Below are 52,200 nucleotides of genomic sequence, written 5' to 3'. Positions count from 1 at the left end.
CCCGCTGTCGTCGCGACGGTGCGCCGGGAACTCGCGCGGTAGCGGCGGGTGGTGGAGCGGGAAGCCCGCGGGACGGCCCTGCCGACCGGACCGGCTTCCCGCTCAACGCGTCCGGGGCGAGGCTCCGCCACTGAGACTCCGCCGGCGAGGCTCCGCAGCGGATGCGGAGCGCAGGACGCGGTCCGGCCCGGTGAAGCGGCGTCGCGGCTGCCCCCGGGGCGTTCGGTCCCGGCCCCGGGGCCCCCTCAGGCCGACGCGGGCGGCTGCTGACGGTACGCCGCGAGCGCGGGGGCGGTGGTGGTGGCGACGAACTCCGTCACCCGGTAGCGCGCCAGCCCGGCCTCGGTGAACGGGTCGGTGGCCACCAGTGCCTCGATCGAGGCACGGTCCGTGCCCGCCGCGAGGATCACCCCGCCGTCGCGCGGCACCTTGCGCCCCGAGGCGAGGAAGGTGCCCGCCGCGTAGTGCTCCTCCAGCCACGCGATGTGCCGCGGCAGCACGGCGTCGACCGACTCCAGGTCGGCGGTGTACGTCAGCTCCGGAACGAACATGCCCACCAGGCTAGTGTCCCGGCCCCGGCGGCCCCCGCCGGGAGGGTGCCGAGCCCAATCCTGCCAGCTCAGGCAAGGTTTCGGTAGGACACAGCACACCCTTCTTCCGCCTTGCCGCGCACCGGCGCGGGCCCGCAGACTCGTGCGCATCCCACCGAGCGCCCCGCGCCGGCCGCCCTGCCCCGGGCGGCCGGCGTGCGCGGCGTGCTGCCCGCGCACCGCGAGGGGCGGCGGGCGGGAGGAACCACACGGACGACGAAGGGGGACGGACCATGGGCGTGCACGAGGACCTGGTGCTCAGGGCGCGGGTGCGGCTGCTGAGCCACAACGAGCGGATCCTGCACGGCGAGGAGGGCCTGTGGGTGTACCGGGCGCTGTTCACGGTCAGCCCGGACGCCTACGCGTACAAGCTGGCGTTCGTGCTGCGGGAGGCGGCCGAGGGGCCGCGGCCGGCCCGTCTGCCCGAGGCGCGGGAGGCGCTGCTGGCGGAGGCGAGGGCCGTCTCGGCGCGCGTCCCCGGCCACGCTCCGGCCCACCAGCGCCGGATGTGGGACTACCCGGTGGCCGAGCTGCGGCGCTTCGAGCAGCAACTCGGCGGTGCGCGGCAGTAGGTGATCACCCGATGGTTGCGGTACAACAATCCCTATTTGACGACCGATCGGAGAAATTCTGATATGAGCAGGTCAGGACTGTCCCGCCGCGCCCTCCTCGCCGGTGCCGGAGCCGGCGCCGCCACCGCCGTCGTCGGCTGGAACACCTCCACCGCCGCCTGGGCCACCGAGAGCGGCGCCGGCGTCGCCGAACTCCCCACCCTGGACGGCACGGTGACCCTCCAGGGCGACGGCCTGGAGCGCTTCTCCAGCGACTTCGGCCACCTCGTCACCGCCAGGCCCCGGGCGGTGCTGCGCCCGGGCTCGGTGCGCGACGTGCAGCAGCTGGTGGCCTTCGCCCGCCGCCACCGCATCCCGGTGGCCGTCAACGGGCAGAGCGGCGACCTCGCGCAGCTCGGCGCGGCCGGGCTGGAGTCGCACTCCAGCTACGGCCAGGCCAACCCGCGCGGCGGCGTCGCCATCGACGCCCGCGGCCTGTCCAGGGTCGTCTCGGTGCGGCCCGGACGCGCCGTGGTCGAGGCCGGCGCGACCTGGGCGCAGGTCACCGAGGCGGGCCTGGCGGCGGGCTGGGTGCCGCCGGTGCTCACCGACTACCTGCACCTGTCGGTGGGCGGGACGCTGAGCGTCGGCGGCATCGGCGGCGCCGTCCAGCGCTACGGCATGCAGGTCGACAACGTACTGGAACTGGACGTGGTCACCGGCACCGGCGAGCTGGTCACCGCCTCGCCCACCCGCAACCGCGAGCTGTTCGAGGCGGTGCTGGCCGGCGGCGGCCAGGTCGGCGTCATCGTGCGCGTCACCCTCGCCCTGGTGAAGGTCCGCGAGCGCGCCCACGTCTTCTCGCTGTACTACGACGACCTGGACGCCTACCTCGCCGACCAGGAGAAGGTCCTGGCCGGGCGCCGCTTCGACCTCCAGGTCGGCGACGTGGTGCGCAGCGCGGACGGGTCGCGGTGGCGCTACAAGGCGGAGCTGGTGGCGTTCGCGGACGCCGGGCGGGCGGTGGACCGGGCGGCGCTGCTGGCCGGGCTGGTCCCGGTGGAGACGGAGGTGGTGGAGCAGAGCTGGCGGGAGTACGCGTTCCGGGTGGACGGCTTCGCCGGGTACCTGCGGGCGGCCGGGTTCTGGTCGCTGCCCAAGCCGTGGCTGAGCGTGTTCCTGCCGGCGTCGTCGGCGCGGGCGTTCATGGCGCGGGCCGCGGAGGTGCTGACCGCCGCCGACCTGGGGGCGGGGCTGCTGCTGTTCTACCCGTACCTGCGCTCGAAGGTGAGGGCGCCGCTGGCGGTGCTGCCGGGGCAGCAGGAGGTGGGCTGGCACTTCGACCTGCTGGCCTTCCCCGGCCCGGGGTCGGACAGTGCGGCGATGCTGGAGCGCAACCGGCGCCTGTACGACCTGGCGGTGGAGCTGGGCGGCAAGCGGTACCTGATCGGGGCGGTGCCGGGGATGACGCGGGAGGACTGGCGGCGTCACTACGGGGGGCAGTGGGAGAAGGTGGCGCGGGCCAAGCGCCGGTTCGACCCGGCGGGCGTCCTGACGCCGGGCCAGGGCATCCACGCGTCCTGACCCCCTGGCTCCCTGACCGCCGGGCCGTCCGCGCGTTCACACCGGCGCGGGCGGCCCGGCGGCCCGGCGGGGCACCGGGACCCCGGGGCTCCCGGGCGGGGTCGGGTGATCTCCGGCCGGGCCGTCATGCCCATCGCGGAGCGGTCCGGCAGGTGGCGGTGGTACGGGTAGCGGCCGCGTTAGGAGTCGAAGACGGCCTGGAGGCGCACGCTCTCGCCGGGCATCAGGCGCACGGTGTCCTTCAGCCCCGCCTCCCCCGGCCCGGGGGCCGCTCCGTTGCGGGCCAGGACACGGAACTGCGCCAGGTGCGGTGGAAGTCGTGCGGGATGTCGGTGTCGGCGTTGACGACCGTCCGGATCTCCGAGGTGCCGAAGGCGACGGAGGCGTCGACCCGGGCGGGGTCGTACGCCTTGCCGTCGATCAGGCCGCGCGGGGCGAGGCCGCCGCCGGTCTCGACCTTCGGCACGACGGTGCGCTCGCGCACCGCCGCACCGGGCGGTGCCAGGGTGCGCGGCCGGTCGGGCACCGCGGAGGGGCCGGGGGCGGGGCGGCCGACGTCGAAGCGCAGGACCTGGCCGACGTGTTCGGCGGGGCCGGGCGGCATGGAGTCGGTGAGCACGACGCCGGCACCGGGGCCGTCCTGGCCCGCGCCGACCTGGAGACTTCCGGGCACGGCGCCGTGCAGCTGGCCCACCCGGCGAGCGGCCACATGCTCCTCAACGTCGGCGAGGGACAGGACGGCACGGCCCTGTACCGCGCCTGCCTGAGCGACGGCCGGATCGACCTGTGGCGCTACCCCTTCGACGACCGCTGCCTGATCGGCCTGTCACCCGACGGGCAGCACGTCCTGACCGTCGACCACGGGCAGAACGACCTCACCGTCCACGCCTTCCCCGGCGGCGCGAGCGTCTTCACCCTCACCGCCGGCGACTTCGGCCACGACCCGGACACCGTCTTCCTGGAGTGGAGCGGCGGCTACCTGACCCCCGACACCCTGCTCGCCACCCTCGTCGGCGAGAGCGACGACGGACAGGACTGGTCGCGCCACTACCGCGTCGACGCCCGCACCGGCCGCGTCCACGGCGAGTTCGCCACCCACGCCGCGGACCCGGACGACATCCACCCGCTCGGCGACGGCTCCTGGCTCACCACCGGCCCCGGCGGGCACCCCGTGCGCCGCACCGGCTCCTGACCGGGCACCGCGCCGGGACAACCACGCCTGCGCCTACGCCGCCGTACGTCTTCGGCGCCGAAGCGCCCCCGCCCCTCGACGGCCACCTGCCCAGGCTCGACCCGGTCGGCCACCCGGCCCGGTCGGCCGACCTGCCCGGGAGCACGCCGCGATGAGCCCGTCGGACCCCCCGCGCGCCCGGCCTCGCGTACGCGCTGCGCGTCCTCGCCCAGGCCTACGGCGACCACCCGACCACCCCGGGCAGCGGCGCCCCCGCCCACCGGCCCGACCGGAACCGCACCGTCCGGATGTGGCACGATCGGCCCGGAAGCACGGACCGGGGACCCCGGAGGGAACGCAGCGATGGACGGACGGCGGAAGCCGCTCGACGCGGACGAGCGCCGGCGCGGGCTCCGGGCCGCGGCGATCCGCTGGGCGGTGCTGGCGGTGGCGCTGCTGACACTGCTGGCCGGGGCCGGGTACGCGCTGCCGGGCTGGTCGGTCGCCCACGGGGCGGGCAGCCCCGGCGTGTTCACCGTGACCGGGGAGGCCGTGGACTGCGGCCGGTGCGTGGTCGAGGGCACCTTCACCCCGGACGACCCCGCGCAGCCCGAGCTGACCGGCGCGGGCGTGATGGGCCGCCTCCCGGCGCGGCTGCTGGGCGAGCAGGCCCGCGGCCTGGGCTACGACGGCAAGGTGTACCCGCCCGACGGGGGCGGCGCCTGGCAGCGGGGCACGGCGATCGCCGCCGGCGGCCTGGCGCTCCTGCTGCTGTGGCTGTGGCTGGTGCTGCGCAGCCGGCGCCGCCGTCACGCCGGTTGAGGGGGGCGTCAGAGCGCGGACAGGCGCAGCGTGAGGGGCGGGCCGTCCGAGCGGGGCGTCCAGCCCTGTGCCCGCGCGGCCCGGATGCCCGCGGCGACCTCCCGCGGCATGACCGCCTCCGTCGCCACCGCGGCCGGGTCGCGCAGGGCCGGCCGGCCGGTGTCCACGACGAGCGTCGTCCCGGGGCGCCGCTCGTCCTGCACGGCGTAGCCGAGGGTGGTGCCCTCGCAGTCGCAGCACCAGTGCTGCCTGCGCACCCGCCAGCGGTACTCCGTGCCGTCGACGACGATGCGCCGGGACCCCTTCCTCGCCAGTGCCACGGTGGCGGCCCCTTCCGGTCTGCGGCTCTTCGACGTGCCCGTGTTCCGGTGGGCAGTCTCTCCTGGCGGCGCCGGGGGTGTCACGGGGTTTCGCGGTGCGGGGGTGTGGCACCGGCGGGTTTCCGGGCGGCGGCTCCCGGGCGGCGGCTCCCGGCCGGCCCTGCCCGGATACTCGCCGGCTTCCGAGGCGGCGCCGCAGCGGGATGTCCAACCGGCTCCTTCGCCCTGCTCCCCGACCGGGACAGTGCGCAGCGGGCGCTGGACGCGATGCACGACAGCCTGGCTCCGGGGGCCGGCTGATCGTCGGCGTCGAACCGCCGTCCCTGAGCACGGAGTCCGACGGCGGACCGGTCCCCCACCGGTGGAGCGGCGGGGAACTGCTCACCCTCACCGGACGTACCACCGCCCGTTGGACCGTCCCTCGACCACGGCCGTCCGCTGACGGCTCGCCGCGGTGGCCCCGCCCGTCGCGGCCAGGTGACCGGCGGGCCCGCTCGCCGGCGGTGTCGGCGAGCGGGCCCGGTGCGCTTCCGGCGTGCGGGGTGCGGGGTGTGGCGTCAGGAGAGGGTGTCGGCGAGCTTGAGGTAGCCGCGCTGGACGATCCACTTCTGGTTGGGGTTGGTGGCGGAGCACTGGTAGATGATCGCGGCGTCGCCGTTGTTGCGGTAGCTGCCGGAGTCCAGGCACATCTCCCGGCCGGTGCCGACGGTGTCCTTGACGACGAACTGCCCGTCGCGCACGATCCACCGCTGGTTGGGATGGTCGAGGCAGCCCCAGAGGCGGACCTTGTCGCCGTTGTCGCGGCCGTTGCCCGTGTCCAGGCACACCGGGGCGCCCGAGCCGATCGTGTCGTCGACCTTCACGTGGTTGTCGTCGACCGTGAACCGCTGGTTGGTGTGGGCGAGGCACTGCCAGACGCGGACCTGGCCGCCGTTGGTACGGGTGTTCCCGGCGTCCAGGCAGACGCCCCGGGTGTCCTGGGCCGTGGGCGCGAAGACCGGCGAGTTCCACCGGAGGTTGTCGGAGGGGTTCGCGGCGTCCTTGTAGAGGTAGGCGGGGACGCGGGCGGCGCTCCTGTCGCCGCCGCTGTCCAGGACGTAGCCGGTCGCGACGTTCCTGATCTGCTTGGTGGCGGGGTTGTAGTCCCACTTCAGGTTGGCCGACGGGTCGTTGTTGTTGTCCTTGAAGAGGTACGCGGGCACGCGGGCCGCGCTCTGGTCGCCGCCGCTGTCCAGGACGTAGCCGGTCGCGACGTTGCGGATCTTCTTGCTGTCCGGGTCGTACGTGAACTTGAGGTTGTCGGACGGGTTCGCGGCGTCCTTGTAGAGGTAGGCGGGGACGCGGGTGGCACTCTTGTCGCCGCCGCTGTCCAGGACGTAGCCGGTGGCCACGTTGACGATCTGGCCCGGGGCGGAGGGCACGCGCGGCTGCGGCGAGGCGGCGGTGGCGGGCGTGGCGGCGGCGAGGGCGAGCATCGCGGTCGCACCGGCGAAGGCGCCCAGGCGGCGCGGGAGGCGGAGCACAGACATGGAGGTGTCCTCAGAACAGGTCAGGGAGGTGTGGCGGCACGGCGGTACGCCCGTTCGGCGGACCCGCCGGTCGCGCCACATCCTGGCCGCCGGTGATCGAGGCCGGATACATACTGTCGCTGGTTCTCACCCGTCCGGAGTAGCCGGATAGCGCATCCGAGTGAGTCGTATGACGATCAGTCAGGACGTTGCGATCCGCCGCCCGCCGGTCCGAAGTGCGGTGTTCAGGCGGCGCGTTGGCCGTGGAGGAGGACGGGGAGGGTGCGGCCGGCGAGGGCTTCGGCGGCGCGGGCGGCCTGGGAGGGGGCCATGACGTCCGGCAGGTCCGGGGCGGGGACGAAGCGGGCGCCGAGCAGTCCGCTGCGGTGCCGGGGCGGGACGGTGATCCGGGCGGTGCCGGGGACGGTGCCGCCGTCGAAGACGAGGTTCAGGCGTTCCAGGTAGCGGTCGGCGGGGCGGGCGGTGAGGTGGAGAGTCCTGGAAACGGGCGGGACTTTGATGCTGATGTACTTCCAGGCCAAGCACACGGCCTTGGTTCCGGGCTTTCCCGAGTACGCCAACTACGAGGCGAGCGCGGAGAGGATCAAGCTCTTCGAGATCAACGTCATCCCCGGACTGTTGCAAACCCGGCCGTACGCAGTCGCTTGGGAGCAGGGCAACCTCCGTCGAGGCACCGTCACGCCGGAGCAGGCGCACGAGCGGATCGAGTTCCTGCTTGCCCGGCAGCACATCTATGACCGCACGCCACCCCCGCTCTTGCACGCGGTGATCGACGAGAGCTGCCTCAGGCGGCCCATCGGCGGCCGAGACGTCATGGTCGAGCAGTTGCTCCACCTCGAAGAAATGGCTACTCGACCCAACATCATCATCCAGGTGGCGCCGTACTCGCTGGGCGAGAACCGGCCGTTTACCCGGCTGGTGCACCTCCTTACCATTCCTGACCGCAAAACGCTTTCTTACGGCGAGACTGAGCAGCGCGGCTACCTCGATCGGGATCCTGACGCGATCACAAAGCTGACCAACGACTACGATCGCCTGGTGGTCGAGGCCTTGGGCCGGACCGAATCGGTAGCCATGATCCGTGCGGTACGGAGGGACTTTGAATGGATGTCGACCTGACTAGCGCCCACTGGCGGAAGAGCTCGCATAGCGGCAGTGGTGGTACGTGTGTGGAGGTCGCCGACGGCTTCGCCGACCTCATGCCCGTGCGCGACTCCAAGGACCCCAGCGGCCCGGCCCTCCTCTTCCCCTCCTCGGCCTGGCAGGCCTTCGTCACCGCCATCCGCACCGGTGAATTCGACACCCGGTAGCCCTACTTCACCTCGGAGTGGGAAGTCGACCCCATCGACTTCCCACTCCAAAAGGCCCGTTCAGGAGGCAACCCCATGGACCCCGCCCGCATCACCATCTGGCGCAAGAGCTCATACAGCGGCAGCGGCGGCCAGTGCATCGAGGTGGCCGACGGCATCCCCGGCCTCATGCCCGTGCGCGACTCCAAGGACCCCGACGGCCCGGCCCTCGCCTTCCTCTCCCCCTCCTGGCAGGCCTTCGTCACCGCCGTCCGGGCCGGCGAATTCGACGGCCGGTAAACCCACTCCACACGGCCCGCTCAGGAGGCAGCCCCATGGGCCCCCGCCCCCATCACCACCTGGCGCAAGAGCTCGTACGGCACCGACGGCGGCCAGTGCGTCGAGGTGGCTCCCGGATTTCCGAACGTGATGCCCGTCCGTGACTCCAAGGACCCCGACGGCCCGGCCCTCGTCTTCCCCACCCCCTCCTGGCAGGCCTTCGTCACGGCCGTCCGCACCGGCGAATTCGACGCCCGGTAGCCCGGCTTCACACGCCGCCGCCCCTCCCCCGGGGCGGCGGCGCACAGCAGCCCCGCCGACGCCGGCGCCTGCCTCCGGACGCTGCTGCCGGCCATGACCGCCCACCGCGTGGCCAGTTGCCCGCAGGGCCTGCTAGGCTGCTACGCCGACACCGTCCGCGACCGCCTCGGAGTGGACGAGGGGAGGCTGCTCGTGGGTGCCTCCTTCGGCTACGCCGACGAGAACGCGCCGGTGCACCGGGTCGCGACAGGACCGGCGGCCCTGGAGACAACCACCACGTTCCACGCCCAGGGACAATGCCACTGACTTCGCAACCTTCCGCAGCCCCCTGGCCACGGCATCGCAGCAGGTCAGCGGCTCGCGATCGCTGTCGAGTCAGTGACATTGCACCCGGGGAGCGCTTGGAACCCGACCCGAGGCCAAGAATCCGGCATATCGTCTTGGGATGGTGCAAAGTTCCGCGAAAGATGTAGACGGCTACCTGGCTGAGGTGCCCGACGAGCGTAGAGACGTGCTGGTCGAGCTGCGACAGCTGTGCCGACAGGAACTGGCGGGTTTCACGGAGCTCATGGCCTACGGCATGCCCGCTTATGAGCGGGACGGTGTCGTCGAGATCGCCTTCGCCGGCCAGAAGCAGTACATCTCCTTCTATCTGATGCGCAGTGATGTACGTGAGGCGTTCGCCGAACGGTTGGCGGGGCAGGACATGGGCAAGGGGTGTCTGCGGTTCCGCAAGCCGCAGGCGATCGACTTCGGTCTGCTGCGGGACCTGTTGCGAGCCACTGCGGCACGGCCGGGCACGGTCTGCTGACGCCGGCGGCCACCGAGGGAGCGGCGGCAGGTCTTCGACGGGATCCGGTGGCGGGCCAGGACCCGATCCCCGTGGCGGGACGTCCCCGACACTTCCCAGTGCTGTGAGCACGTGGGTTCACCGGATTGCCTGGTCAGGTGACGAGGGCGCAGACAGGCGTGCGGGGCCCTGGCCCGGACGGTGTGGTTGTGGTTGCGGTGGTTCGAGTCGGCGGCGGTGAACACGGCAGTCCCGCCGCCGTTCCGGCGCGAGGGGCCGGCGACTTCCGGCGGGAGGGCGGCTTCCGGCCGCGGCGGTCAGGCCCGCGCGGCCTCACATCCGGGATCTCAGCACGTCGACCTCGCAGCCCGGTGCGAACGGGTCGAAGCCGTGCCCGGCCAGCCAGCGGACCACCAGCAGGCTCCGCAACGACCACCACGCGCGGATCACGTCCAGGTCGACGTCGGCGCCGTAGCCGGCGATGACGTCGCCGAGGTGCTCCTCGTGTCCGAGCGTGAACGTGGCGAGGTCGTACAGGGCATCACCCCGGCCCGCCTCGGACCAGTCGATGATGCCCGTGACCTCGTCGCCGTCGACGAAGACGTGCGCGATCTGCAGGTCGCCGTGCGTGAACGCCGGAGTCCACGGCCGGAGTGCGGCCTCGGCGACCCGGCGGTTGCGGGCGACCAGGCCGGCGGGCAGGACGCCGTCCGTCACGAGCGACCCGCACTCCTCGTCGAGTTCCGCCGCCAGCGCGGCGATGCTCCGGCCTGCCCGTCCGGGCCGGGGCGGCAGCGGCGCGTCGTGCAGCCGGCGGATGGCGGCACCCGCCGCGGCCCACGCCGCCGGCGACCCGGTCGACGGCCCGCCGAGGCTCCCGAGCGTCGTCCCCGCGAGTGCGGCGATCGCGAGCACGGGCGGCCTGCGCCACAGGACCTCCGGGGTCGGGACCGGCGCCAGGGACATCGCCTCGACCTCGGCGTCGACGCGCGCCTGATCGGCGTCCACCTTCAGGAACACGTCGCCGACGCGCAGAGTCACGCGCTCGCAATGGGCGACGACGACCTCGACCTCATCCATGGGCACCCACTATCCCGGGGACGACCGGCCTCCGTCACCGGGTTTCTCACCTGCGATGACGTAACCGACCCCGTCCCGCCGCCCGGGCCGAGCCCACCACGGGTACCGGAACTCCCGGCCCCGGACCGGCCGTTCGCCCCGACGGCCCGGCACCCGGTGGATCGGGGCGCCGTCGGGTCGGGGCGCCGTCGGGTCGGGCATCGCCCTCTCCCCCCACACCGGCGCGGACATCCGCCGCCGGGCGCAGCGGTCGGGGGTGCGGGTTCGAGGAAGAGGTCGATGAGTCGGCCGGGGACGGGTTGTCGGCCGGGGCCCGCGCCGGGTCGGGCGGGCGCCGGCGGCGGACGCACCGCCGTCGGTGGCGGGCCTGTGGCGGGCCTGTGGCGGCGCCGGCGCAGGGCGGCCTGACGGTACGTCTGCCCGCGGTAGCGGCCGGGGCGGGCGGAGCCGGGCCCGCTGGTGTGTGGGCGGGGGCCGGTGCACAGGGCGGCGGCGGTGGGCGGCCGAACGGCAGGTCGCCCGGCGGTACCGGGCCGGCCGCCCCGTGAGGTTCGGAGCGCGCGCCCGGCCCGCCTCCGGGCGGCTTCGGCGGCTCCCGGTACTGCGGTGACCGTCCGTTCGCGACCGGCCGGTTCCGGTGACCGGCCGGTCGCGAACGGAGCCTCCTGGGGGTGCGGGCGCCGGGCACGGAGCCGGCCGGCGGCCGGCCGTCAGGCGCGCTGGAGCTCGTAGACGTCCGGGTAGTTGCTCTGGACGATCTGGCTGCCGGCGCTCGCCAGCCACTTGCCGGAGTGCTGCCCCTTGAGGGTGAACAGGTTCGTGCCGGCGAAGGTCGTCTTCACGAACTGCTGCTCGGTGGGGATGTGGTCGCTGAAGCAGCCGGTGGTGATGATCCAGGCCCCGGCGCTCGTGGAGTTCTGGTCGACGGCGAGGCACCAGTGGCGCCAGGCGTCCTGGAAGACCACTGTTTCGGTGCCGTCGGACTCGGGCCGGTGGCAGTAGATCCACTTCTGGTTGGGCTCGCCGTTCCAGAAGTAGTGGATGACCGAGCCGTGGTTCCCGGGCGAGAGGGCGACGGTGAGGAAGGTTTCGGGGTTGGCGGTGGGGGCCTTGATGCGGTAGGTGCTGTCGCAGGTGAATTCGCCCCAGGTGGTGGTGAGGGCGGCCGGGGCCGGGGCGGGCGCCGCCACGGCCGTCGGGGCGGCGGTGAACAGGAGGGCGACGGCGGCGGCGGCGGTGCCGAGCTCGGTCACCCGGTGCCGGGCGCCGTGGCGGGAGCGGTGCTGAAAGGACATCGTGAACTCGCTTTCACAACTGAGGGGTTGGCGGCGAATCGGTGGACGGTCAGCAGCTGAGCTTCAGACGGGCGGCGGCCCGCAGGGTGCCGGCCGGCTCGGGCGAGGCGCAGGAGACGGTGCCCTTCTCGGAATTGCCGAAGGTGGTGAAAGTGCCGCCGTCGGAGGTGGATTTGATCCAGATGCCGGTGCCCGGGCCGGTGCGGGCGCAGATGTACCGGGCCCATTCGCCGGTCACCTTCTGGAAGCCGCGGTAGCGGCCGTAGTAGCCGGGGAGACTGAAGTTCACGGGCTCGGTGAGGGGTGGGATCCGGGTGCTCGACTTGGTGTCGGCCACCGCGAAGCCGACCTTGGCGCCGACATTGGCGAAGAGCGCCTGGTACTCGGCGCCCATCTCCGTGCTGCCGTTGACCGCGGTGTTCACGACAGCGGTCTCGGCCAGCGTGGTGTTGTACTGGCCGGTGGTCCCGGGGGTGACGTTGACCGCCGCGAACTCGGTGACGACCGGCTCGGTCCGGGCCGAGACGACGTCCTCCCAGGTGCGGTTCCCGTCCGGGTTGCAGATGGTGCTCGGCGGGTCGGCGTGGGCGGGTGCGGCGGCGAGTCCGAGGCCGGCGACCGCGCACAGTGCGGCGAGGCCCGAGGTGAGGGCGGCGCGTCGCTTGCGCAAAGCCATGAGGGTGCTCCTCCGGTCGAATGGGATGCGAACGGATCAGTGACTCGTGCATGTCATTTCTGTGGACGGGGGAATCCTCGCTCCCGGGACGGGACGGCCGCTATCCGTGCTTTCCAGGGGGTGGTGGTGCACGTCGTATGCGCCTGGGGCGAGAGCCGTCCGTGACGTAGCGCACGCCGGTGCCGGGCGGGGCAGGCCGGAGCACCGGATGGCGTGACCGGTCCGAGGTGAGCGCCCGGGCCGTGGCTCCCGGCGGTACGTTCGCCCTGTCCCCGTACGGCGGTTCCGAGGGAGGGTGCGGCATGACGGACGGGCCCGCGGACGCCGGCCGCGAGGTGTTCGTCCGCCTCGGCGGGCGCGGGTTCGCCTACCGGGACTTCGGCGGCGGCGGGCCGGTGGTGCCGGCGCTGCACGGGCACTTCGGGCGGGGCCGGCTCTTCGCCCCGCCGGCCGCCGCGCTCGCCGGGCGCCGGCGGATCGTCGCCCTGGACCAGCGCGGGCACGGACTGTCCGACAACGGGGGCGGGTTCACCCCGGGCACTACACGGCGGACGCGGCGGCGTTCCTCGACGCGCTGGGCCTGGCACCCGCCGCCGTCCTCGGCCACTCGATGGGCGGCGCCGTCGCCTTCCACCTCGCCCGGCGGCGTCCCGACCTCGTCCCGGCGCTCGTGGTCGCCGACATGACGACGCTCAACCGGGAGCCCGAGACCCGCCCCGTGCTGGACGTGACGGGCCGGCCCCGCCGCGTGCCGTCGCGCGGCGCGCTGCGGGAGGCACTGGAGGAACGCGGTGTCCCGGCCGGCTACTTCCTGGACAGCGCGGCGGAGTTCGAGGACGGCTGGGGGTTCCTCTTCGACGCCGGCGACATGGCGGCCTCCCAGGAGAACCTGACCGGGGACTTCACCGAGGTGCGGAACGCCTCCGCCCAGCCGGCGCTGCTCCTGCGGGCCGCCCGCAGCTTCCTCCTCACCCCCGCCACCGCACGGCGGATGGCCTCCGAGCGGGCGAACACCCGCCTGGTGGAGATCCCGGACTGCGGGCACTGGATCCCCACGGACGCGCCCGGCGCCCTCGCCCGCCACGTCGGCGCCTTCCTCGACGGCCTCTCCCCGGCGCCCTGAACACCCGGCGCCCTGAACACCCCCGGCCGGGCGTGGGGCACGGCGGTCACCAGATCCGCACGCCGCCGCCGACGCGCGCGGCCCGGCGGGCGGCGTCGAGGATGTTGTCCAGCCGGGCGGCGATCTGCCCGGCCCGCCCGGGCGGGTCCATGCGGGCGGCGAGGGACTCGGCGCTGCCCAGCAGCAGCAGGACCTCCTCGGTGAACTCGGCCACCTCGGCCGGGGCGACGTCCAGGTCGCCCTCGGCCAGCCGGGGCAGGAAGCGCGCGCCCAGCGAGCGGACCGCCGGCGACCCCCAGAGCGTGGAACGCCGGCGCTCGAATCCCGCGAGGTCCGACGAGCCCTCGGGGACGTCCAGGAGGCGGCACCCGCCGCTCTCGTCGGTGACGAACACATCGGCCGGCAGACTCATCCGGGAAGCGGATCACTCCCCCGCCCCGGCGGTCCACACCCCCCCGGGCCCGGAGGAAAGACCCCGGAACCCCTGTCCGACTGCCGGGCGGGCGGCGATACTGGGCCGCATGGGGTTCCTCATCTTCCTGACGCTGCCGGGCCTGGTACTGCTGCTCACCGCGCTGGCGGTGGTCGACCAGGTGCTGCTGCGGGCCGGCCGCGCCGGACTGCTGCCCTGGCGCACCGGCGCCCGGCAGGGGCAGGTCTCCGCGACCGGCTTCGAACAGCTGCACGCCGGCTTCTCCGCGGGCAAGCAGCACGAGCTCAAGGAGCGGCAGTCGGCGCTGATGCTGCGCGACGACGAGGAGGACGGCGCCCCGCCGAACCGCACCGGGGTGGACCTGGTGCGCGGCTCCGCGGTGATCCGGCTGCCCAAGGCCTCCTGACCGTCCGGCGTTTCGGCGCCGCACCGCGCCGGGCCGGGGACCGCGCCGGGCCGCCGGCGGGACCGGTTCCGGCGCCCGGTCAGCCGCGGTGGAGGGTGAGCGTGTAGAACTGCGCCCCGGCGGGGTCCGCGGTGGCGCCGTAGTCGTAGCCGGCCGACGAGGCGGTGAGGCCGGCGGCTTCGGCCTGGGCGAGGAGGTCGGACTCGCGGCGGGGGCGGATCCGGTCGCGCGTGGTGAACTCCTCGCGCAGGCGCCCGCGGTCGTCGTGCAGGCGGTAGCGGCGCTCGATCCGGTGGCACCCGTCGTCGAGCACCGTGATCCTCTTGTCCCGGGCGAGGAGCCCGTGGGCGTACGGGCGCCGGTAGTCCGGACGGAACTCCTCGTGGTGCCGGACGGGCCGGGGGACGAAGCCGTCGAGGACGAGGACGCCGTCGGGCGCGAGCAGGCCGCGGGCGCTGTCCAGGAAGCCGCGCAGTTCACCCGGCGTCGTGAGGTAGGTGACGAGCGAGTACGGCGCCAGGACGGTGCTGAAGGGCCCGCGCAGGGCGAGGCGTTGGAGGCTCATCCGGGCGACCCGGGCCGTCAGGTCCAGCGCGGCCGCGTCGCGGCGCAGGCGGCGCAGCATCGGCATGGACAGGTCGATGCCGACGGCGTCCGCGCCGTCCTGGAGGAGCGGGAGCAGGATGCGCCCGGTGCCGCAGCCGAGTTCGAGGGTGGGGCCGCCGCGGCGTCGGCACAGGTCCCGGTACCAGCCGATGTCGTCGTGGGGCATGCTGCGGCCCATGTCCTCGGCGTAGATGTCGGCGATCAGGTCGTAGGACCAGGGGTGCGGCTGGGCGTTCACGGCGGTGTCGCTTCCTGCTGGGAGGGGTCAGACGAGGTCGCCCGGCGTGGCGTGCGGCGGCGGTTCGGTGCTGCGGGCCCGGTGCCGGGAGTGCGCCTGGTGCCAGGAGAGTGCCTGTTCGGCGAACATGGCGCTCCAGACGTTGAGTTGCCGTGGCCGGGCGGCCGGGTCGAAGGGGATGGCGCCGTCGGCGCGGACCCTGGCGGCGAGTGCGGCGGCCGTCCGGTCGAGGCCGGGTTCGTGGGGGTGCAGGAGCAGGCCGAGGCGCAGGGCCTGGGCCATGACGTCGCTGCGGCGGACGGTGGCCGTGTCGAGTGATTCGGGCAGGGTGCCGGCCTGGTCGCTTCGGGCGAGGAGCCGTGTCAGGACGGCGGTGGCCGCGGCCCGGTCGGCGCCGGGTGAGGCGAGGTGGCCCTCCAGGAAGTACAGGGTGGGGTGCAGCGGGTGGTCGAAGGCCCGGGCGGGGTCGGGGCGGTGGCGGGTCAGGTGGCGGGCGCAGGCCAGGGCGAGGGGTGGTGGCAGCGGGACGAGGGCCGCGGCGTCGAGGACGCGGGCGGCGGCCTTGGTGAGGAAGGGTCCGCCGCGGGTGGACCAGCGGGGTGGGGGCGGGGCCGCTCCGGGCTCGGTGCGCAGCGGGCGCAGTGTTCCGTCGTGGTCGACGAAGCCGGCGAGGGCGGTCAGCAGGGCGTGCAGGGTTCGTTCGGGTGGGTCCAGCAGTGCGGCGCGGGTGGCCGCGGTGAGGCCGCCGACGAGCATGGCGAGGTCGAAGAAGAACTGGGCGTCGTTGCGCCAGTCCCGGGTGGCGTCGTCGTGGAGGTGGATGCGGGTCGGTGGCAGCGGGCCGGTGGTGTAGCGGCGTTCGACCCATGCGGCGGCGGCGTGGGCCGCGGGTCGGCGGCGCGGGTCGGGCGGCAGGTGGGGGGAGGCGAGCCAGTGCAGGTAGTAGCCGGTGATCTCGCCGTAGACGTAGGCGGCGCGGCCGTCGGGTGCGAGTGCGCCGGCGACCGCTCCGTGTTCGCGGCCGTGGCGTTGCTGGGCGGGTCCGTCGAGGAGCCATTCGCGCAGGGCGCCGGCGGCGTCGGTCATGGGGTGGCCTCCCGGGCGGGTTGGCGGGGGCCGGGGGTCCTGGGCCGGCCGCGGATGACGTGGGCGAGCCGCCGGGCGATCCGTTCTCCGGCGCGGCCGTCCCCGAAGGGGGCGGTGCGGTCGAATGCCTGGGGGCGGGGTCTCGGGGCGGCGAGCAGTTCGTGTGCGGCGTCGAGGACCGCCTGCGGGTGGGCCGGGACCAGCCGGGTGGTGCCGGTGCCGAGGGCTTCGGGGCGTTCGGTGTTCTCGCGGGCCACGAGGACGGGGACGCCCAGGTACGGTGCCTCCTCCTGGATGCCGCCCGAGTCGGTGACCACCAGGGCGGCGCGGGCCAGCGCGTGGACGAACACCGGGTAGGGCAGTGAGTCGGTGAGGGTGATGCGCGGGTGGCCGGCGAACCGGCGTTGCAGGCGCGCCCGGACGGCGGGGTTGGGGTGCTGGGGGCACAGGACGTGCAGGTCCGTGCGGGAGCGCAGGAGTTCGAGGACGGCGTGGCAGAGCGGGTCGAGGCGTCGCCCGACGTTCTCGCGGCGGTGGATGGTCACCACGACCAGGGGGGCGCGGGGTGGCAGGAGTTCGCGCAGGGCGTGGGGGGCGGGGCGGGCGAGTGTCTCGCGCAGGACGTCGATGATGGTGTTGCCGACGGTCTCGACGCTCGTGCCGGTGATGCCTTCCCGGCGGAGGTTGGCGGTGGCCTCGGCGGTGGGGGCGAAGTGCAGGTCGGCCAGGGCGGCGACGCGGCGGCGGAACAGTTCCTCCGGGAAGGGGCGTAGCGGGTGGGCGGTGCGCAGCCCCGCCTCGACGTGGGTGAGCGGCACGGCGGCGGCGTGTGCGGCGAGGGCCCCGGCGTAGGTGGTGGAGGTGTCGCCGTGGACGACCAGCAGTCGGGGTGCCAGGCGGCGGATCGCCTCGTGGGCGGCTTCGCGCAGGCCTCGTACGGTGGCGGCCAGTGAGCCGGAGCCGCGGGAGGGGGCGAGGACTTCGGTGGGGGCGAGGCCGAAGGGTGCGAGCGCGGCGGCCACCATGCCGGGGTGCTGGCCGCTGTCGAGGAGGGCCGTCTCCAGGCCGAGTCGTGGCAGCGCCCGCAGCAGGGGGATCAGTTTGAGTGCCTCGGGTCTGGTCCCGGCGAGCAGCACGACGGGCCCGTTCGGGGGGTGTGGGTGGGGCGGGTCGGAGGTCACGGTGGTGTTCTCTTCCCCGGGGTGTGGCGGCGCGAACCTGACGGCTGATGTTTCGTCAGTTTTGTTCGGTGGGGCGGCCGTGCCGGGTCTGGCGTCCTAGAGTCCGCCGCCGCAGCCCCCGCAGCCGCCGCAGCCCGATCCGCCGCAGGCGCCGCCCAGGCCGACGCCGTCGCTGCCCGAGCCGGAGCCGGTGCGGGAGCGGGCGGCGGTGCGGGCGGTCTTGCGGGCGTGGGAGGCCTCCCGGCAGATCCGCAGGTCGTGGAGGGCCGGCAGGGCGCTCAGCCCGCCGGTGGCCACGGCCTCGATCCCGTACCCGGGGCGGTCGTCCGCGCGGGCGGCGGCCAGCACCCGGGCGCCGGGGGCGGTGGTGCGGCGCGCGGCGGGCCGCGCCTTGCGGTTGATCACCAGGGCGGCCGCGGTCAGGGCGGCGAAGGCCGGCGGCGCGATGCCCCAGTGCTCGCCCCACAGGAACGCCCACACCGTCGCGACCACGCCCGTCACGGCCACCGCGGCGGCCACCAGCGGCATCCACACCGCGAACTCCCGTACCCGGCGCAGCAGTTTCTCGTCGTCGACGAGTCCCTGGGCCGCCAGCCGCCCGCGCAGTGCCCTCGCCTCCGGGGAGCGGTCGAACTCCGCGGCCAGGTCCCCGAGGTCGCGGGTGCGGGTGGGCAGGAGTGCGAGCAGTTCGAGGACCGCCGTCTCGAAGCCGTCCCCGGTGGGCCGGCCGGTGGTGGCGGTGACCTCGCCCGAGCGGGAGGCGGCCAGCAGGCCGCGCTCGTGCATCCGCGCGAACGTCAGGTCCGCCAGGGTCCCGGCCAGGCAGGCGAGTTCGGTGAGGTCGAGGTCGAAGTCCCGTTGCTCCGCGAGCCGTTCGGCCCGGTGCAGGTCCGCCAGCAGGGCGCGGCAGCGGTGCCGGGCCCAGGCCAGGCCCGCGGCCGTCCCCAGCAGGAGGACCAGCAGTACCCCCATGACGGCCCCCTCCCCCGCGACCTGTGCCGCGTCAGCCCAGTGTGGGGATGCCGGGCTGCCTGGGCAAGCAACAAATCCGTTACGGGCAGCGGGAGTTCGCCCGCGCCGCGGACGACCGGAGTGTCCGGTTCACTCGCGCGCGGCAGAGCCGGAAGCTAGAGTCGCGGCCATGACAGCCCGCCGCCGGGGGCGTTCGCGCACCCGGCGGCGGCAGCACCCGGCCCGTCCGTACCACCGCACCACCGGTCCCGCCCGGCGCGTTCGGCTGCTCCACCGGTACGGCCGGCGCCGCGGCGGGCCGCCATGTCGCCGATCAGGGAAGGAAGCCCGTGTCATGACCGTCCGTACCGTCCGTACCGTCCGTACCGGCCGCCGCCGAACGGCCGCCGCCGCCGTCGCCGCCGCGCTCACCGCCGGGGCGCTGCTGGCAGCCCCCGCCGCCGCCACACCATCCGCCACCCCCGCCGTGCCCGCCGTGCCCGCCGTGCCCGCAGCCGGGGCGGGGGCGGGGGCCACGCTGCCCATGACGGTGCTGTCGACCGGCCTGCCCGACAAGCCGTACAGCGATCCGACCGGGCTCAACAACGCCGGCGTCGTCGTCGGCTACGCCTGGGCGTCCGGGCAGGGCGGCACGTCGAGCGCGATCCGCTGGAACGCGGACCGCTCGCCCGCCGTCCTGCCCCCGCTGCCCGGCGAGGACAACGCGCAGGCCCTGGGGGTGAACGACGCCGGGACCGTCATCGGCACCTCCTGGCCCGCACCCCGGAGCCGGACGGAGGCGACGGCCGTGCGCTGGTCCGCCGGCGGCACGCCCACCGCCCTGGCACCGCTGCCCGGCGACACCTACAGCAGGCCCGTCGCGATCAGCGCGAGCGGGATCGTGGCCGGCGTCTCCTCCCACGGCGGCGAGGACCACGCCGTCGCCTGGCACCCGGACGGCACCGCCGTCGCCCTGGCCCCGCTGCCCGGCGACACCCGCAGCGAGGCCTTCGACGTCAACAGCGCCGGCTTCGCGGTCGGCGTCTGCGCCACGGGCGGCGCCGGGGAGCCGCACGCCGTCCTCTGGAGCCCCGACGGCACCGCGGCCGCGTTCGTCACCGACCCGGGCGCCGTCCGCAGCTGGGCGCGCAGGATCAACGACGCCGGCGCGGTGGTCGGCTGGGCCGACCTGCCGGAACCGGGCCTGGGGAGCCTGCGGCACGGCCTGCTGCGCTCGGCCGGCGGCGTCCTGCACGACCTGGGCCCGTCCACCTACCCCGATGCGCTCAACAGCTCGGGTGAGGCCGTGGGCGACTACCAGCCGGACCCGCAGGTCCCGCGCAACCACGCCGCACGGTGGAGCCCGCAGGGCGTCCTGACCGCGCTCGACCCGGCCCCGCCGGGCGGCCGGACGACCGCCACGGACATCAACGACTCCGGCACCGCGGTCGGCTACGCCTGGGACGGCATCCCCTCCCGGCAGTACCAGTCGGGCCGGATCTGGGCCCGCGGCGCCGCCGCCGAGAACCTCGACCCGACCGGTGCCACCAACAGCGCCCGCCTGGTGAACAACAGCGGCCTGGTCGTCGGCCTGTGGCTGCCCCGGGGTGCGGGCGACCTCTACCCGTACCACGTGGCCGCCGTCTGGCGGCCCTGACCGCTCGCACCCGTCCGCACCGGACCGCACCGGACCGCACCCGTCCGCACCGAGCCGCACCGGGCCGCACCCATCCGCACCGGGCCGCACCCGTCCGCACCGGACCGCACCCGTCCGCACCCGTCCGCACCCGTCCGCACCGGACCGCACCCGTCCGCACCGGGCCGCACCGGGCCGTAGCCGTACCGGGCCGCCGCCGGCAGGCAGGGCGGCGGCCCGCGGCGGTCCGGTGCGCGCGGGCTACGTGGCGCAGGTGAGGTCGCGGGCGGGCAGCCGGCCGGTGGCCAGGTAGGCGTTGACGGCGGTGTCGACGCACGCGTTGCCGTACACCGCGTAGTCGGCGTGCTGGACCGCGCCCGCCAGGGTGAGCAGCCGGGAGCTCGGCAGCAGGGCGTGCAGGGCGGCGGCGCCGGTGTAGGGGGTGCGGGGGTCGCCGGTGGCGGCGACGATCAGGGCCGGGACGTCGCGGCGGACCTCGGTGGGCTCCTCGCGGGGGCGGTCCCAGAAGGCGCAGGGGGTGATGTTCTCGGTCATCGGGCCGAACAGGGGGTGGGCGGCGCGGGCGGCTTCGATGTCGCGCCAGTACTGCTCGGGGTCGCGCGGGGCGGGGGCGTCGCCGCACAGGATCGCGGTCTGCGCGCTGGCGCCGGGCGAGCCGGCCGGGGTGAAGCCGGTGCGCAGGAGGGCGGCGACGGCGGGCGGCAGCACGGTGGGGCGGCCTTCGGCGGCCCGGGCGAGCAGGGACACCTGCTCGGCCAGCGCGGCGCGCGCCCCGTCGGTGTCGCTGCCGAGTGCGGTGAAGACCAGGGCGGGGACCTGGCTGTCGTCCAGGCGGAAGGTGTCGGGGCCGGTGCCCAGGGTGAGCGGGGTGCGGGCGGCGGCGGCGAGGACGTCCCCGACGGTGGTGAGGACCCGGGCGCGGGTGCGGCCCAGCGCGTAGGTGTCGTGGCGGGCGGCCGTCCAGTCGGCCCAGCCGTCCAGGGCGCGCTCGTTGGCGTCCTCGGTGCCGCGCATCAGGCGCGGGTTGTAGCGGCGGGGGTCCAGGGCGCTGTCGAGGACCACGCGGTCCTGGCGGCCGGGGAACAGCTGGGTGTAGACCGTGCCCAGGTAGGTGCCGTAGGAGTAGCCGAGGTAGGAGATCCGGCGTTCACCGAGGGCTGCGCGCACGACGTCGATGTCGCGGGCGGTGTTGCGGGTGGTGACGTGCGGCAGGAGTGCCGCACTGGTGGCGCGGCAGGCGTCCGCGGTGGCCTCGGCCTCGGCCTTCCGGCGTTCGAAGCCGGCCCGGGTGGGGCCGGCCGAGGGCAGGCCCGGGCCGTGGGAGAGGCCGCAGTCCAGCGGGGTGCTGCGGCCCGTGAAGCGCGGGTCCAGGCCGATCAGGTCGTAGCGGGCGCCGCTCTCCCCCATCGCGGGGCGTACCAGCAGGCCCGTGGCGAGACCGCTGTTGCCCGGCCCTCCGGGGTTGATCAGCAGGGAACCGATCCGGTGGCGGGTGTCGGTGGCCTTCAGGCGCGATATCGCGACGGTGATGCTCCGGCCGGCGGGGTCGGTGTGGTCGAGCGGCACGCGCACGTCCGCGCAGCGCGCGCCCGCGGCGTCCAGGGCGCGGCCGTCCGCGTCGTCGGGGCCCTGGGCGCAGCGGTACCAGTCGAGGCGCTGGTGGTGGTAGCGGTCGAGCCCGCCGGAGGCGGTGGCGGGTGCGGCGGTGGCGGGTGCGGCGGCGGCGGCGGGTGCGGCGGCGAGGCAGGCGGTGAGGGCGAGGGCGAGGGCCGAGGCCCGTCGTAGGGCGGTACGGGGGGCGGTACGGGGGACGGTGCGGGGGGCGGTACGGGGGGCGGTGCGGGGGGCGGTCATGCGCTCTCCAGACGGCGCGGGTCGGGCGTCGGGGCGGGTCGGCCCCGGGCGGGTCGAGCCCGGGCGGGTCGAGCCCGGGCGGGTCGAGCCCGGGCGGGTCGGCCCCGGGTGGGTCGGCCCCGGGCGTGTCGGCCCCGGGCGGGTCGGCCCCGGGCGTGTCGGCCCCGGGCGGGTCGGGCGTCGGGGCGGGTCGGCCCCGGGCGGGTCGAGCCTTTCAGCGCGGCCGGGGACGGTTCGTCGCCCTGTGGCACGAACTGGCGGTACGTCAGCTGCATCAGGGCGGGTCGTCGGTGTACGGCCGGAGCAGCACGGGCCGGGGGCCGGGCGGGGGGCGGGGGCCGCGTTCGGGTTCACCGCGCCGCTGGGGATCGCCGCCGTGCTCGGCGCGGCGGGGCTGCTGCTCGGGTGGGCGGCGGAGCGCGCCGGGCGCCGGGGGTGAGGACGGCGCACCCGGGCCGGCCCGGATGCGGACCGGCCCGGATCGCGGGGCCGTCAGACGGCGGCGAAGCGCCGCTCGCCGCCGTCGGTGAGGACGCGGCCGAAGCGCATGCCGGGGAAGTGCGCGGCGACCAGCAGGTCGTCGGCGATGCGGTTGCGCACCGCGCAGGCCGGCGCCGGGTCGATGTCCCAGACCACCTGCCAGTCACGTTCGCCGAACTGGACCACCGAGTGGACCACGTCGCCCAGCAGCAGCGCGCGGCGCCCTCCGGAGGAGAGCACGTACACGGTCGTGCCGGGGGTGTGGCCGGGCAGGTGGAGCGCGTCGATGCCCGGCGCGAGGGTGAAGTCGGCGTCGAACAGCTCCAGTTGGCCTTCGACGGGGGTGAGCTTGGCGACGGCCCCGGGGGGTGCGGGTGAGCGTGCCCACCCGCCCTGCCGCACCCCCCTTGGCGGCGGCGCTCAGGAGCCGAGGTCCAGGACGCGCACCGGCTCTCCCTTCCAGCGGGCGGGGTCCGCGGTGGCGACGAACGCCCCGTCGGGGCGTTCGGGTGTGGGGGCCGCGGCGTGGCGGACGTGGGCCTGGGCCCACGTGGTGTCGGCGGCCAGCGCGAGGGTGGCGGCGAGGTCCAGGTCGAGCACGGTGAGGGCCGGCAGGGCGGCCAGGTGCTCGGCTGTGCCCGGGCGTTCGCGGTCCGCCTCCACCAGGGCACAGGCCGGGGCGTAGAGGTACCAGCCCGGCTCGGCGTGGGCGCGGTGGATGAGGCGGGAGACCAGCAGGTTGCCGCGGCCCGCGGCGAGCATGGCGGTGTCGTCCAGGACGACGTGTACGGCGTTGTTCACCGGCCGGCCGCCTCGGACAGGCGGCGGTCGAGTTCGGCGTCCAGGCCGGCGGTGCGGGTGGCGTCCGGGTCGTAGCCGTTCCACTCCTCCAGCACACCGCGGGCCGTTTCGGCCCGTTCGGCCCGTTCGGCCGGGGTGAGCAGGTCCTGGGCCAGGCGGGAGAGGTAGGCCCGCAGGGACAGGTGCTCGCCTGCGGCGATCTCGGCCAGGCGGTCTCGCGCCTCGGCGGGGATGCGGATGTTCGCGTCGGCCATCTCGGCTCCTTCCGTTGCCCTCAGGATACGGGTACGCACCCGTATCCGTCACGGTTTCGGCGGCCGGCGGGCGGGCCCCGCCGTCCCCCGTGCCCGGGGGGCGGCGGGGCCTTCCCACCACCCCTCGCCAGGTGGTCGGCTGGGCCGTGCCCGGGTCAGACGGCGGCCGGGGCGGGGGCCGTGGGGGCGGGGCGGGTGAGGCGGTCGTCGGTGAAGGCGAGGGCGCGCAGGTGGTACGGGCGGACGGCGTGGCCCAGGGAGAGGTTGTGGCCGGCGCGGCGGGCGGTGGCGAGGCGGGCCGGGCCCGGGGGGAAGGCGGCGGTCAGGGCGGCGCGGGAGGCGTCGTCCAGGCGCCACCAGTGCTCGTGGTCGGCCGGGGTCAGGCGCACCGGTACCCGTACGCGCGCGGCGAGCGCACTGTGGCGGGCGGGCCAGGTGGCCAGTTCGCGGGATTCGAGGGCGGGCACGGGGGTGAGCAGGGTGCGGGCGGCGTGGAAGGTGCCGGGCGGGTAGAGGGCGAGGGGGCCCCGGTGGAGGCGGCCGCCGCCGGCGAGGTCGTCGGAGCACTGGCCGGCGGCGCTCACGCGGTCGCCCGGCAGCCGGCCGCGGGCGCGCTGGCGAACCCGCGCGGGGCGTTCCTGCCCGGCCACGAGGGCGCGTGGGCACAGGGGGTGCGCGAGCACGTCGAGGAACTGCGGATCAGCGCCCTGGAGACGGCGAGCCTGGGGGCCTGCGCCCTGGGTGAGGAGCACCACGCGCTGCACTGGGCGGACGAGGCGGTGCGCCGCGCGCCGTTCCGGGAGAGCGCCCACCGCTGCCGGATGGAGGCGCTGGCCGCTCCCGGCAACCGGGCGGAGGCGCTGCGCTGTTACCAGCAGCCGCGGCGGGTGCCGGCGGAGGAGCTGGGCATCGACCCGGCCGCCGAGACCCAGCAGCCCACCTCACGCCGCTGCGCACGCCCGTTCCCGCGGCGCCGGCGCCGGTGCCGGCGGCGGCGGCGGTGCGGGCGGCGGCGGCGGTGCGGGCGGCGGCGGCGGTGCGGGCGGGCGGCGGCGGCGGTGCGGGCGGTGGATCCGGTGCCGACGGGCATCTTCGAACCCCTGGCGCCGGCCCGTCTCGCCCGTCCCGCCGCCACGCCGGTGCGGGCCGCCTGACCCCGCGTGCCCCGACGGGCCGCCGGCCCGAGGACAACGGCCCCGGCCGCTCCCCGCCCCGCCGGCGCCCCCGCCCGGCGGGGCGCGCCACGCCCGTGCCCGCGCCCCCTGTCCCGGCGGGCGCCCCGTACCCGTGCGGCCCGTACCGCACCGCCCCGGCCGGCCCCCCGGCGCGGGTCGCGGGTCCCCCGCCGGGCCCGCCCCCGGCCCCGTGGCCTGCCGCGACGCCGGCGCCGCGCACGTGCCAGCCGCCGCGCGCCCCCACCCCTACCGGGCGCCGCGCCCCCTGCTCCCGCGCCCGGGGCGGGCTGCGCGGGCCTTGCGGCGGGCGTGGCGGGCAGGTCGGGCATAGTAGCGTCGTGTACGTGAAGTCGCGCGCACGGCGCGGTCTTTGAGCATCGGACGGGGGTCCAGTTGTCGGGAAGGGGTGGTGGGTGTGGGACGGGCACGCGTGGCGGCGCGGGTGATCGTGCACCCTGGTGTGGAGGACGTGAGCGTCCAGCAGGTGCTGGAGGCACTCGCTGATCCGGCCCGCAGGTCGGTGGTGCGCACACTCGCACACTCGGGAGCGGACCTCAGCTGCGGCTCCTTCGACCTTCCGGTGGGGCGTTCGACCTCCAGCCACCACTTCAGCGTCCTGCGCGAGGCGGGGCTGCTGCGCCAGTACTACGTGGGCACCACCAAGATGAACGCGCTGCGCAGCGAGGAACTGGAAGGGCGTTTCCCCGGACTGCTGGCGGCGGTGGTCGCCGCCGCCGACGCGGAGGCCGGCCAGGGCCGGTCCCTGCCGCGGACGTGACGGGACGCGGCACGGCATGACGGGGACGCGGGCGGGAGCGGAGGGGCGCGGCCGGACGTGACGGGGCACGGCCGGACGTGACGGGGCACGGCCGGGGGTGACGGGGACGCGACACGGCATGACGGGGACGCGGGCGGGAGCGGCGGGGAGGCGGCACGGCATGACGGGGCACGGCCGGACGTGACGGGGCACGGCCGGGGGTGACGGGGACGCGGCACGGCATGACGGGGCACGGCCGGGAGCGGCGGGGCACGGCCGGACGTGACGGGGACGCGGGCGGGCCCCGGGGCGGCGGGCGGGAGCGGCGGCGCCGTTGTGCGGACGGGCTCCGGCCGGCCCCGGGGCGGGGCGCCTGCCGGACCCCGCTGCCCGCCTGAGCAGTGGACGCCGGGTCGCCGGGGCGCGGTCGCACGGGAGTTGAGCGCCCGTCAGCGGTCCGCGCCCAGGGCGGGGCGTAGGCTTGCCGCCCGTGATCGACAGTGAGGGTCTGGGCCAGGGGTGGGACGCGACCGGCCGGTGGGTGCACGAGCGGCTCGCGCCCGGTGAGCGGATCGCCCGGGTGAGCGCGCTCCAGGGCGGCTGGACCTCGCGGATGCGCCGCCTGGACATCGAGGGCCCCGCCGGCCGGGCCCCGTACACGCTGGTGCTGCGCTCCCTCGTCACACCGTTCTACCGCCGCCACGCGCCGGGCCTGCTGGCCCGCGAGGCCGGCGTGCTGCGCCTGCTGGAGGACACCGCCGTCCCGGCGGCCCGGCTGCGCGCCGTGGACGCCGAGGGGGCGGTGTGCGAGCACCCGTCGCTGATGATGACGCACCTGCCCGGCCGGGTTCGGCTGGCCGAGGACGGCCGGGAGCGGCGCGCGACACTGCCGGCCGGGCAGCTGGCCGCCGTGCACGCCCTGCGGGTGGACGAGGCCCACCGGCCGCGGACCTGGCAGGCATGGACGTCCCCGCGGCGGGTCCGGGTGCCCGACGGCACGGCGCGCGCCGGGCTGTGGGCGCGGGCGGTGGAGGTGATCGCCGGCCCGGAGCCCCCGCACCGGGGGTGTTTCCTGCACCGGGACTTCCACCCCGGCAACGTGCTGTTCACCGGGCAGCACGGGGACCCGGCGATCGGCGGCGTCGTCGACTGGGCGGAGACGTCCTGGGGCCCGCCCGACCTGGACGTCGCCCACTGCTCGACCGCCCTGGCCCTGCTGCACGGGCCCGGGGCCGGCCTGGCGTTCGCCGACCACTACACGGCCGCGGGCGGCGAACTCGCCACCGGCCGCGCCCACCTGTACTGGCGGCTGCTGGACGCCCTCGCCTTCGCCCCGGACGCCGAGAAGGTCGCCGTGCCCCGGCGCGAGCTGGGCCGAGACGACCTGACACCGGCGGTACTGACCGGGCGCCTGGAAAACTACCTGCACGCCCTCTTCGAGCGCTACACCTGACCGCCCGCCCCCCCGGGGGCCACGCCCGCCCGCCGGACACACCCGCCACCGGGGACGCCCGGGCCGCAAGCACCGGCCCGGACGCCCCCGGCGGCCGGGCCGGTCAGCCGCCGGCGCCCGAGCGGTGAACGGTGAGGTCACCGTAAGCCGACAGGGCGGCGCCCGGGCGGTGGACGGTGAGGTCACCGTAAGCCGACAGGGCGGCGACCGGGTGGTGGACGGTGAGGTCACCGTAAGCCGACAGGGCGGCGGCAAGGTCCCCGGGCCGGCGGCGCACGGTGGCGTCCAGGAAGGCGAGCGTGGCCGCGGCGACGACGCGCGGGCCGCGGGTGCGGCCCAGCGAGCCGACCATCGAGGGCACCGGCGGCAGGTACAGGGGCGCGTCGGTGAAGGTGAGGTGGGCCGCGCCCGGAATGGTGAGCCGGTAACCGGTGGCGGTGGCGCGGCCGAGGACCTCGGCGAGACGGGGGAGGTAACGCGGGTCGGTGGCCGGGCCGACGGCCTGGGTGAGGGCCAGCACCGGCCGGCGCAACGGCGCCGGGTCGGGGTCACGGGGGTAGCCGTCCAGGTCGATGACCGCGGTGAACCGGCCGTCCTGACGGGCGGCCTGCAAAGCCGCGGCACCGCCCAGGGAGTGACCGGCCACCGCCGCCCCGGCGGTGTCCAGGCGTCCGGCCAGCGGGTCGCCGCCCTCGCCCCGGTCCAGCCGCTCCAGCCGGGTCAGGACGAAGCCGAGGTCCGCGGCCCGGATCCGCGTCGTCTCGACGGCCCGCCGCTCGTCCTCGGCGTCGTCACCGGTGGCGGCGAGCCCGGTACCGATCGTACGGCCGTCCGCGAGGACCACCACGGCGGAGTCGTACGGATGGTCGAGGGCCGCGACCACGTAGCCGTGAGAGGCCAACTCCTCGGCCCAGACGGTGTTCTGGGTGCGCACCCCGCCCAGCCCCGGCGAGAACAACACGACCGGGAACCGCGCGCCCCCACCGGCCGGCACCGCGCCGGGCAGCGCGTGGCTGCGGGCGCGCGGGACACCGTCGACCAGGAAACCGGGCAGGCCCGCGTAGCGGGCGAGGGCACCCGAGACGGTACGCGCCTCCTGCTCCGTACGGCCCAGATACCGGGCCCGCGGCGCACCCGCCGGGCCGCCCTCGGCCGGGTACCAAAGCTGGACGACGACCACGCGCCGATCACCCGCGTCCACGGCAGCGGCCTCCGGACGGTCCACGTCGGTCCACTGCACCACCCGGCTACCCACCGCGAAACGGCCCGTCGGCCCGGGGAACACCGGGACGGGGAAGGCCCACGCGGCCCCGGGACCGGCCGCGGTCAGGGCCAGGCACACCGCCGATCCCGGCAGCGCCACCCACCAGCGGGCCCGCCCGGCCGGCCGCGCTCCGCGCCGGCGCCGCACCAGCGGGGAGAACGCGAACGGCAACGCGAGGGCGGCACCCGCCAGGACCGGCAGCATCTGCCAGCGCAGCCCCGCCACGCCCAGCACCGCCGCGCACAGCACGACGGCCGATCCCGCCGCGACCGTGACGGGCGGACGGGCGGCGGCGGGAAGCCAGCGCGCCACCACCAGCGCGACAGCGCCCAGCAGGGCGAGGATTTCCAGGGGGGACATCTGCGGTCCCGTCATGATCTCGGTCACCCGGCCATCCTCGGCGCGCGCCACCCGCCGCCACATCAATCCCCGGTCGCCGCCGCCCGCCACCGCGATCGCAGCCCCGGACCACGCGCCGTACGACCGGGGGCGCACCCGGACACCCCGGACCGGCGGCCGCCCTGCGACCACGGGAGGTAACGCGGCTCCTCCTGCGGTCGTACCCCGGCCCCCCGCGATCAGACGGCGGGCTCATGCGCCGCCGTATGCCGCGGCCCTACGGTGACAGGGCCGCGGCACGCGCCGGGCCGCGCCGGCCCCGCACCCGGCCCGGCCCCGGCCGCACCCGGCGGCGCTCCCGGCCGGGACCGCCTTGACACCGAACCGACGGGAACGCGTGATGACCGAGGCGGCCGCGCACACCGGCACCGCCCACCCCCCGCACCACCGGGACCGGGCACCACGGGACCCGACGGCCCCGCACTCCACCCGCCGCCCCGGCCCGGCGCGCGCACTGAACACCCTGCGCCGCCGCGGCCGGCGGCTGCCGCCCGCACTGGGGGACGCCCTGCTGTCGGCACTGCTCCTGGTCAACATCGCCACCACCCGCGAGCCGCGGGAACTGCCCGCCGCCCTCGCCCTCACCGCCGCCCTCACCCTGCCCCTGCCATGGCGGCGCCGGGCCCCGCGCGCCGTGTTCGCCGCCGTGGCCGGCGCGGCCCTCCTCCAGTGGCTGGCCAACATCCAACTGCCCGCCGACATCGCCCTGCTGGTCGCGCTCTACACAGTCGCCGCGACCACCGGCCGGCTCCACACCCTGATGGCCGCGGCCGTCGTCGAGACGGGCGCCGTACTGGCCTGCCTGCGCTGGACCGCCGACGGCGCGTTCGCGACCCCCCTCGCCGCGGTCACCGCGACGGCCGTGGCCGCCGCCGTCCTGGGCGTGAACGTCCGCACCACACGCGCCTACCTCGCCGCCGTCGAGGAACGGGCCGCACGCCTGGAACAGCACCAGGAACAGCAGGCACGACTGGCCGCCACCGAGGAACGGGCCCGCATCACCCGCGAGATGCACGACATCGTCACCCACAACCTGTCCGTCATGGTCGCGCTCACCGACGCCGCCCTCTACGCGCAGCACCGCTCACCCGACAGGGCGACCGGCGCGATGCGCCAGATCGCCGAGACCGGCCGGCAGGCCCTGACCGACATGCGGCGCTCCCTGGGCGTGCTGCGCACCGACGAACCGGACGCGCAGCGCCACCCACTGCCCGGCATCGCCCAACTGCCCGCCCTCGCCGACCAGATGGGCGCCGCCGGACTGACAACCAGCCTCGACGTCCACGGCGCCCACGCCCCCATGCCCGCCACCGCCCAGCTCACCGTCTACCGCCTGGTCCAGGAAGCCCTGACCAACGCCCTCACCCACACGCCCCCCGGCACCCGCGCGACGGTCCTGGTCCGCTGCTCGGACCGGACCGTCACCGTGGACGTCACCGACGACGGCCCCACCCCGCCACCCGCCGGCACCACACCGGGCGGCCACGGCATCCCCGGCATGCGCGAACGCGCGGCCGCCTACGGAGGCACCCTGCGGGCCGGCCCGCTGCCCGGCGGCGGCTGGCACGTCCACACCCGCCTCGACCTCGACAGCAACACCCAGGTGTCCGCATGACGATCCGCATCCTGATCGCCGACGACGAAGCACTGCTGCGCATGGCCTTCGCCACCGTCCTGGAAGCCCAACCCGACATGACACCGGTCGGCGAGGCCGCCGACGGCGCCCAGGCCGTCCACCTGGCCCGCGAACTGCGGCCCGACGTCGTCCTGATGGACGTCCGGATGCCCGGGACCGACGGCATCGAGGCAACCCGCCAGGTCGTCCGGGCCTGCCCCCGCACCAGCGTGCTGATCCTCACCACCTTCGACCTCGACGCGTACGCCTTCACCGCACTCGACGCCGGCGCCTCGGGCTTCCTGCTGAAGAACACCAGGCCCGAGGAACTGCTCACCGCCATCCGCGACGTGGCCGCCGGCGACGCGGTCCTCTCCCCCCGGATCACCCGCCTCCTGCTGGAGAACTTCCGCCCCCACCTGCCCGGCCCCGCCCACGCCGCCCGCGACGAACGGCTGCGCCGGCTCACCCCCCGCGAACACGAAGTGCTCGTCCAGGTCGGCCGCGGCCTGTCCAACACCGAGATCGCCGCCGCCCTGCACCTCGCCGAAGCGACCGTCAAATCCCACCTGGGACGCGTCCTGCACAAACTCGGACTCCGCGACCGGATCCACGCCGTGATCTTCGCCTACGAGAACCGCCTCGTCCGCCCGGCCTGACACCACCACCGGACACCGGACACCGCCACCGGACACCCCGCCCCCCGGACGCCGCCGCGGGCGGAGCAGGGCGGGGCCGGGCACGGCCGCCGGGGCGGGATGTCCCCGGGTTTACGACGATGCCCCCATGGACACCCCGACCCCCCTACGCTCCTGGTCCGCCCCGCCGGCCCCGCGGACCGCAGCGCACTGACCGGCATCGACACCGTCGCGGCGGCGGGCGACCCGGCCCGGCGCGCGGCCGTACGGCGCTGGTGCGAACAAGGCAGCGCCGTCCTCGCCGAGGACGCCCCCGGGCCCCTGGGGTACCGCGTCCTGGAGCACACCTTCTTCGGGCAGGGCTTCGTGACCCCACTGATGGTCGCCCCCGGCGAACGCGGACGGGGCATCGGGGCCCGCCTGCTCCACGCCCTCGAAGCGGCCTGCACCACACCGAAACTGTTCACCTCGACGAACGTCTCCAACCAGCCCATGCAGCGCCTGCTCCACCGCGCCGGCTGGCAGGCCGCCGGAATCCTCCACGGCCTGGACGAGGCAGACCCCGAACTGTTCCACCTCCGCCCGCCGCAACGCCCCGCACCCGGTACCGGCCCCACTCACCCGGCAGGCTGAGACCACCACACCCCGCCACCCGCCCCACCACCCGGCCCGGCTCCCGGCCTTGCGGCGGCAGGGCGGCCCAGCAGCCCGGCATGGGCGAGCGGCCCGCCACCCGGCCCGCCTCCCGGCCCGGCTTCCGGCCTTGCGGCGGCGGAGCGGCCCAGCGGCCCGGCGTAGGCGAGCGGCCCGGCTCCCGCCCCGGCTCCCGGACCGGCTCCCGGCCTTACGGGGCGGCAGGGCGGCCCAGCGGCCCGGCATGGGCGAGCGGCCCGCCTCCCGCCCCGCCTCCCGGCCCGGCTTCCGGCCCGGCTTCCGGCCTTGCGACGGCAGGGCGGCCCAGCGGCCCGGCGTGGGCGAGCGGCCCGGCTCCCGCCCCGGCTCCCGGACCGGCTTCCGGCCTTGCGGCGGCGGGGCGGCCCAGCGGCCCGGCATGGGCGAGCGGCGGGGCCACGGCCTGGGCGTCCACGCCCTCGCCCACCCACAGACCGATCAGCAGCGCCGCCGCCGCCTCCAGCAGATGCGCCCGGGCCAGCGGCCCCGCGGACACCGGCTCACCACCCGCATCGCGCACCAGCGCGGCGACGGCCGCCAGCGCGCCCGGGTCGTCCCCGCACAACGGCACCGCCAGCGCCCGCCCACCGAAGACCGGCGGGCGCAGGTCCCACACACCCGCGTGGCAGAGGTTGAACGCCTTGACCACCCGCACCCCGGGCGCGGCGGCCGCGACCCGCTCGGCCGCCGACGGCCCGTACCCGGTCGCCAGGGCGAACCCGGCCGCCACCGGGTTCGAGCAGTCCACCACGGTACGACCCGCCAGCACCCCGGCGTACTCCGCCACCACCACAGGCCCGGCCCGCCACGGGACGGCCAGCAGCACCGCGCCGTCACCGTGCTCCACCGCCTCCCCCACCGTGCCGCAGCGCACCCCCGCGTCCCGGGCCGCCGCAGCCGCCCGCTCCCGCTCCCGCCCGCCCACCAGCACCTCGTGCCCGGCCCCCGCCCAGGCACCCCCCAGCGCCCGCGCCATCGCCCCACTGCCCACGATCCCGACCCTCACACCCGTCAACTCCCCTGCCACCGCCACGTCTTCACACCCCGACGGCACGACAGTAGACGCCCCCTCAGGCACCACCCGGTACCCCACCCGCCACCAGCACCTTCCCCGCCGGACCCGAAGACACCGGCCACCCCGCCTACGGCCACCCGCTTCGACGCAGTCCCCCTGCGGACAAACGGAGTTGCCGCCCGGGAGCGGACCCGGACAGCATGATCCGACCGCGCCCGGCGAGCGACCCGACCGCCCGCCCGCCCGCCCGCCCGGGAATCCGACCGCCCGGGAATCCGACCGCGCCCGGCGGGGGGGGTCCGCGGAAGACCCGGAGTCCGACGTGGTGCTGGCCTGCGCCGCAGGCGCGGGACTCGACCTCGTCCCGGCACTCAGGTCGGTGACCGGGCCGAACGCCCGGCACAGCGGGCAACTGCCCGGAGCCGTCCCGGTGACGGCCGTGGACCGGACCCGGTCCGAGGACGCGGCGCAGGCGGCGGGACGTCTCGACGCGGCCGGCGCGCGAGCCCACCTGGCCTGCCGGCGGTGTGAGCGGGCGATGTCGCCACAGGACTGCCCGGTGGACCCGGAGCCGTGCTCCTCGCCCTGCCCGTCCCCGACGGGCTACCCCGCGAGCCGGCCGCGAACCTGACCGGACCGCGCCCGGCCCGGGCCCTGGCCCGGGATGGCGCCCGGCCCGCGGGCGGGCACGTCACGGCCGCGGGCCGTTCGCGCGGGGACGGGCGCGGACGGGCGGGTCCGTCCCGGTGGTCGCCTCGCGGGCTCAGCCGGCCAGCGTGACCGGGGGCCTGATGCCGAGCCACTGTTCGGCGCCCCAGGCCTCGAACCGCTCCACCTCGGTGAACCCCAGCTTCGCCGCGAGACGCATCGAGCCGGCGTTGGCGCTCTGAGTGGTGAGCACCACCGGCTCGCCGGGAAACGCGCCGGCGAGCCAGCCCAGTGCCCCCGCGCACGCCTCGGCGGCGTACCCGTGCCCCCACGCCGACGGCAGGAACAGGTAGCCGAGGTCGGCCTTCCCCGCGGCGGCCGGGCGGCTGTGCCCGGTCGCCCGCCGGAGCAGGACCTGGCCGATCACCGCCCCGTCCAGATCGACGGCGAAGCTCCCCGGCCACCGCTCGGGCACCCCGGGCATCCCGCGTTCGAGCTCGTCACGGGGCCGGGGGCCGCCGAGGCAGGTGTGCACCTGCGATGAGGCGAGCAGGTCGATGAACGCCGCACGGTCCCGGGCCTCGGGCTGACGGAGCACGAGCCTGCCGGTCCTGATCGACTCGGGCGGCCAGGTTGCGAGTCCCAGATCTTCCACCCGGACACGCCAACAGGCACCCGCACCAGGCGAACGGGAGACGTCCGGCTCCACCCCGGAACGGCCCACCCCTGACCATGGCCCCTCAACTCCCCTGCCACCGAACGGCCTCCACCGGCCCCCGGCGCGACAACGGGTACCCGGATCGGGCAGCATCCGGTCCATGACCGACCACCAGGGCCTCCTCGCCGACTGCCCCGCCCGTCTCGCCTTCGACCTACTCGCCCACACCTGGGACCCCGTCATCCTGTGGGCCCTGCGCCGGGGCCCGGTACGCCCGCACCAGCTGGTGAAACACATCGGCGGCATCAGCCCCAAAGCCATGAACCAGTCCCTCCACCGCCTACGCGCAGCAGGCCTGGTCCAACGCCTGCCCCGCCCCGGCACTCCCCCGCACGTCGACTACACCCTCACCCCACTCGGCCGCACCCTGCTCACCCCCCTCGCCACCCTCGGCACCTGGGCCGCCACCCACGGCAACGCCGTCACCACCACCCAGACCAGCCCCACCACCTGACCCACCCCGCCCCGGGTCGGGGGGGTGGGGCGGGGGGTGGTGGAACGCACGCTGAGCCGGCTGATGCGCTCGCGGCGCCCGGTGCGCGACTACGAGACGCTGCCCGCCGTGCATGAGCAGAGGGTGCTGTGGTCGATGACGATGCTCATGAGCCGCCGCCCGGCCCGGCGGCGAGCGTGAACCGTCCCGGGGTGGGCTCGTCGGCCCAGTCCCGGTCGGCCGGCCGCTTCATCTTCGACCGAACTCCTTCCACACGTGCCGGAACCGGCTCCGGTCCCAGTACGGCAGTGGTCTCCTGACAGGACGTCACTGGATTCCCGCCGGATGCTTGTTCGGTGAGCCTAGCGAGGATGCGCTGGCAGTGGGGAGCGAGCGCGTCCATGGAAAGCGCGGGACGCCGCACCGGGACGATCGAGCCCGATCGCGCGGCCCTCGGTAGGAGAACCTCGGCGGGCGCGTTCGTCGCGGGCTCCGACCCGGACGACTCACCGGCTCCCGGGCCGGCTTCACCTGCCTGTCCGGGCCGCGGCCCGGACCGAACCTCGCCGACGCGCTGCCGGACGATCAGCCACTCGTGCCAGGCCGTCTCCGCTTCGGCGAGCTCAGCGAGTACCCGGTCCGCCACCTCCCGAAGCTCCTCCCGCTCACGCGCGGCCACCTCCCGAAGCTCCTCCAGGAGACCCACCACCGACGCCGTCCCGGCTCCTCCACCAACGAGACAACCCAACGGCCCGAGCATGCCTCGCCACGCCGGCAACATGCCTGACCTGCGAAAACCCGCCGATCAAGTTCGCTACGACAACGGCTTCTCAGCCCGGCCGACTTCCCACGCAACGGCGCCTTCCGGCGGGGTCGCGCAGTGGCGGCCGGGGAGCTGACGGGGTCGTTCCCCGCGGCGTACGGCTTCGTGCCCGGTCGCAACAGCGTGGCGCCTGCGGCGGAGGACGGCCGTGGGGCGGCGCGGGTGCTCGTGGGCGTGGTGGCGGTCCCCGCAGGTCCGGTCGCGTGCTGCCGGGTGGTCGGCGGGGTGTGTCCGCCCGGTGTCGGCAACGGCCGGTTGGTCCGTGGGCCCGCGACGGTCTCGGGGCACGTGCGTGAATGCGGCGCTGCCGTGACCGGGAGTGACGGCGGGGCGTCTGTTCGCGGCCGGGGGCGGCGGGCGCCTGTGGCGGTCGGTGACGGCCTGGTGGTCCGGGGGCTTCGAGGGCGTCGCGGCCGGCCTGCGGTCGATTCCCGGCCGGGTCGGCGGCCGGGTCGCGGGCCCGCTCCGGCCTGCGGCCCGGTGCCGCCGCGGTCACAGGCTCAGCAGCAGGTCCCGGACCTCGGCGGGCCGGGACAGGAAGGGATGGTGGCCGGTGTCGAGTTCGACGGTGTGGCCGGCCCGGCGGGCGTACGCGCGCTGGAGGTGCGGTGCGGTGCCCCGGTCCCGGGCGCAGACGAGGTAGGTCGTGGGCACCTGGTGCCAGGCGGCGGCCCCGACGCTCTGGCGGGTCACCTGCGTGCTCTGGCGGGCGAGGTGGCCGGCGGCCTGTGTCCGGATGTGCGGGTCGCAGTCCTGCAGGAAGGTGTCGGTGAGCAGTTCGGGGCGAACGGTGAAGGTTCCGGTATCGGGGTCGGTGTCGAGGAACGGGGCCGGGCGGCCGTCGCCGAAGTCCGCCAGGCTCTGTCCGGCCTCGGGCAGGTAGCCGGCGATCAGCAGCAGGTGGCGGATCGGCCCGATTCCTGCGGCGGCTTGCGCGGTGACGATGCTGCCGTAGCTGTGGGCGACCACGACGGTGGGTTCGTCGCCGTCCAGCAGTACCCGGCGCACCGCGGCGACGTCCTCGGGCAGTCCCGGACCGCCGGTGCCCGCGGGCGGGCCCGTCTCGCCGCAGCTCGGCAGTGCCGGGGCCGTGCTGTGGACGCCGCGCTGGCGCAGCAGCCCGGCGGTGCGGTGCCACCACCACGATCCGTCCCGGACACACGCCCCGTGCACGAACACGACCCTCATCGCGCTGCCTCCATGCCCGCCCGGACACCCGCCCGAACACCCGCCCGGACGCCCGGCTGTCCGGCTGTCCGGCTGCCCGGCTGTCCGGGCCGTCTTGCGGTCCACGGTAGCCGAGGCCGCCGTGGCGGCAGGGGGTCGTGGGCCGTTCGCGGGGTACGGGCGCGGGCCTTCGGCGAAGGCCCGCGCCCGTACCCCGGCGGGGCGGGGCCTGCCGGCAGGGGTCAGGGAGCGGGTGCGGACTGGGCCTGGCCCGCCTGCCCCGCCTGGTCCGCCTGGTCCGCCCGGCCGGGCCGGGGCAGGCGGCGGCGCAGGAGGACGGCGGCCAGGGCGGCCGCGGCGAGGGCGGCGCCGGCCAGGGGCAGGTGGCGGGGGCCCGCGGTGGTGACGACGGCGCCGCCGAGGGTGGTGCCGAGGGTGATGCCGAGGTTGGAGAAGGAGATGAAGAGGCTGTTGCCGAACTCGGGGGCGTCGGTGGCGTCGCGGGCGAGCCAGGCCTGGGCGACGGCCAGGCCGCCGGAGTGGACGGCGCCCCACACGAGGACGGCGGCGAGCATGGGGGCGGTGTGGGGGCCGACGGCGTCGAGGAGGAGGTAGAGGGCGAGGTAGAGGACCGGGTAGGCGGTGACGGTGCGTACCAGGCCGCGTTCCAGCAGGCGGCCGAAGACGAGGTTGCCGGCGGTCATGACGACGCCGAAGGCCATCAGGGCGGGGCCGGTGAGGGAGGCGTCGAGGCCGGTGACGTTCTCCAGGTACTCGGCGATGTAGCCGTAGCCGCTGAACATGGCGGCGAACAGGAGGGTGACGGCGGCCACGGCCAGCCACAGCCGGCCCTGGCGCAGGATGCCGAGCTGTCCGGCGTAGGTGGGCCGGCCGGTCTCGGGCAGGTCGGGGAAGAAGGCGAGGAGGCCGGCGCAGGCGGCGAGGTTGACGGCGGCGGCGGTCCAGAACGCGGCGGGGACCGTGAGGTGGTCGGCGACGTAGGAGGTGAGCGGGACGCCGAACGCGAAGCCGGCGCTGACGCCGGCGAAGACGGTGGTGGCGGCGCGGGCTTCCCGGCCGGGCGGGGCCAGGCGGGTGGCGGCGGTGAGGGCGAGGGCGAAGAAGACGGGGTGGAACAGCGCGGGCAGGATCCGGAAGGCGAGGACCAGCGGGAAGGAGTCGCTGAGCGCGTAGACGGCGTTGGCGACGGCGAAGACGGCAAGTGCCGTGGCCAGGACGGTCTTTCGGCGCAGCCGGGAGGCGAGCAGGACGCCGGCGGGGCCGGTGGCGGCGACGGTGAGGGCGAAGGCGCCCACCAGGGTTCCGGCGGTGCCGGTGCTGACGTCGAGGCGTTCGGCCAGGGAGGGCAGGACGCCGACGACGCCCATCTCGGTGGTGATGATGCCGAACACGCCCAGGGCCAGGACCGGTACGGCCAGGGCGTTGCGGGCGGGGGCGGTGCGGGGCACGGACGACCTCCAGTGGATACACAAATCTAGATAGTTGGATGCGTTAGGGGGAAGAAAAAGGGGGCGCCGACCGGGCGCCCCCGCAGGGCAGGGGTGGTGCGTGGAGGGGGTCAGAGTTCGTCGCGTGCGTACGCGGCGAAGGCGGCGATGGTCTCCTCGTTGCGCCGGTAGAAGGTCCACTTGCCGACGCGTTCGGACACCAGCAGTCCCGCCTCGCGCAGGATCTGGAGGTAGCCGGAGACCACCGACTGGGCCAGCCCGGAGCGTTCGCGGATGTCGGTGACGCACACGCCGATGTGGAAGCCGACGCCGCGCTCGCGGTAGTAGGGCTCGTCGAAGTAGAGCTCGGGCGACTTGAGCCAGCGCAGGAAGTCCGCGCGCGCCGGGTTGGCGAGCGCCTTGTGCACGGCCAGCGGGTCCACCGCGCGCACTCTCCTTCCGCCGTCCGGCCCGTCAGGACGTATCTAATATTCTGGATACGACCTTGGGTGTCAAGGCGGCCCCGCCGCCCCTCCCCGCCCGGACGCCCGGCGGAGCCGGGGGCCGGGGGCCGGGGGCCAGTGGTACTGGGCGATCTGGATGAGGTTGCCGCAGGTGTCGTCCAGGACGGCGGTGGTCACCGGCCCCAGCGCGAGCGGTGCCTGGGTGAAGCGCACGCCCAGGGCGCGCAGCCGCTCGTACTCGGCGTGCACGTCGTCCACGGCGAAGGAGGTGGCGGGGATGCCGTCGGCGGCCAGCGCCGCGACGTAGGCCTTGGCGGCGGGGTGCCGGTCGGGCTCCAGGACCAGTTCGGTGCCGTCGGGCTGGTCTGGTGAGACCACGGTCAGCCAGCTGTGGCCGCCGAGCGGTACCTCGGTCTTCTTCACGAATCCCAGCACGTCGGTGTAGAAGCGCAGGGCCTTGTCCTGGTCGTCGACGAAGACACTGGCCAGATTGATCCTCACGGGGCGTCCTCGGGTGGTTCGGGCCTGAGCCAGCGGGCGGTGATGCGCTCAAGCGGTTCGGTGTCCAGGTCGTGGAACTTGTAGCGGCCCTCGCGCCGCACCCGTACCAGGCCGGCCGCCTCCAGCACCGCCAGGTGCTGGCTGACCGCCTGCCGGGAGAGGCCGAGCGCGTGCCGGGTGGTCAGCCGCACGCAGATCTCGAACAGCGACTGGCCGCCACGCCCGGCCAGCTCGTCCAGGATCAGCCGGCGGGTGGGGTCCGCCAGCGCCTTCCACACCCCATCGTCGGCCACCTCCCCACCATAGGCAAGCCGGGACTTGCCTACCAGGCGGGGCCGGACGACGGGACCCGACGACGGGGCCGGAATCGAGGCCGTCCCGGCCCTTCGCCCAGGGGTGGTGAACCGCGGGGCCGCGCCCGGCAGGTGCCCGCGGTCCTCGGGTCAGGCGGCGGTGGGGGCGCCGGCGACGCGGCGTTCGCCGCCGTTGCGTTCCCGCCAGAGGCGGTGGACCCCGACGGCGGCGTCGTGTTCCTCGTGGCGCATCGGCATCCGGCGTTCCTGCCAGGGCTTGGCGAACTCGCCGTAGAAGGTGTCGAGTTCGAAGTACCTGCGGTCGTCGACGTGGTGCGGTTCGTAGGCGTCGCGGGCGGCGAGGAAGACGACCTCGTCCGGGGAGCAGCAGTAGAGGGCGCCCAGGCACATGGGGCAGGGGTGGGCGAGGACGTAGACGGTGGCGCCGGTGAGGTGCTCGGCGCCGAGCCCGGTGCAGGCGTCGCGGATGGCGAGGATCTCGGCGTGGGCGGTGGGGCCGCCGGTCCGGGCGACCCTGTTGGGGCTCTCCGCGAGGATCCTGCCGTCCTTGACGATGACGGTGGCGAACGGGCGCCCGCCCTCGGCGACGTTGCGGCGGGCGATGTCGACGGTGCGCTGGGCGAAGTCCATGAGGGGGCCTTGGAGGAAGAGGGACGGGACGGGGCGGGGACGGGGGCGGGGCGGGGGAAGCGGGGGGCGGGCAGGTCGTCCCGAGCCCGCCCCCCGTCAGGTGATGACGTGTCAGAACGGCTTGGTGGGCAGGTACTTGCCGTCGAGGGTGATGACGGCGCGCTCGCCGCCGTCGGGGTCGGCGACCTTCCTGACGTCGAGCCTGAAGTTGATGGCGGAGATGATGCCGTCGCCGAACTCCTCGTGGACCAGGGCCTTGAGGGTGGTGCCGTAGACCTGGAGCATCTCGTAGAAGCGGTACATCGTCGGGTCGGTCGGGATGCGGTCGGGCATCGAGCCGCGCAGCGGGATGGTCTGCAGCAGCAGCGCCGCGTCGTCGTCGAGGCCCAGGAGTACGGCGACGGCCTTGGCGGACTCCTCCGGCAGCGGGTGCTGGCCGAGGACGGCGGCGGTGGTGAACGCGACGGAGAGGCCGGAGGCCTCGGCGATCTGCTTCCAGGAGAGGTTCTTGCGGGTCTTGGCCTCGACGGCCCTGTCGGCCAGGGCCTCGCGGGCGCTCCGGTTGAACTGTGCCTGCACCATGATCGGTTGTGTCCTTTCGGCGATGGGGTGGCCGCTCCGCGGAAAAGGGGGAAGCGGGGCGGCCCGGGAGTGGGACGGGGCGGGGCGGGTCGGGATGGAGTGGCTGCGGGGGGGTGGTGGCTGCGGGGGGTGGGGGTCAGGCCGCGAGGGCGGTGCCGGCGGTCAGGTCGGTGGCGCGGCCGGCGGTGACGTCCTCGACGCGGCCGGTGGGGATGTCGTAGACCCAGCCGTGCAGGGCGAGCCGGCCCTGTCCGAGGGCGCGGGCGACCGAGGGGTGGGTGGCCAGGTTCGCCAGCTGGGCCGCGACGTTGTGGCGCACCAGGGCCGGGACGTCGCCGCCGGCGGCGGTGCGGGCCACGGAGGCGTCCGCGTGGCGCAGCCAGGAGGCGACGGCGGGGGCGTCGGTGAGGTCGTGGCCGTGGGCGAGGGCGGTCATGGCGCCGCAGGCGGAGTGGCCGCAGACGATGACGTCCTTGACGTTCAGGGCGGTGACGGCGTACTCGACGGACGCGGCGATGGCGTCGGGCTCGGGGCTGTGGGCGGGGACGAGGTTGCCGGCGGTGCGGATGACGAACAGGTCGCCGGGTTCGGTGCCGGTGATCAGTTCGGGGACGACGCGGGCGTCCGAGCAGCCGATGAACAGGGTGCCGGGGGTGTGGTGGGTGGCGAGGCGGGCGAAGAGGTCCGCCTTGGCCGGGAAGACGTCCCGCTGGAAACGGGCGACGCCGTCGGTGAGGTCCTGCATGGTCACTCCCCTTCGGGTGGTGGCCGGCCCCGTGGGCCGATGAGATCCACCATGCATGACCTGGTTCTATAGTGTCCAAGAGTTGTCGGGGATGCATGCCATTGGTGTTGTCTATAGTGAGTGGATGGCCTCTCCGGAACTGCGTCACCTGCGTTATCTGCTCGCCGTGGCCGAGCACGGCAGCTTCACCCGCGCCGCCGAGGAGCTGCACGTCTCGCAGCCCACGCTCTCCCAGCAGGTCCGGCAGCTGGAGAGGGCCCTGGGCGTGCAGCTGCTGGACCGTACCGGGCGCAGCGTGCGGCTCACCGATGCCGGCGCGGTCTACACGGGGCATGCGCGGCGTGCGCTGCGTGACCTGGCCGCCGGTGAGCGTGCGGTCCACGATGTGCAGGACCTCTCCCGTGGTCACCTGCGCCTGGGGGTGACGCCGACGTTCACCGCCTATCTGGTCGGCCCGCTCACCGCCGGGTTCCACGCCCGTCACCCGGGGGTGAGCGTCACGGTGGCCGAGATGCCGCAGGACCGTCTGGAGGCGGCTCTGCTCGCCGACGGCCTCGATCTCGGCATCGCGTTCGCCGGCCCCCACCCGCCCGGTGTGACGGCAACCGCGCTGTTCACCGAGTCCCTCAGCCTCGTCACCGCCGCCGCGCGTGCCCGGGAGATGCCCGGGCCGCTGCCGGTCCGTGCTCTGGAGGGCGAGCAACTCGCCCTGCTGACAGGGGGCTTCGCCACCCGCGGCCACATCGACGCCTACTTCGCCCGGTACCGGGCCGCGCCGCGTATCACGGTGGAGGCCGACTCCATCCAGGCCCTGACCGAGATCGTCCGGCGTACCGCTCTGGTCACCGTCCTGCCCGAGCCGATCGCCGACGACCACCCCCATCTGGCCCCCGTCCCCCTCGATCCTCCCCTGCCCACCCGTACCGCCGTCCTCCTGCACCGCACCGACGCTTACCGCAGCGCCGCCGCCCACGCCTTCGCCGACCTCACCCACGACGTCGTGCGCGCCCGCGGCTACGCCCCGCCCCGGTGAACCCCCGCCGCCCGCTCGCCTGTCTGCCGCCGTCCTGTCGCCGGGGCCCGGGCGGGCCGTCCCGCGCCGCAGTCCACAGCCCTCGCCGCGGCGGGGGGCCGGGTTCGCGTCCGCGGGGAGCGGGAGGCGGCCCCGGGCCGCTCCGGGCGCCGCGGGCTCCCGCCCGGCACTGCGGGCGCTGGAATCCCTCTCGCCACGACAGCTGACGATCCTGCACTGCCTGTACACCAGGCACCATGACGGGAGGATCCGCCGGCGTCACCCGGAAGGCACCGTCGGCTCCGCGCAGCCTTGGGTCGTCCCGTACGTCGTGCAGCTGGCCGGCGAGTACGTCGTGGAGATCCTGGTGGTCATCCGGAAGGCACTCGGCGACCTCGATACGCCGGGCACCGCTCTGCGTGCCGCCTACGGCCGGTTCATCGTGGACGATCCCTCCTTCTTCGCCCGCACCCAGAGGCGGGTGGTCAGCTACTGGAGCTGCTACCACCGTTTCGACTACACGAGCTTCCCGGACTATCCGGGCTGTACCGTGCTGGAGCTCCTGCGGGCGGCGGCCTGCGACCTGGCCGGCCACCCCTGGCCCCGCCTCACGCCGCCGGCCGGCAGGGCCGGTCCGAGCGGCCACTGCCGGACCCCGTAGCGGGACGTGACACTGCGGCCGGCGCCCGGAGGCTCCTCGGCCCGGCCGCCGGTGTGACCGAACGCGCGAAGCCCGAGGTGGACCGCCCCCTTTGGTGCGGGAGAGCCGGGTATCGGGCCGGACGGGCTTCCCGCCGGATCCGGCGGGACCGACGCGCAGTCCTTGGGCACCGCCGGGGTGGCGCCCGCGGCTACACGGCATCCCGCCCGGTCAACGTGCCGCCGGGACCCGGCACGCAGCTGCGCGGCGGCCCCGTGGCCGCCTCCGTCACCGCGGGACCGGGAGCGTCCGGTCCCGTACGAGGAAGCCGTGGAGCGCGATGGCGTAAGCATCGACGTCACCGGGCGCCGGGCGGCCCTCCATGACGAACCCGCAGAGCGCGCGCAGCGCTTCCTCACCCATGGCCGGCGGGTGGAAGGGCAGCGGGTAGGGCCTGACGTCCTCGCCCGGCCACGCGATGACACCGGCCGGCCGTTCCCCGGCCCAGCAGGGGACTTCGAAGGGAAGCGGATCGCCGATGTCCTCGACGATCCCGCCGCCCGGGGAGAGACTCAGCGAGCGGATGAGGCGCCCGTCCGCCCAGACGCCGAAGGCCAGCCAGTCGACCACACTGTGCGTGGCGTGCAGGACCATCCGCCGGCCCGCGCCCGCCGCGACGAGCTCGCCGGGGAGCCGGGACGGCAGATCGACCATCACACGCTGGTCGCAGACCAGTCCGATCCCCGGCCGGCTGCCCGCACAGGCCCGGCCGCGCGGCGGATGGACCCCGTCCGGCCGGGGGCACACCTCTCCCCGCCGGTGCCGCCGGTGCCGCCGGTGCCGCCGGTGCCGCCGGTGCCGCCGGTGCCGCCGGTGCCGCCGGTGCCGCCGGTGCCGGAACCCGCCTGCGGCCGGGGCGGGTTCACCCGGAAAGTCCGCCCCGGACAGGCCCGCCGCAGTGCGCGCCCGGAACCGGGGCCCCGTCCGGAAGCCCGGCTGTCAGAGCGCCTCGCTAGCATCAAGCCCGCACGCACGTTCCCCGATGCGCCACCGCGGCCCGCCCGGCAGTTTCGGGAACGACCGCCCGGGGGGCACCTCGCCGGGCCGCCCCCCCGGTACCGGGCCGGCACCGGACCGGCACGACAGCCCCGAGGGAGTGGACGCCATGGACGCGGTACCGGCATACGTGCGCGGCTACCACCGAGGCCTGGGGCGCGCGTCCGCGGCCATGCTCGGGTGCGGGCTGCTGCTGTTCGTCCTGGCGGTGGCGTACCTCATCCCGCATGACACCCATGTGGAATCGGTCCTCAACGGCCGCGGTGTACAGGTCCGGGCCGTCGTCACCCGGTGCGTGCCGGTGGGCGCCAACGGCGACGGGTCCGTCTCCGCCAACTCCCACTGCCGGGTGCGCTTCACGGCATCCGACGGGCGGACCGTCGAAACACAGCTGGCCTACGTGTCGGACGACCTCGGGAGAGAGCGGCCCGTCACCGTCGTATACGACCCCCAGGACGCCGGGCTCGCCGCCCTGCCGTCGAGCATCGGTTTCTGGAACACCCTCGGCCGCAACGTGATCGACTGGTCCGCCCTGGCGGTCTCGGTGGTCATGCTGCTCGCCGGGACCGCGGCTCTCACGTGGTACCTGCGGCTGCGCGCCCGGATGAGGCGGGCATGAGCGCGACGGCGGCCACGGCGGCCGACGTGGCGCGCGCCCGGTCCGGGATCCCGCTCGGCCTCCCGGCCCCGCTGCTGGCCCTGTGGAGCGTGAGGGACGGCCTGCTCACCGCAGCGGGCGTGACCGTCTACCCGGCCGGGTGCATCGGCGAACGCAACACCACCTACGAAGTCGGGCGGTACGCACCGGGTTTCCTCCTCATCGGCGACGACAGCGGCGGCCGCGGGTTCCTCCTGCGCGCCGACGACCCGGACTGCGCCGTGTTCTCCTCCGACCTCGGCGACCTGGATCCCGCGGGCTTCGACGTCGAGTCCACGCACTTCGCCTCCTGGGCCGAATCGCTCTGACCTTCCGCGCCCCGGGCGCCGCGGGTCCCCGGCCGGAACCCGGCCCCGCACCAGGGCAGACCGACCAGGCGCGGCACGGCACGCGGCGGGCGAGCGGGCGGCGGCGGGCGAGCGACGGTGGGCGGCGCGGTGGTGCGGCGGCGCGCCGGGGGTTCACCCGCACGAGTGATTGTGACGCTGTGCTCAACGGCGGACACTCGGCGTATCCGGAGGGCTCGTGGGGCCCTCCCGGCGCGAGGAGCCGTCATGACCGCAGTCGAACCTTCCGCCTCCCGGGTGCCGCAGATCGCGGACAACTCGCAGCCCACCACCCGCGGCGAGGGCCTCGCGGCCATCGGCGGCAACCTCGGCGCCGTGTGGCGGGCCTGGTGGACGTGGAGCCCGGGCAACGGGACCTTCAACCTCCAGATCCCCTGGAACGTCATCGGGACCGACTCGACGGTCGTCGTCACGGCCTCCGAGATCGACTCGAACGGCAACCGGTTCGCCGGCGCCGCGCCCTTCCAGGTGTCGAGCATCGCCCCCGGCAACGGCATCGTCACCTTCAAGATCAACATCGGCTGGGGCAGCCCGCTGCCGATGCGCACCGACGTCCTGGTCTTCAACTGACCGGCCCGCCACGGATGCCGTCCGCGCCCCGGCGGTGACCGCCGGCACGGCCCGGGCGCACGCCTCCCGGCACACCCGCGCCCGCACCGGGGCCCGCACCGGGGCCCGCGGCGGGCGGGCGGCAGGGGGCAGCGCGGCGGCATCCCCGGCCCGTACGGGCCGCACTGGCCGTACGGGCCCGGGGCTGCCCGGGCGCCGGTGCTGATGCGGTACCGGCGCCGGCATGCCCGGCGCGGCGTCAGGCGGTGGTGTCAGGCGGCGGCGCAGGCGGCGGCGTCAGTCGATGGCGGGGCCGGTGTGCGGGGCGGGGGTGCGTACGACGGCGTCCAGGGCCGGGGCGATGACGGCGAAGCAGCCGTCCGTCAGTGCGGCGATGTCCACCGCGCCGTCCGCGCCGGCGGCGTCAGCGGCGGGGCCGGCGGTGCTCCAGCGTTGGAGGACCGTATGGAAGGCCGACAGGGCCATGTCGGCGGCCAGTCGCGGGTAGAGCTCGTGCCCGGCGTCCAGGTCCAGGCGGGCGGCGAGTCCGGCGGCGAGCCGGTCGCGCCACTGGGCCTGGCGTTCCAGGAAGCGGGCGTGCAGGGCGGGTGTGGCCAGGATCAGCCGCACCACCTTGCGGGCGCGTTCCTCGTGGCCGGCGCAGTCCCGGACGCAGGCCCACACCGTGTGCCGCAGCGCCGTCGAGGGTGCCTCGCCGGGCGGGCGGGCGGCGAGTTCCTCGTGCATGGCGGCGCCCAGGGTGGCCAGGAACTGGACGACGACGTCCTCCTTGGACGCGAAGTAGCGGAAGAACGTCCGCTTGGACACGCCCGCGGCCGCGGCGATCTCGTCGACCGTGACGGTGTCGAACCCGCCGTCCGCCAGCAGGTCCAGGGCGGCGCGGGTGAGTTCGTCGGCGACGAGCCGGCGTTTGCGCTGGGCCAGGGTGAGAGCGGGTCGGGAGGTCACGCCGCCCATCCTAGACCCCACGCCACGCACGTCATCAAACGTCAGTCTTGACACTTGGTGACACACAGGGCAGCGTGAGCCACATGACCCGCCACCACCCGACACCCGACCCCGCCCCGGACCTCAGCGGACGGGTGTTCGTCGTCACCGGCGCCACCAGCGGCCTGGGCCTGGCCACCACCACCGCCCTCGCCCGCCGCGGCGCCCGCGTCGTCCTCGCCGTACGCGACGAGGCCAAAGGCCACCACGCCGCGGCCCTGCTCACCCGCTCCCATCCCGGCGCCCGCCTGGACGTACGCCACCTCGACCTCGCCGACCCCGACTCCGTCCACGCCTTCGCCGACCGCCTGCACACCGACGGCCCCCACCCCGACGTCCTGGTCAACAACGCCGGCGTCATGGCACCCCCGCGCACCCTCACCCCCCACGGCCACGAACTCCAGTTCGCCGTCAACCACCTCGGCCACTTCACCCTCACCGCCCGCCTCACCCCCCTCCTCGCCCACGGCCGCGACCCCCGCGTCGTCACCGTCACCTCCGCCAACCACCGCCGCGCACACATCGACTTCGACGACCTCACCGGCACCCGCACCTACTCCCCGATGGGCCACTACAACCAGTCCAAACTCGCCAACGCCCTCTTCGCCCTCGAACTCCACCGCCGCCTGACCACCGCCCGCCACCCCCTGCGCAGCCTGCTCGCCCACCCCGGCTACGCCGCCACCGCCCTGCCCCACACCGGCGCCGTCGGCCCGGTACGCCTGCTCTTCGGACACCTGCTGCGCCCCCTGGCCCAGTCCCCCGAACGCGGCGCCCTGGCACAGCTGCACGCCGCGACCGCACCCGGAGTACGAGGCGGAGAGCTGTACGGGCCCGGCGGCATCGGCGAACTGCGCGGAGACCCGGTCCGCACCGACCCCGCACCACACGCCCTCGACGAGACGACAGGACGCCGGCTGTGGGAACTGTCCCAGGACCTCACCGGCACGCCCTTCACCCTGCCCGACACCGACAACCCCTGACACCCACCCCCGACCACCCCCCACCCACATGACAGTGCGTCACATACCGGCCGCCACAGGGACAGCAGGGGCGAAACACGGCTCCGCACCGGCCGGACACCCCGCCACGACACCGTCACGGACGACGACACCGCACCCCACACCCCCACAGGCACAACCACCGGCCCCGGGCACAGCCGCGACCACGCACCCGGCCCCACGCCACACCCCACCCCGCCCCGCCGCCCCCACTCCCCCACCAGGCCGACCACACCGGCCACGCCGTGCACACCGGCCCGGCCCCGAAGGACCCGGCCACGGCACCCACCACGTCCTCAACCCCGACCACGGCACCGACACCTTCGCCCCGACCCCGACTCCGGCCGCCCGCGGACACACCGTCACCACACCCCGGCGGACAACGGACACGACAGACCCACAGACGGGCGAGCGGACACTCCGGCCCCGCGCGCCCACCGGCCCGCCGGCGCGCGGGTGGTCCGGCGGGCCGTGCAGCGGCGGCACAGGAAGAACCCGCCCCGCCCCGGGACCGGCCACAGCAGACCACGCCCCGCCCCGGGACCGGGACCGTCCCCCGGAGCCGTCCCGGGGTGCCGTCCCCCGGGGTGCGGCCCGCGGCGGGGACGGGAAGGGAGCGGGCAGTAGGATCGGCGGCGTTGCATCCCGTACACCACCGCTAGGAGGCTTTTCATGGCTCAGGTCACGCTGAAGGGGAACCCGGTGCAGGTCGGTGGCGCGCTGCCCACCGCCGGCAGCCAGGCACCGGCGTTCACGCTCGTCGGCGAAGGACTCGCGGACGTGTCCCTGAAGGACTTCGCGGGCAAGCGCAAGGTCCTGAACATCTTCCCCAGCATCGACACCCCGACCTGCGCGACCTCGGTGCGCACCTTCAACACCCAGGCCGGCTCCCTCGACAACACCGTGGTGCTGTGCGTGTCCGCCGACCTGCCGTTCGCCCAGGCCCGGTTCTGCGGCTCCGAGGGCCTGGAGAACGTCAAGACCCTCTCCACCCTGCGCGGCCGGGACTTCCACGACACCTACGGCGTGGCGATCGCCGACGGCCCGCTGGCCGGCCTGACCGCCCGCGCCGTCGTCGTCCTCGACGAGAACGACACCGTCCTGCACACCGAACTCGTCGCCGAGATCGCCGACGAACCGAACTACGACGCCGCACTCGCCGTCCTCAACTGACCCACCCCGCACCACCCCTGACCGGTACCACCCCGGCATTCCACGACGGCCCGCCCCCTGCCACGATCCCCCTTCCCGAGGACACGGCCCAGGAGGCGGGCCGCCGCACACCCAGACCAGCCCGGCGCGCCCCGCACCGCCGCACCGCACCCCGGACGGCCGCACCGCACCCCCGGGGGGAAGAACCGCCACCCCCAGAACGACCACCCCCACGAACCGCCCACCCCACCGACGCCCACCACCCAACCCGGCACCCCCCGCACTCCCCGCCGAGCAGGCCGTCACCACCACCGACCACAGCGCGACCACCGACGACCACGCGCAGCTCGCCATCACGGTCCACCAGCCGGGCGAGCCCGATCCGAGCCGGCCGCTGGTGCTGCTCGTCCACGGCTGGGCGGCCTCCCGCACGGTCTGGCACACCACCGCGCAGCAGCTCGCGGCGGCCGGGTGCACGGTGGCGACGTACGACCAGCGGGGGCACGCCGGGGCGGCCGGTCGTGGTGGTGGGGCACTCCGGCGGCGGGTACGCCGCGCTCGCGTGGGCGGCCGGACTGTCCGCGGGACAGGGTGGGTCAAGTGCCCAGCGGCTGGCGGGTCTTGTGCTGGTCTCGACCGCCTCGCACGGGCAGGACACGCCCGCGAACGAGGTCAGGATGATGGGGTCGAAGCTGTTCAGCCGGGCCCTGCGGACGCCGTGGCTGGGCTACCGGCTGCTCGGCGGGACGCACGGGCCGAGTGCCTCGCCGTCGGCGCGGGAGGCGAACCGGCGGCTGTTCGCCAGTACGCTGCCGGGTACCCAGGCCGACTGCTTCGCGTCGACCCGGGAGATGGACCAGCGGGCCGGGCTGGCCCGGATCACCGCGCCGACGGCCGTCATCACCGGCACCGAGGACAGGATCGTGAAGCCGAGCTTCAGTCAGGAGCTCGTCTCGGCGCTGCCGCACGCCGAACTGCACCGGATTCCCGGCACCGGCCACATGGTGCCGCTGGAGACTCCGCTGCACATCGCCCAGCACGTCCACCTGCTGGTCACGGCCGGCCGCTGACGACCGTGACCACCACCGTCCCCGCCGGCGTCCTGGCCGCGCTGCTCCCGTCCCATGTCCACTGCGCCGAGGCCTTCGGCAGCCCGTCCGAGGACCGTCTGCTGCCCCTGGAGGCCGCGTACATCCAGGACCGTTCGCCGCGCCGTCGCCGGCAGTTCGCCACCGCGAGGACGCTCGCCCGCCAGGCGCTCGGCGCCCTCGGGCAGCCGCCGGTGCCGCTGTTGCCCGGTCCGGGTGGGGCACCTCGGTGGCCGGCGGGTGTCACGGGCAGCATCACCCACACCGACGGCTACACGGCCTGCGCCGACTGAACAGGACGGTGTCCCATGGGACGGAGCCCTCGGGCAGCGCGGCGAGGCCCGCGCGTTCGGCTTCGCCGCTCACCAGCCGGAGTACTGCGAAGGAGGCCGCCTACAAGGCGGTCCATCCGCTGACCGGCGTCTGGGCACCCCTCGCGGCCATCACCGTCTCCGTGCACGCGGACGGCACGTTCACCGTCCGCCACCCGCACCACCCGGTCGCCCGCATCGGCTCCTGGGGCGTGCATCACGGAACGGTCGTCACCGCGCTGGCGCTTCCGCCTCGGATGGCGGCCGCCGTGTGAGACGGCCGTTCCGACGGCGCCGGCGCGGCTCACGGGGCCAGTGGGCCCCCGGGCGCGAGCGCGAGGCCGGCGAAGCGCTCCGCGATGAGCCGGTGGGCCTCCGGGGAGGGGTGGAGCCCGTCGGGGAGCGGGTGGAGGCCGTGTTCGGCCTCGCCGTAGAGGGCCAGTCCGTCCAGGTGGTGCAGGTGCTGGTCGCCGTCGGCCCGGCGTTCGGCCACGATGCGGGCCAGTTCGGCGCGGATGACGGTGAGCGTCAGACGGCCGGCGGCGACGTCGGCGGGGTCACCGGTGGCGCGGAAGCGCAGGGTGCCGCCGCTGAAGTCGGGGGCCAGCGGGCCCGGCACCGTCTCGTGGATCGGGCAGAGCAGCGGGGAGACGACCAGCAGCGGCGTGGCCGGGTGTCCGTCCCTGACGGTGTCCAGGAAGCCGTGGACGGCCGGGGCGAGGGCGCGCAGCCGCATCAGGTCGGTGTTCACCAGGTTGATGCCGAGCTTGAGGCTGATCAGGTCCGCCGGGGTGTCGCGGATGGCGCGCGCGGTGAACGGGTCGAGCAGTGCGCCGCCGCCGAAGCCGAGGTTGGTCAGGTCCAGTCCGGCGCCGTTGGCCACCAGGGCCGGCCAGGTGCCGGTGGGATGGGCGGCGTTGGAGCCGTGGCTGATCGAACTGCCGTGGTGCAGCCAGCGCTTGCGGGTGCCGGTCGGGACCGGCTCGATCGGGGCGTCGGTGTCGAGGGCGATCAGTTCGGTGGTCTCGGTGTGCGGGAGCCAGATCTCGACGGTCTTGTCCCGCTCCGGGAGGCCGGTGAACCGGGCGGCGCCGGGCGGTCCTTCGGTCAGCTCGAAGCGGCCGGTGGCGAGGTCGACGGTGCGCAGGTTGCCGCCGGGGACGGTGGCCTGCGCGGTGAGCCGGCCGTCCACCAGGAGGTCGTGGACGCCGTCCGGGACGTTCGGGACGCCCGGGTAGGCGCGCTTGGTGGGCACGGCGTGCAGCGTGACGGTGGTCGCCCGGGTGCGGAAGGCGAGCCGGACGCCGGAGGGCTGGGACTCGGCCATCGCGAGCTGCTCGTCCGGGATCTGCCGTCGGGCTCGGGCGGGCAGGCGGTGCGGCAGCAGGCCCCGGCGGGTGTGCTCGACGTCGAGGTGGCCGTGGAGGAGGTCCTCGGTGACGGGGGTGGTGATGGTCGACATGGCACTTCTTCGGTTCGTCGGATGGATCAGGACATCAGGTCGTCGTGCGAACGACGGATCAACCGGATCAACCGGCGCGACCGCCCGGACCGGCGCCGCCCCCGCGCAGCAGGGCGTCGACGGAGTCGATGATCCACTCCCAGGACTCCCGCGCGTCGACAGCGGTGTGGCTGAACCCGCCGGCCGCCTCCAGGCTGATGTAGCCGTGGAAGACGCTGCCGAGCATCCGCACCGCGTGGGTCTGCTCCGGTTCGCCCAGGTCGTAGCCGCGCAGGATCGCCCTGGTCATCTGGGCGTGCCGGACGCCCGCGCCGGCGGTGGCCGTCTCGGTGTCCAGGCGCAGCCTGGTGGCGTCGTACCGGCCGGGGTGGCCGGCCGCGTAGTCGCGGTAGGCGTCCGCGAAGGCACCGAGGGCGTCGCGGCCCGCCCGGCCGGCGAGGGCGTCGGCGACCAGGTCGGCGAGTTCCGCCAGGGCGTACAGGGCGATCCGGGTCCTGAGGTCCTGCGAGCTCTTGACGTGGGAGTAGAGGCTGGCCGTCCGGACGCCGAAGCGGCGGGCGACCGCGGCGACGGTCACCTGGTCGAAGCCGACCTCGTCGGCGAGTTCGGCGCCCGCGACGACCAGCCGCTCGACGGTCAGCCCTGCCCTTGCCATGCGTGTTCTCCCGTACGGTCGCGTCAGCGTTCTACGGACAGTATGGGATTGCCTAAATGGTTTAGGCAAATGGGAAATGCCTGTCTCAACCGGCCAGGATCACCGTCTCCGCCGGCCCCGAGAAGCCCACCTGCTGGGCCCGGGTGCCCGCTTCGAGGCGCGCTGGGTGCGGTTCAACGTGCTGCGCGCCCTGCTGTCGACCGGCGCCCTGGCCTGTCTCGCCTGGGCGTTGGTCCTCAACGGGCGGAGCTGAGGCCGAGGACGGGCTGACCGCCGACGGGCTGATCGTCCTCGGCCTGACCGTCGTCGTGCCCGGCTGAGCCCGGGCCCCACCCCCACCCCCCACAGCCCCAGCCCCGCCACACCCCCCGAGGGGGGCGCCGCCCGCCCCCCGCCACCTGAACGCGGGGGTGGCCGGGTGCCCGTAGACCACACCCGGGGCGGGGCCCCCGGGGGACACCAACCCGGGCGGGGGGGGGGTGGGCAGCAAAAA

66 protein-coding genes and 1 pseudogene (1 of these 67 only partly in view) are annotated in these 52,200 nt (G+C 75.5%); 34 read left to right on the top strand and 33 right to left on the bottom strand.

Features of this window, described 5'->3' with window-relative positions:
- Positions 1-42 carry the 3' portion of a hypothetical protein gene (locus tag ACIQOW_RS30880; RefSeq protein WP_401090470.1) on the top strand. Its footprint begins 297 nt before the window's first position, so 42 of the gene's 339 nt are visible here — the last part of the coding sequence; its start codon lies beyond the left edge, outside the window; the stop codon is at positions 40-42.
- A gap of 203 nt (positions 43-245) precedes the next feature.
- Here ACIQOW_RS30880 and ACIQOW_RS30875 read toward each other — a convergent pair whose 3' ends face one another.
- The gene (locus ACIQOW_RS30875) at positions 246-551 is read right to left on the bottom strand and encodes a YciI family protein (RefSeq protein WP_401090468.1); all 306 of its coding nucleotides are present in this window, start codon (positions 549-551) and stop codon (positions 246-248) included.
- A 272-nt stretch (positions 552-823) separates the two neighbouring features.
- On the opposite strand from ACIQOW_RS30875, the gene ACIQOW_RS30870 reads away from it, so the two are divergent.
- A complete protein-coding gene (locus tag ACIQOW_RS30870) occupies positions 824-1,162 on the top strand; it encodes a hypothetical protein (RefSeq protein WP_401090466.1) in 339 nt (112 codons plus the stop codon).
- Positions 1,163-1,225: 63 nt separating this feature from the next.
- Positions 1,226-2,725: an FAD-binding protein gene (locus ACIQOW_RS30865; RefSeq protein ID WP_401090464.1), complete on the top strand. Its 1,500-nt coding sequence runs from the start codon at positions 1,226-1,228 to the stop codon at positions 2,723-2,725.
- A gap of 241 nt (positions 2,726-2,966) precedes the next feature.
- Here the strand turns inward: ACIQOW_RS30865 and ACIQOW_RS30860 are convergent, their stop codons facing one another.
- A complete protein-coding gene (locus ACIQOW_RS30860; RefSeq protein WP_401090462.1) occupies positions 2,967-3,434 on the bottom strand; it encodes a hypothetical protein in 468 nt (155 codons plus the stop codon).
- Here ACIQOW_RS30860 and ACIQOW_RS30855 point away from each other — a divergent pair, their 5' ends adjacent.
- Positions 3,435-3,917 carry a hypothetical protein gene (locus tag ACIQOW_RS30855; RefSeq protein ID WP_401090460.1) on the top strand — a complete coding sequence of 161 codons (483 nt, stop codon included), beginning with the start codon at positions 3,435-3,437 and terminating at the stop codon, positions 3,915-3,917.
- Positions 3,918-4,259: 342 nt separating this feature from the next.
- Positions 4,260-4,718 (top strand): hypothetical protein, encoded by a 459-nt coding sequence (locus tag ACIQOW_RS30850; RefSeq protein WP_401090458.1) that lies wholly within the window; start codon positions 4,260-4,262, stop codon positions 4,716-4,718.
- Positions 4,719-4,726: 8 nt separating this feature from the next.
- Here ACIQOW_RS30850 and ACIQOW_RS30845 read toward each other — a convergent pair whose 3' ends face one another.
- From ACIQOW_RS30845 to ACIQOW_RS30835, 3 genes are all read right to left on the bottom strand, one after another.
- On the bottom strand, positions 4,727-5,038 hold the full coding sequence (locus ACIQOW_RS30845) for a hypothetical protein (protein ID WP_401090456.1): 312 nt from the start codon (positions 5,036-5,038) through the stop codon (positions 4,727-4,729).
- A gap of 557 nt (positions 5,039-5,595) precedes the next feature.
- On the bottom strand, positions 5,596-6,567 hold the full coding sequence (locus ACIQOW_RS30840) for an RICIN domain-containing protein (protein ID WP_401090454.1): 972 nt from the start codon (positions 6,565-6,567) through the stop codon (positions 5,596-5,598).
- A 224-nt stretch (positions 6,568-6,791) separates the two neighbouring features.
- Complete coding sequence (locus ACIQOW_RS30835; protein ID WP_401090452.1) at positions 6,792-7,088, bottom strand: hypothetical protein; 297 nt, start codon at positions 7,086-7,088, stop codon at positions 6,792-6,794.
- Here ACIQOW_RS30835 and ACIQOW_RS30830 point away from each other — a divergent pair.
- From ACIQOW_RS30830 to ACIQOW_RS30805, 6 genes and pseudogenes are all read left to right on the top strand, one after another.
- On the top strand, positions 7,072-7,686 hold the full coding sequence (locus tag ACIQOW_RS30830; protein WP_401090450.1) for a DUF5753 domain-containing protein: 615 nt from the start codon (positions 7,072-7,074) through the stop codon (positions 7,684-7,686). The two genes, ACIQOW_RS30835 and ACIQOW_RS30830, sit on opposite strands and share 17 nt — an antisense overlap.
- Entirely contained in the window at positions 7,671-7,877 is a 207-nt protein-coding gene (locus ACIQOW_RS30825; protein ID WP_401090448.1) for a DUF397 domain-containing protein, read from the top strand. Before ACIQOW_RS30830 ends, ACIQOW_RS30825 begins: the two co-directional genes overlap by 16 nt.
- Positions 7,878-7,952: 75 nt before the next feature.
- Positions 7,953-8,156, top strand: a complete 204-nt coding sequence (locus tag ACIQOW_RS30820) for a DUF397 domain-containing protein (RefSeq protein WP_401090446.1) — start codon at positions 7,953-7,955, stop codon at positions 8,154-8,156.
- Between the two features lie 51 nt (positions 8,157-8,207).
- Positions 8,208-8,396 (top strand): DUF397 domain-containing protein, encoded by a 189-nt coding sequence (locus tag ACIQOW_RS30815; RefSeq protein ID WP_401090715.1) that lies wholly within the window; start codon positions 8,208-8,210, stop codon positions 8,394-8,396.
- Between the two features lie 27 nt (positions 8,397-8,423).
- Positions 8,424-8,702, top strand: a pseudogene (locus ACIQOW_RS30810) (nitroreductase family protein); the annotation flags it as partial.
- Between the two features lie 139 nt (positions 8,703-8,841).
- Positions 8,842-9,207 carry an iron chaperone gene (locus ACIQOW_RS30805; protein WP_188301210.1) on the top strand — a complete coding sequence of 122 codons (366 nt, stop codon included), beginning with the start codon at positions 8,842-8,844 and terminating at the stop codon, positions 9,205-9,207.
- A 312-nt stretch (positions 9,208-9,519) separates the two neighbouring features.
- On the opposite strand, the gene ACIQOW_RS30800 is transcribed toward ACIQOW_RS30805, so the two are convergent.
- From ACIQOW_RS30800 to ACIQOW_RS30790, 3 genes are all read right to left on the bottom strand, one after another.
- A complete protein-coding gene (locus tag ACIQOW_RS30800; protein ID WP_401090444.1) occupies positions 9,520-10,266 on the bottom strand; it encodes a phosphotransferase family protein in 747 nt (248 codons plus the stop codon).
- A gap of 710 nt (positions 10,267-10,976) precedes the next feature.
- A complete protein-coding gene (locus ACIQOW_RS30795) occupies positions 10,977-11,561 on the bottom strand; it encodes an RICIN domain-containing protein (protein WP_401090443.1) in 585 nt (194 codons plus the stop codon).
- A gap of 49 nt (positions 11,562-11,610) precedes the next feature.
- On the bottom strand, positions 11,611-12,237 hold the full coding sequence (locus tag ACIQOW_RS30790; protein ID WP_401090441.1) for a hypothetical protein: 627 nt from the start codon (positions 12,235-12,237) through the stop codon (positions 11,611-11,613).
- A gap of 302 nt (positions 12,238-12,539) precedes the next feature.
- Between ACIQOW_RS30790 and ACIQOW_RS30785 the strand changes: the two genes are divergently transcribed.
- The gene (locus tag ACIQOW_RS30785) at positions 12,540-12,923 is read left to right on the top strand and encodes an alpha/beta fold hydrolase (RefSeq protein ID WP_401090723.1); all 384 of its coding nucleotides are present in this window, start codon (positions 12,540-12,542) and stop codon (positions 12,921-12,923) included.
- Positions 12,812-13,360, top strand: a complete 549-nt coding sequence (locus tag ACIQOW_RS30780) for an alpha/beta fold hydrolase (protein WP_401090713.1) — start codon at positions 12,812-12,814, stop codon at positions 13,358-13,360. The genes ACIQOW_RS30785 and ACIQOW_RS30780 overlap by 112 nt, the downstream gene beginning before the upstream one ends.
- Positions 13,361-13,406: 46 nt before the next feature.
- On the opposite strand, the gene ACIQOW_RS30775 is transcribed toward ACIQOW_RS30780, so the two are convergent.
- Positions 13,407-13,772 carry a hypothetical protein gene (locus tag ACIQOW_RS30775; RefSeq protein ID WP_401090439.1) on the bottom strand — a complete coding sequence of 122 codons (366 nt, stop codon included), beginning with the start codon at positions 13,770-13,772 and terminating at the stop codon, positions 13,407-13,409.
- 109 nt (positions 13,773-13,881) lie between these two features.
- Here ACIQOW_RS30775 and ACIQOW_RS30770 point away from each other — a divergent pair, with 109 nt between their 5' ends.
- Positions 13,882-14,199: a DUF6191 domain-containing protein gene (locus ACIQOW_RS30770; protein ID WP_401090437.1), complete on the top strand. Its 318-nt coding sequence runs from the start codon at positions 13,882-13,884 to the stop codon at positions 14,197-14,199.
- Between the two features lie 79 nt (positions 14,200-14,278).
- Here ACIQOW_RS30770 and ACIQOW_RS30765 read toward each other — a convergent pair whose 3' ends face one another.
- The 4 genes from ACIQOW_RS30765 to ACIQOW_RS30750 form a co-directional block, all read right to left on the bottom strand.
- Positions 14,279-15,043, bottom strand: coding sequence for a class I SAM-dependent methyltransferase (locus ACIQOW_RS30765; RefSeq protein WP_401090436.1), 765 nt, complete (start codon positions 15,041-15,043; stop codon positions 14,279-14,281).
- Positions 15,044-15,070: 27 nt separating this feature from the next.
- A complete protein-coding gene (locus ACIQOW_RS30760; protein WP_401090434.1) occupies positions 15,071-16,129 on the bottom strand; it encodes a hypothetical protein in 1,059 nt (352 codons plus the stop codon).
- Positions 16,126-17,310 carry a non-hydrolyzing UDP-N-acetylglucosamine 2-epimerase gene (wecB, locus tag ACIQOW_RS30755; RefSeq protein WP_401090433.1) on the bottom strand — a complete coding sequence of 395 codons (1,185 nt, stop codon included), beginning with the start codon at positions 17,308-17,310 and terminating at the stop codon, positions 16,126-16,128. Before wecB ends, ACIQOW_RS30760 begins: the two co-directional genes overlap by 4 nt.
- Before the next feature lie 96 nt (positions 17,311-17,406).
- Positions 17,407-18,282: a TIGR04222 domain-containing membrane protein gene (locus ACIQOW_RS30750; protein ID WP_401090431.1), complete on the bottom strand. Its 876-nt coding sequence runs from the start codon at positions 18,280-18,282 to the stop codon at positions 17,407-17,409.
- A gap of 334 nt (positions 18,283-18,616) precedes the next feature.
- Here ACIQOW_RS30750 and ACIQOW_RS30745 point away from each other — a divergent pair, with 334 nt between their 5' ends.
- On the top strand, positions 18,617-19,918 hold the full coding sequence (locus ACIQOW_RS30745) for a hypothetical protein (protein WP_401090429.1): 1,302 nt from the start codon (positions 18,617-18,619) through the stop codon (positions 19,916-19,918).
- A gap of 240 nt (positions 19,919-20,158) precedes the next feature.
- Here ACIQOW_RS30745 and ACIQOW_RS30740 read toward each other — a convergent pair whose 3' ends face one another.
- The 5 genes from ACIQOW_RS30740 to ACIQOW_RS30720 form a co-directional block, all read right to left on the bottom strand.
- Positions 20,159-21,772: an alpha/beta hydrolase gene (locus ACIQOW_RS30740; protein ID WP_401090427.1), complete on the bottom strand. Its 1,614-nt coding sequence runs from the start codon at positions 21,770-21,772 to the stop codon at positions 20,159-20,161.
- A gap of 492 nt (positions 21,773-22,264) precedes the next feature.
- Positions 22,265-22,654, bottom strand: a complete 390-nt coding sequence (locus tag ACIQOW_RS30735) for a hypothetical protein (protein WP_401090425.1) — start codon at positions 22,652-22,654, stop codon at positions 22,265-22,267.
- Positions 22,655-22,672: 18 nt separating this feature from the next.
- Positions 22,673-23,014, bottom strand: coding sequence for a hypothetical protein (locus tag ACIQOW_RS30730; protein ID WP_401090711.1), 342 nt, complete (start codon positions 23,012-23,014; stop codon positions 22,673-22,675).
- A gap of 35 nt (positions 23,015-23,049) precedes the next feature.
- Positions 23,050-23,307 carry a hypothetical protein gene (locus tag ACIQOW_RS30725; RefSeq protein WP_401090423.1) on the bottom strand — a complete coding sequence of 86 codons (258 nt, stop codon included), beginning with the start codon at positions 23,305-23,307 and terminating at the stop codon, positions 23,050-23,052.
- A gap of 155 nt (positions 23,308-23,462) precedes the next feature.
- A complete protein-coding gene (locus tag ACIQOW_RS30720) occupies positions 23,463-23,891 on the bottom strand; it encodes a hypothetical protein (protein ID WP_401090421.1) in 429 nt (142 codons plus the stop codon).
- On the opposite strand from ACIQOW_RS30720, the gene ACIQOW_RS30715 reads away from it, so the two are divergent.
- From ACIQOW_RS30715 to ACIQOW_RS30705, 3 genes are all read left to right on the top strand, one after another.
- On the top strand, positions 23,838-24,461 hold the full coding sequence (locus tag ACIQOW_RS30715) for a BTAD domain-containing putative transcriptional regulator (RefSeq protein WP_401090420.1): 624 nt from the start codon (positions 23,838-23,840) through the stop codon (positions 24,459-24,461). The genes ACIQOW_RS30720 and ACIQOW_RS30715 overlap by 54 nt on opposite strands.
- A 490-nt stretch (positions 24,462-24,951) precedes the next feature.
- Complete coding sequence (locus ACIQOW_RS30710) at positions 24,952-25,260, top strand: ArsR/SmtB family transcription factor (protein WP_401090419.1); 309 nt, start codon at positions 24,952-24,954, stop codon at positions 25,258-25,260.
- Positions 25,261-25,729: 469 nt separating this feature from the next.
- On the top strand, positions 25,730-26,692 hold the full coding sequence (locus tag ACIQOW_RS30705; protein ID WP_401090417.1) for a phosphotransferase family protein: 963 nt from the start codon (positions 25,730-25,732) through the stop codon (positions 26,690-26,692).
- 103 nt (positions 26,693-26,795) lie between these two features.
- On the opposite strand, the gene ACIQOW_RS30700 is transcribed toward ACIQOW_RS30705, so the two are convergent.
- Positions 26,796-28,379: an alpha/beta hydrolase family protein gene (locus tag ACIQOW_RS30700; RefSeq protein WP_401090709.1), complete on the bottom strand. Its 1,584-nt coding sequence runs from the start codon at positions 28,377-28,379 to the stop codon at positions 26,796-26,798.
- A 316-nt stretch (positions 28,380-28,695) separates the two neighbouring features.
- Here ACIQOW_RS30700 and ACIQOW_RS30695 point away from each other — a divergent pair, with 316 nt between their 5' ends.
- The 3 genes from ACIQOW_RS30695 to ACIQOW_RS30685 all read left to right on the top strand — a co-directional run bounded on the left by ACIQOW_RS30695 (position 28,696) and on the right by ACIQOW_RS30685 (position 31,241).
- On the top strand, positions 28,696-29,970 hold the full coding sequence (locus ACIQOW_RS30695; RefSeq protein ID WP_401090415.1) for a sensor histidine kinase: 1,275 nt from the start codon (positions 28,696-28,698) through the stop codon (positions 29,968-29,970).
- Complete coding sequence (locus ACIQOW_RS30690) at positions 29,967-30,629, top strand: response regulator (protein WP_401090413.1); 663 nt, start codon at positions 29,967-29,969, stop codon at positions 30,627-30,629. Before ACIQOW_RS30695 ends, ACIQOW_RS30690 begins: the two co-directional genes overlap by 4 nt.
- A 99-nt stretch (positions 30,630-30,728) precedes the next feature.
- Entirely contained in the window at positions 30,729-31,241 is a 513-nt protein-coding gene (locus ACIQOW_RS30685) for a GNAT family N-acetyltransferase (RefSeq protein ID WP_401090411.1), read from the top strand.
- Positions 31,242-31,452: 211 nt separating this feature from the next.
- Here the strand turns inward: ACIQOW_RS30685 and ACIQOW_RS30680 are convergent, their stop codons facing one another.
- Together ACIQOW_RS30680 and ACIQOW_RS30675 are read right to left on the bottom strand one after the other, a co-directional pair.
- The gene (locus ACIQOW_RS30680) at positions 31,453-32,286 is read right to left on the bottom strand and encodes an NAD(P)-binding domain-containing protein (RefSeq protein ID WP_401090409.1); all 834 of its coding nucleotides are present in this window, start codon (positions 32,284-32,286) and stop codon (positions 31,453-31,455) included.
- A 772-nt stretch (positions 32,287-33,058) separates the two neighbouring features.
- Positions 33,059-33,598, bottom strand: coding sequence for a GNAT family N-acetyltransferase (locus tag ACIQOW_RS30675; RefSeq protein WP_401090407.1), 540 nt, complete (start codon positions 33,596-33,598; stop codon positions 33,059-33,061).
- A gap of 163 nt (positions 33,599-33,761) precedes the next feature.
- Here ACIQOW_RS30675 and ACIQOW_RS30670 point away from each other — a divergent pair, with 163 nt between their 5' ends.
- Both ACIQOW_RS30670 and ACIQOW_RS30665 read left to right on the top strand, forming a co-directional pair.
- Entirely contained in the window at positions 33,762-34,115 is a 354-nt protein-coding gene (locus ACIQOW_RS30670; protein WP_401090406.1) for a winged helix-turn-helix transcriptional regulator, read from the top strand.
- A gap of 39 nt (positions 34,116-34,154) precedes the next feature.
- Complete coding sequence (locus ACIQOW_RS30665; RefSeq protein ID WP_401090404.1) at positions 34,155-34,295, top strand: hypothetical protein; 141 nt, start codon at positions 34,155-34,157, stop codon at positions 34,293-34,295.
- A 1,114-nt stretch (positions 34,296-35,409) separates the two neighbouring features.
- Here ACIQOW_RS30665 and ACIQOW_RS30660 read toward each other — a convergent pair.
- The 8 genes from ACIQOW_RS30660 to ACIQOW_RS30625 form a co-directional block, all read right to left on the bottom strand.
- The gene (locus ACIQOW_RS30660; RefSeq protein WP_401090402.1) at positions 35,410-36,105 is read right to left on the bottom strand and encodes an alpha/beta hydrolase; all 696 of its coding nucleotides are present in this window, start codon (positions 36,103-36,105) and stop codon (positions 35,410-35,412) included.
- A gap of 221 nt (positions 36,106-36,326) precedes the next feature.
- The gene (locus ACIQOW_RS30655) at positions 36,327-37,553 is read right to left on the bottom strand and encodes an MFS transporter (RefSeq protein WP_401090400.1); all 1,227 of its coding nucleotides are present in this window, start codon (positions 37,551-37,553) and stop codon (positions 36,327-36,329) included.
- A 110-nt stretch (positions 37,554-37,663) separates the two neighbouring features.
- Positions 37,664-37,975 carry an ArsR/SmtB family transcription factor gene (locus ACIQOW_RS30650; RefSeq protein ID WP_401090398.1) on the bottom strand — a complete coding sequence of 104 codons (312 nt, stop codon included), beginning with the start codon at positions 37,973-37,975 and terminating at the stop codon, positions 37,664-37,666.
- Between the two features lie 69 nt (positions 37,976-38,044).
- Positions 38,045-38,497, bottom strand: coding sequence for a VOC family protein (locus tag ACIQOW_RS30645; protein ID WP_401090396.1), 453 nt, complete (start codon positions 38,495-38,497; stop codon positions 38,045-38,047).
- The gene (locus ACIQOW_RS30640; RefSeq protein ID WP_401090394.1) at positions 38,494-38,790 is read right to left on the bottom strand and encodes an ArsR/SmtB family transcription factor; all 297 of its coding nucleotides are present in this window, start codon (positions 38,788-38,790) and stop codon (positions 38,494-38,496) included. The genes ACIQOW_RS30645 and ACIQOW_RS30640 overlap by 4 nt, the downstream gene beginning before the upstream one ends.
- 150 nt (positions 38,791-38,940) lie before the next feature.
- Positions 38,941-39,441 (bottom strand): nucleoside deaminase, encoded by a 501-nt coding sequence (locus ACIQOW_RS30635; protein ID WP_401090392.1) that lies wholly within the window; start codon positions 39,439-39,441, stop codon positions 38,941-38,943.
- A 111-nt stretch (positions 39,442-39,552) separates the two neighbouring features.
- A complete protein-coding gene (gene cynS / locus ACIQOW_RS30630) occupies positions 39,553-40,023 on the bottom strand; it encodes a cyanase (RefSeq protein WP_401090390.1) in 471 nt (156 codons plus the stop codon).
- A 136-nt stretch (positions 40,024-40,159) separates the two neighbouring features.
- Positions 40,160-40,768, bottom strand: coding sequence for a carbonic anhydrase (locus tag ACIQOW_RS30625; RefSeq protein WP_401090388.1), 609 nt, complete (start codon positions 40,766-40,768; stop codon positions 40,160-40,162).
- 124 nt (positions 40,769-40,892) lie between these two features.
- On the opposite strand from ACIQOW_RS30625, the gene cynR reads away from it, so the two are divergent.
- Both cynR and ACIQOW_RS30615 read left to right on the top strand, forming a co-directional pair.
- Positions 40,893-41,801 carry a transcriptional regulator CynR gene (gene cynR / locus ACIQOW_RS30620; RefSeq protein ID WP_401090386.1) on the top strand — a complete coding sequence of 303 codons (909 nt, stop codon included), beginning with the start codon at positions 40,893-40,895 and terminating at the stop codon, positions 41,799-41,801.
- Positions 41,802-42,111: 310 nt separating this feature from the next.
- Entirely contained in the window at positions 42,112-42,441 is a 330-nt protein-coding gene (locus tag ACIQOW_RS30615; RefSeq protein ID WP_401090384.1) for a hypothetical protein, read from the top strand.
- A gap of 267 nt (positions 42,442-42,708) precedes the next feature.
- On the opposite strand, the gene ACIQOW_RS30610 is transcribed toward ACIQOW_RS30615, so the two are convergent.
- On the bottom strand, positions 42,709-43,227 hold the full coding sequence (locus ACIQOW_RS30610; protein WP_401090382.1) for a DUF6928 family protein: 519 nt from the start codon (positions 43,225-43,227) through the stop codon (positions 42,709-42,711).
- 358 nt (positions 43,228-43,585) lie between these two features.
- Here ACIQOW_RS30610 and ACIQOW_RS30605 point away from each other — a divergent pair, with 358 nt between their 5' ends.
- The 3 genes from ACIQOW_RS30605 to ACIQOW_RS30595 all read left to right on the top strand — a co-directional run bounded on the left by ACIQOW_RS30605 (position 43,586) and on the right by ACIQOW_RS30595 (position 45,051).
- Positions 43,586-44,095: a DUF3592 domain-containing protein gene (locus ACIQOW_RS30605; protein ID WP_401090380.1), complete on the top strand. Its 510-nt coding sequence runs from the start codon at positions 43,586-43,588 to the stop codon at positions 44,093-44,095.
- Positions 44,092-44,442, top strand: coding sequence for a hypothetical protein (locus ACIQOW_RS30600; protein WP_188300749.1), 351 nt, complete (start codon positions 44,092-44,094; stop codon positions 44,440-44,442). Before ACIQOW_RS30605 ends, ACIQOW_RS30600 begins: the two co-directional genes overlap by 4 nt.
- A 246-nt stretch (positions 44,443-44,688) precedes the next feature.
- Entirely contained in the window at positions 44,689-45,051 is a 363-nt protein-coding gene (locus ACIQOW_RS30595; protein WP_401090378.1) for a hypothetical protein, read from the top strand.
- A gap of 276 nt (positions 45,052-45,327) precedes the next feature.
- On the opposite strand, the gene ACIQOW_RS30590 is transcribed toward ACIQOW_RS30595, so the two are convergent.
- A complete protein-coding gene (locus ACIQOW_RS30590) occupies positions 45,328-46,008 on the bottom strand; it encodes a TetR family transcriptional regulator (RefSeq protein WP_401090376.1) in 681 nt (226 codons plus the stop codon).
- 74 nt (positions 46,009-46,082) lie between these two features.
- On the opposite strand from ACIQOW_RS30590, the gene ACIQOW_RS30585 reads away from it, so the two are divergent.
- The 5 genes from ACIQOW_RS30585 to ACIQOW_RS30565 all read left to right on the top strand — a co-directional run bounded on the left by ACIQOW_RS30585 (position 46,083) and on the right by ACIQOW_RS30565 (position 49,865).
- Complete coding sequence (locus tag ACIQOW_RS30585) at positions 46,083-47,021, top strand: oxidoreductase (RefSeq protein WP_401090374.1); 939 nt, start codon at positions 46,083-46,085, stop codon at positions 47,019-47,021.
- Positions 47,022-47,711: 690 nt separating this feature from the next.
- A complete protein-coding gene (gene tpx, locus ACIQOW_RS30580) occupies positions 47,712-48,212 on the top strand; it encodes a thiol peroxidase (RefSeq protein ID WP_401090372.1) in 501 nt (166 codons plus the stop codon).
- Positions 48,209-49,261, top strand: a complete 1,053-nt coding sequence (locus tag ACIQOW_RS30575; protein WP_401090707.1) for an alpha/beta fold hydrolase — start codon at positions 48,209-48,211, stop codon at positions 49,259-49,261. Before tpx ends, ACIQOW_RS30575 begins: the two co-directional genes overlap by 4 nt.
- Before the next feature lie 5 nt (positions 49,262-49,266).
- Positions 49,267-49,572, top strand: a complete 306-nt coding sequence (locus tag ACIQOW_RS30570) for a hypothetical protein (RefSeq protein WP_401090370.1) — start codon at positions 49,267-49,269, stop codon at positions 49,570-49,572.
- A gap of 8 nt (positions 49,573-49,580) precedes the next feature.
- Positions 49,581-49,865, top strand: coding sequence for a 4'-phosphopantetheinyl transferase superfamily protein (locus ACIQOW_RS30565; RefSeq protein WP_401090368.1), 285 nt, complete (start codon positions 49,581-49,583; stop codon positions 49,863-49,865).
- A gap of 29 nt (positions 49,866-49,894) precedes the next feature.
- On the opposite strand, the gene ACIQOW_RS30560 is transcribed toward ACIQOW_RS30565, so the two are convergent.
- Together ACIQOW_RS30560 and ACIQOW_RS30555 are read right to left on the bottom strand one after the other, a co-directional pair.
- Positions 49,895-51,052, bottom strand: a complete 1,158-nt coding sequence (locus ACIQOW_RS30560; RefSeq protein WP_401090366.1) for an SGNH/GDSL hydrolase family protein — start codon at positions 51,050-51,052, stop codon at positions 49,895-49,897.
- A 67-nt stretch (positions 51,053-51,119) separates the two neighbouring features.
- Positions 51,120-51,707 (bottom strand): TetR/AcrR family transcriptional regulator, encoded by a 588-nt coding sequence (locus ACIQOW_RS30555; protein WP_401090364.1) that lies wholly within the window; start codon positions 51,705-51,707, stop codon positions 51,120-51,122.
- A gap of 76 nt (positions 51,708-51,783) precedes the next feature.
- Here ACIQOW_RS30555 and ACIQOW_RS30550 point away from each other — a divergent pair, with 76 nt between their 5' ends.
- Complete coding sequence (locus ACIQOW_RS30550; protein ID WP_401090362.1) at positions 51,784-51,960, top strand: hypothetical protein; 177 nt, start codon at positions 51,784-51,786, stop codon at positions 51,958-51,960.
- The last annotated feature ends 240 nt before the right edge of the window (positions 51,961-52,200 follow it).

The sequence above is a fragment of the Kitasatospora sp. NPDC091335 genome (genome assembly GCF_044757205.1).
Classification (GTDB): domain Bacteria; phylum Actinomycetota; class Actinomycetes; order Streptomycetales; family Streptomycetaceae; genus Kitasatospora.
This window is presented reverse-complemented; position numbering and strand designations above follow the sequence as displayed.

Coding starts and splice junctions, on each gene's coding strand:
- ACIQOW_RS30875 (WP_401090468.1), bottom strand. CDS start 551: ATGTTCGTTCCGGAGCTGACGTACACCGCCGACCTGGAGTCGGTCGAC.
- ACIQOW_RS30870 (WP_401090466.1), top strand. CDS start 824: ATGGGCGTGCACGAGGACCTGGTGCTCAGGGCGCGGGTGCGGCTGCTG.
- ACIQOW_RS30865 (WP_401090464.1), top strand. CDS start 1,226: ATGAGCAGGTCAGGACTGTCCCGCCGCGCCCTCCTCGCCGGTGCCGGA.
- ACIQOW_RS30855 (WP_401090460.1), top strand. CDS start 3,435: ATGCTCCTCAACGTCGGCGAGGGACAGGACGGCACGGCCCTGTACCGC.
- ACIQOW_RS30850 (WP_401090458.1), top strand. CDS start 4,260: ATGGACGGACGGCGGAAGCCGCTCGACGCGGACGAGCGCCGGCGCGGG.
- ACIQOW_RS30840 (WP_401090454.1), bottom strand. CDS start 6,567: ATGTCTGTGCTCCGCCTCCCGCGCCGCCTGGGCGCCTTCGCCGGTGCG.
- ACIQOW_RS30830 (WP_401090450.1), top strand. CDS start 7,072: ATGTACTTCCAGGCCAAGCACACGGCCTTGGTTCCGGGCTTTCCCGAG.
- ACIQOW_RS30825 (WP_401090448.1), top strand. CDS start 7,671: ATGGATGTCGACCTGACTAGCGCCCACTGGCGGAAGAGCTCGCATAGC.
- ACIQOW_RS30820 (WP_401090446.1), top strand. CDS start 7,953: ATGGACCCCGCCCGCATCACCATCTGGCGCAAGAGCTCATACAGCGGC.
- ACIQOW_RS30805 (WP_188301210.1), top strand. CDS start 8,842: ATGGTGCAAAGTTCCGCGAAAGATGTAGACGGCTACCTGGCTGAGGTG.
- ACIQOW_RS30800 (WP_401090444.1), bottom strand. CDS start 10,266: ATGGATGAGGTCGAGGTCGTCGTCGCCCATTGCGAGCGCGTGACTCTG.
- ACIQOW_RS30795 (WP_401090443.1), bottom strand. CDS start 11,561: ATGTCCTTTCAGCACCGCTCCCGCCACGGCGCCCGGCACCGGGTGACC.
- ACIQOW_RS30790 (WP_401090441.1), bottom strand. CDS start 12,237: ATGGCTTTGCGCAAGCGACGCGCCGCCCTCACCTCGGGCCTCGCCGCA.
- ACIQOW_RS30785 (WP_401090723.1), top strand. CDS start 12,540: ATGACGGACGGGCCCGCGGACGCCGGCCGCGAGGTGTTCGTCCGCCTC.
- ACIQOW_RS30775 (WP_401090439.1), bottom strand. CDS start 13,772: ATGAGTCTGCCGGCCGATGTGTTCGTCACCGACGAGAGCGGCGGGTGC.
- ACIQOW_RS30770 (WP_401090437.1), top strand. CDS start 13,882: ATGGGGTTCCTCATCTTCCTGACGCTGCCGGGCCTGGTACTGCTGCTC.
- ACIQOW_RS30760 (WP_401090434.1), bottom strand. CDS start 16,129: ATGACCGACGCCGCCGGCGCCCTGCGCGAATGGCTCCTCGACGGACCC.
- ACIQOW_RS30750 (WP_401090431.1), bottom strand. CDS start 18,282: ATGGGGGTACTGCTGGTCCTCCTGCTGGGGACGGCCGCGGGCCTGGCC.
- ACIQOW_RS30745 (WP_401090429.1), top strand. CDS start 18,617: ATGACCGTCCGTACCGTCCGTACCGTCCGTACCGGCCGCCGCCGAACG.
- ACIQOW_RS30740 (WP_401090427.1), bottom strand. CDS start 21,772: ATGACCGCCCCCCGCACCGCCCCCCGTACCGCCCCCCGCACCGTCCCC.
- ACIQOW_RS30730 (WP_401090711.1), bottom strand. CDS start 23,014: ATGCTCGCCGCGGGCCGCGGCAACCTGCTGGTCTCCCGCCTCATCCAC.
- ACIQOW_RS30725 (WP_401090423.1), bottom strand. CDS start 23,307: ATGGCCGACGCGAACATCCGCATCCCCGCCGAGGCGCGAGACCGCCTG.
- ACIQOW_RS30700 (WP_401090709.1), bottom strand. CDS start 28,379: ATGTGGCGGCGGGTGGCGCGCGCCGAGGATGGCCGGGTGACCGAGATC.
- ACIQOW_RS30695 (WP_401090415.1), top strand. CDS start 28,696: ATGACCGAGGCGGCCGCGCACACCGGCACCGCCCACCCCCCGCACCAC.
- ACIQOW_RS30690 (WP_401090413.1), top strand. CDS start 29,967: ATGACGATCCGCATCCTGATCGCCGACGACGAAGCACTGCTGCGCATG.
- ACIQOW_RS30685 (WP_401090411.1), top strand. CDS start 30,729: ATGTCCCCGGGTTTACGACGATGCCCCCATGGACACCCCGACCCCCCT.
- ACIQOW_RS30670 (WP_401090406.1), top strand. CDS start 33,762: ATGACCGACCACCAGGGCCTCCTCGCCGACTGCCCCGCCCGTCTCGCC.
- ACIQOW_RS30660 (WP_401090402.1), bottom strand. CDS start 36,105: ATGAGGGTCGTGTTCGTGCACGGGGCGTGTGTCCGGGACGGATCGTGG.
- ACIQOW_RS30635 (WP_401090392.1), bottom strand. CDS start 39,441: ATGGACTTCGCCCAGCGCACCGTCGACATCGCCCGCCGCAACGTCGCC.
- cynS (WP_401090390.1), bottom strand. CDS start 40,023: ATGGTGCAGGCACAGTTCAACCGGAGCGCCCGCGAGGCCCTGGCCGAC.
- ACIQOW_RS30625 (WP_401090388.1), bottom strand. CDS start 40,768: ATGCAGGACCTCACCGACGGCGTCGCCCGTTTCCAGCGGGACGTCTTC.
- cynR (WP_401090386.1), top strand. CDS start 40,893: ATGGCCTCTCCGGAACTGCGTCACCTGCGTTATCTGCTCGCCGTGGCC.
- ACIQOW_RS30605 (WP_401090380.1), top strand. CDS start 43,586: ATGGACGCGGTACCGGCATACGTGCGCGGCTACCACCGAGGCCTGGGG.
- ACIQOW_RS30600 (WP_188300749.1), top strand. CDS start 44,092: ATGAGCGCGACGGCGGCCACGGCGGCCGACGTGGCGCGCGCCCGGTCC.
- ACIQOW_RS30595 (WP_401090378.1), top strand. CDS start 44,689: ATGACCGCAGTCGAACCTTCCGCCTCCCGGGTGCCGCAGATCGCGGAC.
- ACIQOW_RS30590 (WP_401090376.1), bottom strand. CDS start 46,008: ATGGGCGGCGTGACCTCCCGACCCGCTCTCACCCTGGCCCAGCGCAAA.
- ACIQOW_RS30585 (WP_401090374.1), top strand. CDS start 46,083: ATGACCCGCCACCACCCGACACCCGACCCCGCCCCGGACCTCAGCGGA.
- tpx (WP_401090372.1), top strand. CDS start 47,712: ATGGCTCAGGTCACGCTGAAGGGGAACCCGGTGCAGGTCGGTGGCGCG.
- ACIQOW_RS30560 (WP_401090366.1), bottom strand. CDS start 51,052: ATGTCGACCATCACCACCCCCGTCACCGAGGACCTCCTCCACGGCCAC.
- ACIQOW_RS30555 (WP_401090364.1), bottom strand. CDS start 51,707: ATGGCAAGGGCAGGGCTGACCGTCGAGCGGCTGGTCGTCGCGGGCGCC.
- ACIQOW_RS30550 (WP_401090362.1), top strand. CDS start 51,784: ATGCCTGTCTCAACCGGCCAGGATCACCGTCTCCGCCGGCCCCGAGAA.